The following is a 55,822-nucleotide window of genomic DNA, read 5'->3' on the forward strand; positions in this document are numbered from 1 at the left end:
CTCGAACTGGACGATAGAAGCCTGAAGAACCTCTATCTTTCCAGCTCGCGGGGGCATCATCGCATCCGGGCCCTCGTGCTCACATCAATCCCATCGGTGGATCAGGGCTCAGTTGCTTGCGCACTTGCTCAGCGACGGACCACCGGAGGAACCGATCATCGTATCCGGCTGATCCAGTTACGGGCCGCTGCCGTAGTGGACAATCGAATGATCAGCAGAGGGTCGCGCTCGCTTCAATCTGGCCCTTCACAACGTGGGGTGTCGTTGGGGACCGAAATGCGCCGGGGCGCCCGTCAGGGATCGGCGCCGGCTCGATGCTGGCGGCGGCGCGTGATGCCGGATGGGCCGTCGGCGATGATGTCGGCGTGGAGTATGTATCCAGAATGCCCGGTCCGCCGCTGGACGGGCTGATCGACGACCTCTACTACCTGGAGGGCGCCCCGCCGTACTCCCGGTTGATGCTGCCGGCGGCGCCCGCGCCATTGCTCATCGTCAACCTCGGGGCGCCGTTTCTCATCCGCGCAGGCACCGACGTAGACGCCGTGGAGTACGCCGACGGCTGCGCGGTCACCACGCCCACGCGTGCGTGGGAGTTCAGCTACCCAACCCCGACCCGGTCCGTGGGCGTCCACTTCAGGCCGTGGGGCCTGGCACCGTTCCTTCCGATGCCTGCGGCCGAGTTGTGCGACCGACCTGCGACGGTGGAGCAGATCTGGGGCCAGCCCGCTATCGCTGAATTGCGACACCGACTGACCTTGGCGGACGCACCGCATGAAATGCTGATGTTGCTCGAGGAGGAACTGGTGCGACGGCTGCGGGTGATCGACGGTCTTGACCTGGTCCGCCAAATGAGCAGCGCCGTTGCGGCGACAGGCGGGACAGTGCCGATCAGCGACATCGGTCTGGCGGCCCGCGCCAGCAGCACGTATTTGGCGAAGCGGTTCAAGGCCGTAGTCGGTGTCACGCCAAAACGGCTGGCTCGTAGCTACCGCTTCAGCTCCGCCGTGTTGGCGCTCGACGTCGCTGCACCGATCGACTGGGGAGACGTTGCTGCTGGCGCGGGCTACTTCGACCAGGCCCACTTCGTGCGCGATTTCCGGGAGTTCACCGGGCTCACGCCGACCCGGTACGCCGAAGTCCGGCGGCGATTCCTGCGCGATCATCCCGACCACGTCCTGGACGGCTGGCCGCTCCCGGCCGATTGATTTCGTACAAGAGCGACAGCTCACGTCGCACAAGACTTGGGACTCCAAACAGAGGAGGAATCCATGGGGAAAGTGGTCATGAACGCGTCGGTTTCGGTGGATGGTTACATCGCGGCTGAGAACGACGACCCCGGTCCGATCTTCGAGTGGCTGGTCAGCGGTGACGTGCCGTTGGACGACAGTGGCGTTCTGAAGGTGTCGCAGGCTTCGTTCGACTACGTCCGGCCGTACTGGGACGAGGTCGGGGTGACCATTGCCGGCCGTCACGCCTTCGACATCACCGACGGCTGGGATGGGACGCCTCCGAGTGGGATCGACCATGTGGTCGTGGTGAGTCACCGTGGTGCGCCCGAGGGCTGGGACCTCCAGGCGCCGTTCCACTTTGTCGACGGCATCGAGGCGGCCGTGGCCAAGGCGCGGGAGCTTGCGGGTGACCGCACTGTCGAGTTCGCTGCTGGCGACGTCGGCGGCCAGGCGCTCGCCGCAGGTTGGGTCGACGAGGTACGCATGGACGTCGCACCCGTCGTGCTCGGGTCCGGTAAGCGTTACTTCGGCTCCGTCGACGCGCAGCACCTGCTGGAAGGCCCAGACGTAGTTGTTCAGGGCAACCGGGTGCTTCACCTGCGCTATCGGGTGCGCCGTTGACCGATCTGCGTGGGTACGCGAAGAAGACCGCTGCGACTGTGACACGAGATCGGGCGTCCGGCTGCGTTTGTGCATCGCTGCCCCGGGACGGAAGTCGTGGTCTTCCGGATTGGCACACCTCGACTTGTCTGACGCTACCTTTGCCTGCCCTGACCTGACCAAGTTCTGCCGGCTCGATGAGCTCGGTCTGGCCGTCACCGGCCAACGACTCAGGCCCGACCGTGCGGTGCTGGCATGCCGGGTCGTCGAGCCGGACCAGTGGTGCCGTCGCTGTGGTCGCGAAGGCGTACCGCGCGACACCGTGACCCGGGAGCTGGCCCACGAGCCGCTGGGCTGGCGGCCGACGACGCTCGTGGTGACCGTGCGCCGCTACCGGTGTACCGCTTGCGGTCACCGCGGCTGAGCCGCGAACGAAGCTGTCGCGTCGCGGGCGCGGTGGGCACTCGACACGAGGACCGGCTTTGGGACGACCCCGATGTCAAGGCGATCTATGACCTGAGAGGCGGTCAACCAATCCCGCGCCTTGCCGAGTTCAACGCCTTCCCGGAGCAAGCCGATCTGATGTTCGGATTCGTGAAACGGGACGTGCAGAACGGCACCGGGACGCCGGTCAGCGACTACGTCGAAGCCTGTCTGGCCGGAGTCAGGGCGGTCGAGGGGCTCGCGGGCAAGATTCACCCGGGTTGGATCAAGTTTCTGCTCTGCCAGATCGACCGCAACAACTCGCTGCTGTGGGACCAGCACGGTCAGCCCGCCGACTTCGTCGCGGCGATAGCCGAATGGCTTGTCAGCACCATTACGCGGTTTGGCTGGGGTCCGGACGGCAATTCGTCGCCGCTGGGGAGCCACAGCAACTCCATGGCGGTCGCAGCCGAGGCCGGCGGGGGACTGCATGTCGACCCGAGTACCGGGCTCATGAAGTACGGTGACGGCTCCGGCGCGCGCCGCCTCGCCGGCGTCGCGAACCCGGCGGCATCGGCGCATCCGCCTTCCAGCGCCACAGTCGAATCCGAAGCCGACGAGTACGGCTGGGACGCATTGAGCCGCCGCCTCAAGGCGGCCGGGGCCGGTGACTAGGCAAGAGCAGGGAGCGGCCGCGGTCGGTCAGGGCGTACTCGACGCGGCGCGGGGTCTCTCGGCCGCTCACCAGGGGCCGTCGGCCGTCAGCGCGCGCAGGGTGCGGGTCAGGATGCGGCGGCTCAGGCCGTCGACGGCGCGGTCGAGCTCCAGCCTGGAGGCGATCCTGGCCGAACCGCCCGCCGTGCCGCTGTCCGTGTTTCGCCGCGACCGCCCCGTGCCGCCGACCGGCCCGTCGTTCGACCCCGCCGCGGGCGGCCGCCTGGAGGCCGTCCTCGGCCGCCTGGCCGCCGTTTGAGCGCGCGCTCATTACGGCACGGCGGCCGGCTCGGGCTGGCGTACCGACGGGCGGGGGAGGATCGCCATGGCGGCGAGCAGAGGGATGAGCGCCGTCAGGGTCGGGCCCAGGCCGGCCAGCTCGGCCGTCCAGCCGATGAGGGCCGGGCCGAGCAGGATGCCGGCGTAGGTGAACGTGGTGAAGCGGGACACCAGGGTCGCCGTGGCCGCGCCGGGCAGGTTGCCGATCGCGCTGAACGTGAGCGGGAGCAGCACCGACGTGCCGAGGCCGGCGAGGGCGAAGCCGGCCACGGCGGCGTACGGGTGGCGGGTCAGCACGGCGGCGGCGAAGCCCGCGGTGGCCAGGGCCGCGCCGGTGCGGAACAAGGGCTGGGCGCCCAGGCGCAGGGTCAGGCGGTCGCCGACGAGGCGGCCGGCGGTCTGGCCGGCGGTGTAGGCGGTGACGGCGGTCGCGGCGACGGTGAGGGTGGCGCCGCGGGCGTCGTGCAGGAAGATGCCGCCCCAGCCGAGTGCCGCGCCCTCGCAGACCATCAGGGCGGTGCCGGTGAGGCCGAGCAGCAGCAGCGGGGCGCTCCAGCGGGCGCGGGCGCGTGGGGTCGGGCCCGCCTCGGGTGCGACCTCCGCGGACGCCGGGAGCAGGCGTGGGGTGACGAGGAGGCCGGCGACCAGGAGTACCGCCGCGGCCACCACGAGATGCACGGACAGCGCGACGCCGGCGTGGGTGAGGGCGGCGGCGGTCAGCGACGCCACGACCGCGCTCACGCTCCAGGCGGCGTGGCAGCCGCTGAGGATCGGGCGGCCGGCCAGGCGTTCGACGGTGACCGCGTGCGCGTTCATGGCCGCGTCCGTGGTGCCGTGCGCGGCGCCCAGCGCGGTGGCGGCCAGGGCGAAGCACCAGCGGCCGGGTACGGCGGCGACCGCGGCCAGCAGCAGCGGCATGACGGTCAAGGTGGCGCGCAGCACCGCGCGGCTGCCGGCGCGGGCCACGAGCGGGCCGACCAGCTGCATGGCGGCGAGGGCGGCCACGGCGAAGAGCATGCCGACCAGGCCGAACTCGGCGTCGGTCAGGCGGAGGTCGGACTTGAAGGAGGGTGCGCGCACGATGTACGTCGACAGCGTGAGCCCGTTGATGAAGAAGACGGCCGTTACGGCCCGGCGCGGCTTGCCAATGGTCACATCCGGACGACGATCGAGCGCCGTGCGGATCGACAGCCGCGGCGGGCCGGCGGGCTCAGCCCTGCAGCTGCCGGCCGATCCGCTTCGCGGTGGCGGCCTCCTCGGCGCGGCCGAGGCGCTCCAGGGCGGTGGCGCGGTTGAGGTAGTTGTCGGGGTTGTCCGGGCCGTCGTTGATCGCCTGGTCGATCGCGGCGAGGGCCTCCTGGTTGCGGCCGAGCTTGAGCAGGGCCGCGCCCTTGGCGCCGTTGGCGAACGAGGCCGCGTTGGGGGTGTGGTCGGCGGAGGCGTCGGCCGCCTCGATGCGCAGCGCCTCATCCGCGCTGTGCAGCGCCTCCTCGGCCCGGCCCATGTCCATCAGCGCGATCGACTTGTTGATGTGCACGGCGACGTAGCGCGGCTCCGCGGCCAGCGCCCGGTCGAAGGTCGCCAGGGCGCGGTCGCGCTGGCCCAGGTCGCGCAGGACGTTACCGGCGTCGAACAGCGGCTGGGGGTTGCGCGGGTCGATGGCGAAGGAGCGCTCGAACGCGGCGACCGCCTCCTCGCGCCGGCCGAGGTTGCGCAGGGCCAGCCCGCGGCTGAAGTGCGCGTCGGCGTATGCCTCGCGTATCGCGATCGCCCGGTCGAACAGGGCGAGGGCGGCGGGCATGTCGCCGCGGGCGCCGTGGTCGTAGCCCTCCTGGTGCAGCCGGACGAACTCGGCGACCTGGGTGCCGTTGACCTTCTGCCGCTGGCCGCCGTCGACGAGCTTGCCGCCGCACTGCCGGCACGGGGTGGAGCGCAGGAAGCCGGCCTTCGGGGCGCACCGGTCGCAGAACGTCTGGTGGCAGTCGGGGCAGATCTGGAACTTGATCGAGAAGTGCTCCGGGTCGTTGCGGGCGGTCGGGTTGCCGCCGGGGATGTTGGACACGGAGATCATGCGCTGGCAGCGCCAACCGGCGCAGGCGAGGATCACGAGGCTTCCTTTCCGGGTGATGTCAGGTCGTAGTCCCAGTCGAGCGCCCAGACGACGGTCTCGGCGCGGTCGCCGCAGGACCAGGCGAGGCCGTGGTCGGCGGCGAAGCCCACCCGGTCGCAGGGGCCGGCGGCCGGCAGGACGCGCAGGGCCCGGCCCTCGTCGAGGTCCCACACGCGGATGGTGGCGTCGGCGCCGCCGGAGACGGCGAAGCGGCCGCCGGGCGCGAGCGCGACCGCCTCGACCGCGCCCTCGTGCCCGGTGAGCACGGCCGTGCACGCGCCGGCGGCGACGTCCCAGACGCGCACGGTGCCGTCGGCCGAGGCCGAGCAGGCGCGCCGCCCGTCCGGGGTCATCGCCACGGCGCGGACGGGCTCGTCGTGGCCGAGCAGCATGTGGCGCAGCTCGCGGGTGCGCAGGTCGGTGACCCACAGCGAGGAGCCGGTGTGGCTCGGGCAGAGCACGGTGTGCCCGTCGGCGCTGACGGCGGTCGCCGCGGCGCGTGCGCCCTTGCCCGGCAGGGAGTGCAGGCAGCGGCCCTTGGCGGTGTCGAGCACGCAGACCTCGCCGTCGTGGTGGAACACCAGCGCCACCGAGCCGTCGTCGCTGAGCGCCATCGAGCCGACCCACCCGCCGTGCGGGGTCGCGATCCGGCGGCGTTTGCCCTTCTCCAGGTCCCAGACTCCGACGGTACCGCTCCAGCCGCCCGACACCGCGACGCGCCCGTCGGCGCTGACGGCGAGGGCGGAGACCTTGTCCTTGTGCCCGCTCAGCACGTGGCGGCACTGCCCGGTGGCGAGGTCCCACACGCGCACGGTCTGGTCCTCGCTCGCGGTGACGGCGAGCCGGGCGTCGGGCGTGATGCGCAGGGCGGTGACGGCGTCGCCATGGCCGTAGAGGGTGTACCGCGGTGCGCCGCCCGCCACCTCGAACGCCTCCACCGTGCGGAACGAGGACCGGTGCCGCAGGGCCAGCACACCGTCGGGGGTGAGCACCGACCCGGAGGGCAGCCGCCCGGCGGGCCAGGCGCCGAGCAGCCCGCTGCGCCGCCCGTGCCGGCCGACGGCAGCCCACAGCGACAGCAGCGTCCCGTCCCGCTCGAAGCCGGGGGTGGCCCGGGCGGTGCGCAGCTCGGCCGCGGCCGCCGCGATCCGTCCACTGCGGATCAGGCCGGGCACCCGCTCGACGGCCTCGCGCACGACGTCGACGTCGCGGGACAGCTCGACGGCGGCGCGCGGCTTCGCGTAGCTCCAGCGCGCCGCAGCGCCCGGCGCCGGCAGCCGCCACACCCGGGCGGTGCGGTCGGAGGAGCCGCTGGCGGCGAGGCCGGGCCCGGGCAGCGCGAGCGCGCGGACGGGCGACTCGTGGCCGTCGAGGGTGCGCAGGCACCGACCGCGGGCCACGTCCCACACCTGCAGGTCGTCGCCGGCGGCGGCCAGCACCAGGCTCCCGTCGTCGGCGAGCACGGCGTCGCGCCCCCAGGCCGCGTGGCGCTCCCACCGCGCGCGCCGCTCGCCGGTGAGCGGGTCGACCAGCTCGACCGACTCGGCGCCGGCCAGCAGCGCCACTGCGGCGGAGCGGCCCAGCAGCACCGTCTGCGTGCCGACGGGGCCGGAGCTGACCAGCTCGCCGTTGCCGAGCTTCCACGCCCGCAGCCGCCCGGTCCTGCTCGACCAGGCCACCACGTGGCCGTGGCCGACAGCCACCGCGCCCGACTCGTAGCCGGCACTCGGCCGCTGCAGCGTGTGCCGCGGCTCGCCGGTCTCGACGTCCCAGACGAGCACGCCGGACGCGGCGGTGAGCGTCGCCAGGGCCGAGCCGTCCTCGCTCAGCGCCAGGCTCCGCAGCGCCGCGCCGTGCTCGAGGCGGTGGCGGGGCTGCCCGGTCGCGGCGTCCCAGACGATCGCGGCGCCGTCGTCGCCGCCCGACACCACGAACCGCCCGGCGGGGTCGATCGCCAGCGCGCCGACCCGCCGCCGGTGCGCCGGCCAGACCCCGCGGCACACGCCGGCGGCGAGGTCCCACAGGCGCACCGCGGCCGGGGCGGCGTCGGTGCCCAGGGCCTCCTCGCCGACGGCGACCAGCCGGGCGTCCGGCGTCGCGGCGACGGCGGTGACGGTGCGCTCGCCCGGCAGCCGCACGACGGCGGGCGGCTCGCCGCGCTCCCGCTCGACCTGCGCGAGCAGTTCGCCGGCGCCGCGCACCGGGCCGAGCTCGGCGAGCAGGCCGGCGTCGGTGATCTCGCCTCGCCGCCAGCGCAACAGCCCGCGGTTGTACACGGTGTGCACGTGCTCCGGGTCGGCGCCCAGGGCCTGCTCCCACAGCGCCTCGGCCCGGTCCGGGTGGCCGAGGTCGAGCATCGACAGGGCCTGGTTGGACAGCCCGTCGGCGCGCAGGGCGACCGGGGACGGCACCCGGCGCGGGTAGGGCCGGCCGGTCACCTCGGTGTACACCGCGACGAGCCGCTCGGCGACCGCGCCGAGGTCGGCGGGGCGCGCCGCCGGGTCGGGCCGGAAGCACTCGCGCAGCACGGCGACCAGCCCGGCGGGCGGGTCGAGCTCGTCGCCGAGCAGCGCCTCGAATACCTCGCCCGCGATATGCCCGGCCCGCGTCGGCGGCCCGCCGACGAGCATCTCCAGCACGCTCAGCGCCCACGACCACACGTCGGTGGCCGGCGTCAGGCGCACCCGCTCGCCGGCGGCGGCGCGCATCTGCTCGGGGGAGCAGTAGGCGGGCGTGAGCCCGCCGTAGGTGACGCCGGCGTCGCCGGTGCGCGCGCCGCCGGTCGCGACGACGGCCTTGGCGAGCCCGAAGTCGGTGACCTTGACGGTGCCGTCGCGCTCGCGCATCGCGTTGGCGGGCTTCACGTCCTGGTGGACCATGCCCTGGCGGTGCGCGTGGTGCAGGCCCCAGGCGAACTGCACGGCGGCGTCGAGGACGTCGGGCAGCGCGGCGACCCGCCGCTCGCGGACCGCGTCGGCGAGGCTGCCGCCGTCGACCCACTCCGCGAACGCCGCCGGCCGGCCTTCGAGCTGGCGCACGTAGGCGCAGCTGACGACGTTGGGGTGGGCGCCGAGCGCGACCCAGGACTCGGCCTCGGCGCGGAACAGCTCGTCGCCGACGAACTCCGGCCGCGGCGTCTTGACGGCGAGGTCGACGCCCCAGCCGCGGTGGTGCACGCGATACACGAGGCCCATGCCTCCGCTGCGGATGACGTCGCGCACCTCGTAGAGGTCGAGCAGGGCGTCACCGACGCGGAACACGGGCCGTCACCTCGCGGGGCCGGGGCAGGGTCACGCCAGGCTAGCGGAAAGCCGCCCGGCGCGCGGCCCCGTGTCCGCGCTACAGGAACCGCCGGCAGCATCACTCGCCGCGCGAGCGCAGCCACGCGTCGAACTCGGCGGCCACGATCCGCTCGTCGTGCACGCCGTCCGCGGCCGCCGAGGCGAGCCAGACGATCGGCGGACCCATGATCTCCGGCTCCAGGAACCGGTGCCCGGCGGGCGCCGCCTCCGCCGGCAGCATGCCGGTGACCGTCGCACCGCCGGGCAGCAGCACGTTGACCGTCACCCCGGTGCCCCGCAGGTCGGCGGCCATGATCCGCGACAGCGACTCGCTGCCGGCGCGCGACGGGCCGTAGGGCACGAACCCGGCCCGCTGCATCGTCGACTCGCTCACCGAGACGTTGACGATCCGGCCGGCGCCCGCCGCCAGCATCCGCGGCGTCACCTCGCGGGCCATCAGGAAGTACCCCGTCAGGTTCGTCTCCACCACGGCCCGGAACCCGTCGGGCGGCACCTGCCAGAACCCCTGCGGCTCGCTCATGAACCGCGGGTTCACCGTGCGCATGCCGATCCCCGCGTTGTTCACCAGCATGTCGATCCCGCCGAGCCGCGCCCACGCCTCGTCGACCGCGCGGGCCACCGACGCGTCGTCGCACACGTCGAGCTCGAGCCCGATCGCGCCCGGCAGCCCGGCCGCCACCTCGGCGGCCCGCGCCCCGGACCGCCCGGTCAGCGCCACCGTCGCCCCCGCGCCGCCGCCATCGCCCGGCCGAGCCCGCTCGTACCACCCGTCACCAGCACTTTCTTCGCTCTCATACCAACGACGCTAGGTTTTCGAGCGCACTCGAAGTCAACCCGGCCCTTCAGGTGGAGCGGAGCCCCCGGGGGAGCGATGAACAGCGTCCTGCTGCCGCGCGACCTCGTCGGCTTCGCACTGCTCGGCGCGTGTTCTGCCCGGCCGGCCTTTCGGCTATGCCTTCGGGCGTTCCTTCACGCCGGCGGCCAGCAGCCGGACCATCTCGGCGATGCGCTCGGCCCGCTGCTCCGGCCGGCGCTTCGTGCCGTCCAGCCAGCGCAGGTACGCCTTGCGGTAGAACTGCGCCAGGGCGTCGAAGAACGCCGCGGCCGCCGGATCGGCCGCCAGCGCCGCGGCGACGTCGTCGGCCAGGTCGGCGCGCTGCGGCCCCTCGGGCGTGAGCTCGACGGCGACGGTCGCGCCGTCGGCGAGGCCGCAGTCGCGTTGCCAGGCCGGGCCCATCACCAGGGCGTGCCCGTCGCCGGCGCGCTCGACGGCGCCGCGCACCCGGCGCCCGCCGACGGTGCCGCCGACGAGGTGGCGCGGCTTGGCGCCCCAGGCCTCGTCCGGGTCGAACGGCACCGGCACCACCAGATGGCCGCGCGGCCCGGCGGCGACGGTCGCGGTGAAGGTGCGGGTGGTCGCTTCCATGCCACCAACCTAGACGGCGCGAACGGCTGTGTTGGTTGTTGTGTAACAACTGCAGCCTCGCGTGGGAAGTAACCCGCCCAGTTATGTCAACTCCTTACCGATATAGATCCAAAATGTCGATCTTCACCCTTCATTGATGCGGACGTTCCGTAACAAAGCTCATCTATCGGGTTTGTGTCCGCTAAGAGTTGACAGAACTGATGGCGACGCGTACCTCTTACGGACATCGCCATGCTTCAACATGTTCGACCATGCGCGGCCATCAACAACACCCCAATGCACACACTCCAACAACCGGTACACCCCTATCTGGAGGACGGATGCGCTTCAACGCGCGCGCGACCAGCCTCGCCGCCGCCGGTATCGCCCTGGCCCTGCTGGCCGGTGGCTGCGGTGCCGACGAGGGCGACGGCAGCGGCAACGGCGGCGGTGGCACCAAGAAGGTCGAGGTCTTCACCTGGTGGGCCGACGGCGGTGAGAAGCAGGGCCTCGACGGGCTCGTGAGCCAGTTCAAGACCGACTGCTCGCAGTACGAGTTCGTCAACGGCGCCGTCGCCGGCGGCGCGGGCTCGAACGCGAAGCAGGTCCTCGCCTCCCGCCTGCAGCAGAGCGACCCGCCGGACACGTTCCAGGCGCACGCGGGCGCGGAGCTCGCCGACTACATCAAGGCCGGGCAGATCGAGGACCTCTCCGCGCAGTACAAGGAGTGGGGCCTGTCCTCGGCGTTCCCGAAGGGCCTCGTCGACAGCCTGACCGTCGGCGGCAAGATCTACTCGGTGCCGGCGAACATCCACCGCGCCAACGTGCTGTGGGCCAACAAGAAGGTCCTCGCCGACAACGGGATCACCTCGGTGGCCACCACGCTGCCGCAGTTCTTCACCCAGCTCGACACCCTCAAGGCCAAGGGCATCACGCCGCTGGCGCTGGGCAAGGACTGGACGCAGCAGATGCTCTTCGAGGCGGTGCTCATCTCCGACCTCGGCACCGACAAGTACATCGGCCTGTGGACCGCCAAGACCGACTGGGCCGGCTCCGACGTCACCACCGCCATCAACGACTACAAGAAGCTGCTCGACTACACCAACAAGGACCGGGACAGCCTCGACTGGACCGACGCCGAGAAGCAGGTCATGGACGGCAAGGCCGCGTTCCAGCTGATGGGCGACTGGGAGGCCGCCGACATGGACGCGAAGGGCTTCAAGGACTACTCGTACACGGTGTTCCCGGGCAACGGCAACGCCTACCAGTGGCTCGCCGACTCCTTCGTGCTGCCCAAGGGCGCGAAGAACCCGGAGGGCACCAAGTGCTGGCTGAAGACGGTCGGCTCGGCGGCCGGGCAGAAGGCCTTCAACACCAAGAAGGGCTCGATCCCGGCCCGCACCGACACCGTCGCCGCCGACTACCCGGCCTACCAGCAGTCGGCGATCGCCGACTGGGCCAAGGACGTCGCGGTCCCGTCGTGCCCGCACGGCTCGGCCTGCTCGCAGGGCTGGCAGGGCGCGGTGAACTCCGCGCAGGGCAAGTTCTCCAGCGACGGTGACGTCGCCGGGCTGCAGAAGGCCCTCGTGGCCGCCGCGAAGCAGTTCGCCGGCAAGTAACGTCCCCGCAAGCCGCGGCGGGGCGGGGTCTGGGTCCCGCTCCGCCGCTCCCATGACGTGAGGAACCCCCGGTGTCCAAACCCCGTCGTTCCCCCGGAGCGCTCAAGGCGGCCGTGCGCCGCCGGCTGCCCGGCCTGCTGCTGCTCTCCCCGTCGCTGGTGCTGCTGGCCGTGTTCGTCTACGGGCTCATCGGCTGGACGGTCAAACTGTCGCTCAGCGACGAGCACGACGCCCTGGGCAACAAGGGCTTCGTGGGCCTGAAGAACTTCATCGACCTGTTCACCGAGGACATCAGCGGCCGGTTTGTGCACTCGCTGAAGAACCTGCTGGTCTTCACCGCCGTGTTCATGCTCGGCGCGCTGATCATGGGCCTGCTGTGGGCGCTGCTGCTGGAGCGCGGCGCGCGCGGCGAGGGCTTCTTCCGGGCCGTCTACCTGTTCCCGATGGCGGTGTCGTTCGTCGCCTCGGGCGTCGTGGCGCTGGCTGATGAACTCCGCCGACGGCGACAAGGCCGGCGGGCTCAACCGCATCTTCCACGACCTGCACCTCGGGTTCCTGGAGAACCCGTGGTGGACCGACCCCGACTGGGGCATGGCCGCGATGGCGCTGCCGGCGATCTGGCAGCTGTCGGGGTACGTGATGGCGCTGTTCCTGTCCGGCTTCCGCGGGATACCGGCCGAGCTGCGCGAGGCGGCCGCGATGGACGGCGCCAGCGGCTACCGCCTCTACCGGCACGTGCTCTTCCCGCAGCTGACCCCGACCGCGCTGTCGGCGCTGATCATTCTCGGTCACATGTCGATGAAGATGTTCGACCTCATCATGAGCGTCTCCGGCGCGCAGTGGCTCACCGAGGTACCCGCCGTCTACGTCTGGCAGACGCTGCTGACCAGCGACTACGCCAAGGCCGCGGCGATCTCGATCATCCTGCTGCTGCTCGTCGCGGTCGTCATCGTCCCCTACCTCGTCTACAACAACCGCGTGGAGCGCCGCTCATGACGACCACCGCCGAGCGACGCCCCGGCCGCGTCGGAGACGGGGACACCGCGGGCGCGGCGCGCCGCCCGCCCGGCGGGATCAACCGGCGCTCGCCGGCCGGGCAGGCGGTGCGGTACACCCTGCTGCTCGTCTTCCTGATCATCGTGCTCATGCCGGCCTACGTGCTGATCGTTACCAGCCTCAAGTCCGGCCGCGAGATCGGCGTCAACGGCCAGTGGAACCTGCCGGAGCACTGGACCTTCGCCTCGTGGGACAAGGCCTGGCACTCCCTGCGCCCGTCGTTCGTGCGCACCTTCGAGCTGGCGGTCCCGGTCGCGCTGATCTCCTCGGTGCTCGGCTCGGCCAACGGCTTCGTGCTGTCGCGCTGGCGCTTCCCGGGCGCCGACGTGGTCTTCACACTGATCCTGTTCGGCATGTTCATCCCGTACCAGGCGGTGATGATCCCGCTGCGGCAGATCGTGCACGAGATCGGCCTGCCGCCGGGCATCCCGACGCTGGTGTTCGTCCACTGCGTCTACGGCATCCCGATCTGCACGCTGATCTTCCGCAACTACTACGCCACCACCGTCCCGGTCGAGCTGATCGAGGCGAGCCGGGTCGACGGGGCGGGCATGCTGCGCACCTACGCCTCGGTGATCCTGCCGCTGTCGGCGCCCGGCTTCGTCGTGACCGTCATCTGGCAGTTCACGTCGGCCTGGAACGACTACCTGTTCGCCATCTTCATGTCCAACACCCGCAACGGCCCGATCACGATCGCCCTCAACGCCCTGGCCGGCGCCCAGTCGCCCGACTACGCGGCCTCGATGGCCGGCGCGCTCATCGCGTCGCTGCCCACCCTGGTCGTGTACATCGTGCTCGGCCGCTGGTTCATCGGCGGCCTCATGGCGGGCTCCGTCAAGAACTGAGTGCCAGCCAGTCGCGCAGGATCGGCAGCACCACCGCGGCCTGCATGGCGCCCATGTGGTCCAGACCGTCGAGCACGTGCACGCGCCACCCGAGCCGCTCGAGCTCGGCGCGGTGCTCGACGGTCGGGGCGGCCATGCTGACGCGGACGCCGCCCCACCGTTCCTCGTAGTCGATCTCGTCGGCCGACCCGACGATGCACACCAGCGCGCCGCCGAGGCGTTGCAGCGCGGCGCGGTCGTCGAAGCCCTGCAGCGCCTCGTACAGCGTGACGAACTGCCGCGTCTGCCCCTCCGACAGCGTCATCGGCGCCGTCGACCAGTCCACCTCGGCGCCCGGGTCGGGCGCCGGCGGCGGCGCTGCCGCGTTCGCCACCGACATGTCGTGCGCGGCTCGGGTGACCTTCAGCATCTCGGCGTAGGGCCCGGCCAGCGGCGGGTAGCCGCCCATCGCGAGGCCCGTGAGCCGGTCGGTGCGCACCGCGAGCTGCAGGCCGGCGAGGGCCAGCCAGGAGTACCCGTAGTAGGCGAAGCGCCGCGCGCCCGCCGCGTCCGCCACCGCCAGCAGGTCGGCGGCGACGCTGTCCGGCGTGAGCGTGCCCGGCTTGGGCACCCGCAGCACGTGCCCCTCGTAGTCGAAGGCCACCACGCGGTGCCGCTCCCGCAGCCCGTCGACGAGCGTCCGCCCGAGCGCCGGGTCCGCGCCCCACCGGCGCAGCTCCTCGGCCCGCTCGCCCTCGACCGGCACCGGGTCGACCGGCAGCAGGATCACCGGCCCGTCCCCGGCGACCTCGGCCTCGATCGTGTTGCCGTCATGCAGTCGTACCTCAACCATGCCTCTACCGTATCGTTGAACCACCCAGTGAAAGTCCACACGAGCATTGACGAGGAAGGGGCGCGTGAAGTCTCAAACCGCGGGACACCGCCCGGCCGACCTGGCGCGCGAGCACGGCATCAGCCCGCAGACGGTGCGCAACTACGAGCGCGACGGCGTCATCCCGCCGGCCGAGCGCACCGAGACCGGCTACCGCCGATACACCCCCGTCCACGCCAGCGCCCTGCGCGCCTACCTGGCGCTGGTCGCCGCCTACGGCTACGCCACGGCCGGCGTCATCATGCGGGCCGTGGCCGGCGGCGACCTCGACGCCGCCCTGCGCGCCGTCGACACCGGCCACGCCCAGCTGCTGCGCGACCGCGAGACCCTCGACACCGTCGCCGCGGCCGCCGGCGCCCTCGCCCGGCCCCTGCCGGCCCGCTCGGCGGCGCCGTCGGCGCTCGCCCGGCCGATGCCGATCGGGGTGCTCGCACACCGCCTCGGCGTCAAGCCGGCGACGCTGCGCAAGTGGGAGCGGGCCGGCGTCCTCGCACCGGCCCGCGACCGTGCCACGCACCAGCGCGTGTACGACGCCGACGACGTGCGCGACGCGGACCTCGCGCACCTGCTGCGCCGGGGCGGGTACCTGCTGAGCCACATCGCGGCCGTGGTCCGCCAGGTCCGCTCGGCCGGCGGCCCGGAGCCGCTGCTGGCCTCCCTCGACTCGTGGCGCGACCGGCACGCCGCACGGGGTCGCGCGATGCTGACCGCCGCCGCCCGCCTCGACGAGCACCTGCGCCTCCTCGAGCTCACCGGCTGAGCGAACCTCGCGCCCCGGCGCGAACGTCTGGAGGATGTAAGCGGATCCGGGCCCTCAAACGTGTACGGGGCGTGGGGCAGATGGAGTTTGCGGAGTTCTACGGGACCGAACGGGACCGGTGCCTGCGCGCCGTGCTCGCCGTCGTCGGCGACCGGCCGCTGGCCGAGGACCTCGTGGCCGAGGCGTTCACGCGCGCCTGGACGGGCTGGTCGAAGGTGCGGCGCCACCCGGCGCCGCGGGCCTGGGTCGTGCGCACCGCGCTGAACCTGCGGGTCTCCTGGTGGCGCCGGCTGCGGCGCGAGGTGGCACTGGGCGAGGCGGACGACGTCCCGGTCGCCGGCGCCGACCCGGGCGTCGACCCGCGGCTCCTGGCCCTGCTGCGCGGCCTGCCGCCGCGGCAGCGGGAGGTGATCGTGTTCCGGGTCCTGCTCGACCTCGACACGGAACAGACGGCGCGGGCGCTCGGGATGGCCCGCGGCACCGTCACCGCCCACCTGTCGCGCGCGGTCGCGGCGCTGCGCGCGCAACTCGTCACCGAGCCTGGAGAGGGTGGATCATGAACGAGCACGACCTGCACGACCCGGACGCGCCGGCGGTGCTGGACGCACTGCGGGACTCGATGGACGGCGTCACCATGAGCACGCCGCTGGAGCTGATCGTCGCCACGGGCCGCGCCCGCCGGACGCGCCGGCGGATCGCGACCGGCGTGACCGCCGCGGTCGTCGCCGGCGGGGTGGCGCTGGGCCTCACCACCTACGCCAACCCGGCCGCCGCGCCGCCCGCGGCCGACGACGGGCTGCACATCCGCACCGTCGCCTACACCGTCGACCGCACCGCCACCGGGACCCTGGTGGTGACCTGGGACAAAGAGCGGTACGCCGCCGACCGCACCGGCCTGGAGGCGGCGCTGCGCGCGGCCGGCTTCCCGGTGCTCATCCGCATCGGCGAGTTCTGTGCCGGCCCCGGCGAGGACCCCACCCAGGACCCCTACGGCGTCGCGTCCGGCGTCGGCGCGGTGATGCGCGCCGACCGCGGCGCGGACGGCCGGGTGACGTTCACCTTCGACCCGGCGGCGATGCCGGCGGGCAAGCAGCTGTTCATCGGGTACCTCAACGACGCACAGCTGGCCGTCACCGGCGGCGCGCCCGGCTCCGTCGAGCGTCTGGTCCCCACGGGGGTGGAGCTGACCTGCACCACGGTCGCGCCCCCGCGGAGCCCGAGGAAGCCGGGCGGCGAGGGCGACGCCACGACCAAGAGGCCGGCTGACCCGAAGGCGCCCGGGAACAGGCCGTCGGACCGGCCGACGGGGGACCCGAAAACCAAGTAGCGCGCGGGCGGCGCCGTGGCAGGATCGGCGCCGTGCGTGACGTGGTCGCCGACGCGTTCGGCTGGATCGAGGCGGCGGCGGTGCCCGCCGAGGGCGGGTCGTGCTGGACGGAGGCGGGCGTCCGCTACGACGACCTCTACTGCGGCACCGCCGGCGTCCTGCTCGCCTGCGCCGAAGCGGCCTCGGCCCGGCCTTCAGCGGCGGCCGGTTCGGCAATCGGGCGGGTCGCGGCGGCGGCCCGGGGCCGGCTGCTGCACCTGGCGGTCGGCGACCCGGCCGCGCTGCCCGACGACGGGCTCTTCGGCGGCTGGGGCGGTGCCGCCGTCGCTCTGCGCGCGTGGGGTGCCGCGGTCGCCGACCCCGAGGCCGCCGAGGCCGCCGAGCGCCTCACGGGCGAGATCGCCGGGCGGGTGCTGCGCCGCACGCCCGAGCCCGACCGGTGCACGGACATCATCGACGGCGACGCCGGCATCATCCTGGCGCTGCTCGGCGCGCCCGGCGGCGTCGAGCCGAGGCAGGCCGAGGCCGCCGGGCGGCTCGCCGACGGCCTCGTCGCCCTCGCCGACGAGCGCGACGAGGGCCCGCAGTGGCTCATGGGCCGCGGGTACGAGCGGCTCATGCCCGGGTTCTCGCACGGGACGGCCGGCATCGCGTACGCCCTCGCCCTCACCGGGCGGGCGCTGGGCCGCGACGACCTGGTCGCCCTCGCCGTGCGGGCCGCGGACGGGCTCATGCGCATGGCCGGGTTCCCTGGGCGGTGGGCGTTGCCTCTGGTGGTACCGCCGCAGGAACATCGACCGCCGGTGACCTTCGGCTGGTGCCACGGACCGACCGGGACGGCGCGGCTGTTCACCCTCCTCGACGCCGTCGCGCCGCAGCCGCGGTGGGGCGAGGCCGTCGAGGCGTGCCTCGGCGCGCTGCGCGACAGCCGGCTGCCGGAGCGGCTCTACCCGGGCTACTGGGACAACGTCGCGCGCTGCTGCGGCACCGCCGGCGTCGGGCAGTTCCTGCTCGACCGGCACGCCGCCACCGGCGACCCCGCGCTGCTGGACTGGGCGAAGGTCCTCGCCGCGGACGTGCTGTCCCGCACGGTGACCGAGCCGGCCGGGGTGACCTGGTCGAACACCGAGCACACCAAGAACCCGCCGCAGCTGCCGCCCGAGCCCGGGCTCATGCAGGGCTCCGCCGGCGTCGCCGCCTGGCTGGCCCGGCTCGCCGCGCCGGGCACCCCGCCGCTCCTGCCCTGGCTCTGACCGCCCGGCGCCCGGACGGAGCGGCACTGAGCGGCCGAACTATCATGGGAGATCGTTTTTATCGAGCGTGCAGGCGGCGACGGAGCCGAAGGCCGACCCGATCGCCAGGAAACCGGGGACATGACCGTCGACACTCGTGATGATCTTCTTGGCCGTCTCGCGCGCGCGGGGGTCGCGGACGTCCTCGCCGATGCGGCGCACCGCTCCGCCTACTCCAGCGACGCGTCGCTGTACCGGGTGGTGCCGCGGGCCGTGGTCCGGCCCCGCTCCGACGAGGACGTCCTGGCCACCCTCGAGGTGTGCCGGGCCCTCGGGGTGCCGGTCACCGCGCGCGGCGCGGGCACGTCCGTGGCCGGCAACGCGATCGGGCCGGGCGTGGTGCTGGACTTCAGCCGGCACCTGGACAAGGTCCTCGACGTCGACGCCGCCGCCCGCACAGCCAGGGTGCAGGCCGGCACCGTGCACGCCACCCTGCAGGCGGCGGCCCGGCCGCACGGGCTGCGCTTCGGGCCCGACCCGTCGACGCACACCCGCTGCACCATCGGCGGCATGATCGGCAACAACTCGTGCGGCTCGCGGACGCTCGGCTACGGGCGCACCTCGGACAACGTCGTCGGGCTCGCCGCGCTCACCCTCGACGGGGAGCGGCTGTCCACCGGGCGGGACGAGCAGGGCCGGCCCACCCTGGAGGGCGCCCGGACGATCGCGGAGAACCTGCAGGCGGTCGTGCGCGCCAACCTCGCGGTCGCGCGCACCGAGTTCGCCACGTTCCCGCGGCAGGTGTCCGGCTACGCCGTGGAGCACCTGCTGCCGGAGCGTGGCTTCGACCTGACCGGGCTGCTCGTCGGCAGCGAGGGGACCCTCGCGGTGGTGACCGAGGCCACGGTACGTCTCGTCGTCGACCCCGCGCACCGGCTGCTCGTCGTGCTCGGCTACCCCGACTTCGGCACCGCCGGCGACGCGGTGCCCACGATCCTCGAGTTCGAGCCGACGGCCTGCGAGGGCATCGACTCGCGCATCGTCGAGGTGGTGCGCAGCCGGCGCGGGCCGGACTCGGTGCCGCCGCTGCCGGGCGGCACGTCGTGGCTGTTCGTCGAGATCGCCGGCGACGACCTCGGCGAGGCCCGGGACCGCGCCCGCCGCCTGGTGGAGCGGGCCGGCGCCGTCGACTCGCTCATCGTGGAGGACGCGGCGAAGGCGGCGCCGCTGTGGCGCATCCGCGAGGACGGCGCGGGCCTGGCCGGCCGGGCGCCGTCTGGGCTGCCCGCGCACGCCGGCTGGGAGGACGCGGCCGTGCCGCCCGCCCGCATCGGCGACTACCTGCGCGACTTCGACGTCCTGGTCGAGCAGCACGGGCTCAGCGCCATGCCGTACGGGCACCTCGGCGACGGCTGCGTCCACGTCCGCCTCGACTTCCCGCTGGACCGCCCGGGCGGGCCGGGGAAGTTCCGGGCGTTCCTGGAGGACGCCGCCGACCTGGTGGTGCGCTACGGCGGGTCGCTGTCGGGGGAGCACGGCGACGGGCGGGCCCGCAGCGAGCTGCTGCCGCGGATGTACTCCCCGGCCGCGATGGACCTGTTCCGCTCGATCAAGCAGGTGTTCGACCCCGCCAACCTGCTCAACCCGGGCGTGCTCGTCGACCCGGACCCGGTCGACGCCGCGATCCGCGTCGCGTCGGCCCGCCCGGTCGCCCGGCCGCTCGCGTTCGGCTACCACGCCGACGGCGGCGACTTCAACCAGGCGGTGCACCGCTGCACCGGCGTCGGCAAGTGCCGCGCCGACACCGCGGTCCTCGGCGGGGTGATGTGCCCGTCGTTCCTGGCCACCCGGACGGAGAAGGACTCGACCCGCGGCCGGGCCCGGGTGCTGCAGGAGATGCTCGACGGGGACCTCGCCCCGGACTGGCGCGCGCCGGCCGTCCACGACGCGCTGGACCTGTGCCTGTCGTGCAAGGGCTGCGCATCGGACTGCCCGACCGGCATCGACATGGCCGCCTACAAGTCCGAGGTGCTGCACCAGAGCTACAAGGGCCGGCTGCGGCCGCGCTCGCACTACTCGCTGGGCCGGCTGCCGCGCTGGTCGCGGCTGGCGGCGCGGATGCCACGGCTGGCCAACGCGATGACGAAGCTGCCGGGGGTGCGCGGCGTCGCGCTGTTCCTGGCGGGCGTCGACAAGCGCCGCGCCATTCCGGAGTTCGCACCGCAGACGTTCCGCCGCTGGTTCCGCTCGACGGCGGCGCAGCGCCCGGTGGAGGGCAAGCCCGTGGTGCTGTTCGTCGACAGCTTCACCGATCACTTCTCGCCGGACATCGCCAAGGCAGCGGTCGAGGTGCTCGCCGCCGCCGGCTACGCGCCGCAGGTGACCGCCGAGCCAGTCTGCTGCGGGCTGACGTGGATCAGCACCGGCCAGCTCGACGCGGCCAAGCGCATCCTGGGTTCGACGGTGCAGCGGCTGCGGGAGGCGGCCGCGCAGGGCACGCCGATCGTGGGCCTGGAGCCGTCGTGCACGGGCGTGCTGCGCGGCGACCTGCCGGAGCTCGTCGACTCCGCGGACGCGCGGGCGGTGAGCGAGGCGACGGTGACGGTCGCGGAGCTGCTGGCCCGCACGCCGGGCTGGACGCCGCCGTCGCTGTCGGGCGTGCGGGTGGTCGCGCAGCCGCACTGCCACCAGCACGCAGTGATGGGCTGGGACGCTGACGCGAAGCTGCTGAAGACGGCGGGCGCGACGGTGACGCGGCTGGGCGGCTGCTGCGGCCTGGCCGGCAACTTCGGCGTGGAGCGCGGCCATTACGAGGTGTCGGTGCAGGTGGCCGAGCAGCAGCTGCTGCCGGCGCTGCGGCGCGCGGAGGAGGGCGAGGTCTTCCTGGCCGACGGCTTCTCGTGCCGCACCCAGGCGGCGGATCTCGCCGGTGTGGAGGGCCGTCACCTGGTGCAGGTCCTCGCCGACGCGCTGCGCAAGCCCGAGGCCTAGAAAGTACGGAGACCGGCATCCACGGGGGAAGATGCCGGTCTCACGTGTCACATTAGTTGACTCGTGAGGCTTCGCGCCAGCTCTGATTTTTGACAGTTTGATGTCAGGGGGTCACGGTGCTGGCCCGCAGCCGCCGCAGACCGTCCGTGCGCAGGCCGTTCGTGCGCACGGAGTCCCTGGTGTCGATCTTGACGCCGGCCTCGCGGACGGCCCCGACGCCGTGTTCTATGACGGCGCGGGCGACGGGTTCGCCGGGGCAGCGGTGGGGGCCGTAGCCGAACGCGATGTGGTCGGGCCCGTCGGCGCTCGCGGCGCGCAGCGAGTACAGGACGGTCTGGCCGGCGCGGATGGTCGTACCACCGATGGCGACGTCCTCGGTCGCGAACCGGCGAAACGCGGTGACCTGGGGCGCGTGTGCGGCCAGGGTTTCATCGAGGCCGCCGCCGGCCAGCGCCTCGGCGATGGCGTCGACGCACACCTCGTACCAGACGAACAGCAGGTAGAACAGCATCGACGAGGTTTCGCCGGAGCTGAGCCGCCCCGCGTCGCGGCGTTCGAGCAAGGCGTGTGCGCCGGTGGCGGCGAGGTCGCGGACCATGGCGAGCATGCCCGGCAGGGTGTCGCGGGCACGGACGTCCGCCCAGCCGGGGCCGGTGATGCGGGCCGCCCACGCCAGGTAGGGCTCGCGGACGTGCGGCGGCAGGCCGAGCCAGCCGGCGACGGCGTCGGCGACGTACGGGCCGGCGTAGTCGGCGACGGCGTCGAACTCGCCGCCGGCCTTGGCGAGGGCCCGCCGGGCGGCGTCGCGCAGCGCCGGCGCGAGCCGGTTCGCCGCCGCGCGATCCATGAGCGGTGCGACGAGCGCGCGGACCCGCCGGTGGTCGGCGGGCTCGGCGCTGATGATGTTGTCGCGGAACTCGGGCGGCAGGTCGTAGCCGCGGTAGTCGCCGCCGGCCGCGTGCCGCGGGCACGGCGACAGCCGCGGATCCGTGGAGGCGGCGCGGACGTCGGCGAGGCGGCGCAGCACCCAGGCGGGCCCGTCGGGCGTGTCGATGCGGACCGGCTCGCCAGGTGTGTGCAACGCCTCGTTCATGCGTCGGTCGGCGTCGCCTGGGTGGTGGCCGTTCGCACGTGCGGGGAGCGGGCGAGGGCCTGGGCGACGCGGCCGAGCCAGTCGGCCTCGGCGTCCGGGTCGGCGGCCTCGGGCTCGGCGGGCGCACGCGCCTCGGTGGCCTCGGCGGGCGGCTCGGCCGACGGGCGCAGTGCCGGTGCGATGCGGGCCGCCTCGGCGACGGCGTCGGCCTCCTCGGGCGGCAGGCCGGCGGCCTCGGCGGCGGCCCGGGCGCGGGCGGCGGCGCCGTCGCTGAAGCCGGGCCGGGCGGCGAGCAGGCCGTCGCGGATCTCGATGACGCGCCGGTAGAGCCGGTCCTCGAGCCGCCGCGGGTCCCACCGGTCCAGGCGCCCGACCTCCGGCTCGAGGATGACGGACGGCTTCGCGTCGCGGACCGCGCGCCACAGGGGTTCCATCCGGCGGTACCGCCGGAAGCGCAGCACCGCCGTCTCCGCGTTCGGCGCCCAGGCGGGCAGGCTGGAGCTGACGGCGATGAGGACCGCCCCGACGCAGGCGCTCACCGGCGCCCACAGGATGTTCACGTCGTCCAGCGCGCTGCTGCCCAGCCAGCGGGCGACGATCGACACCGCCTTGCCGGCCGCGTAGCCGAGCCCGAACGCGGCACCGACGGCGTTGAGCAGCAGGCCGCGGCGCAGCCAGCGTTGCGGTACCACCTTGGAGAACCGCCAGGTCATGAGCGCGGACAGGGTCAGGCCGGTGGCGAAGGCGACGAGGTAGACCGACAGGAACACCGCGGTGGCCGGCTGGCGCGCGAAGTGCACGTCGAAGTCGATGGCGTGCTCGCCGGCGTGCGAAGTGGTCAGGAACAGCGCCGCCATGGCCGCCATGACGACGCCGAAGCCCGCCAGCCGCCACCGCACCGCGCCGCGCGCCGTGGCGGCCGGGCGGGACCACAGCAGGAGCAGCACCTGGGCGGTGACGCTGTTGGCGGTGATGAAGAGGTACACGATGAGCGTCGACAGGTTCGCGACCCCGGCGAGCCGGTCGACGGCGAGGTACACCACGGGCGTGGCGAACGTGAACGACAGCGCCGGGAACGCCCGGGCGAGCGTCAGTGCGATCAGCGCCGGGTTGCGCGGGTCCTTGCGCAGGTCCCGGACCTTGTACGCGCACGTGGCGAAGCCCAGCAGCGCGCACAGCGGGTACACGATGTTGAAGAAGGTGATCAACACTGGTCCGTTCAGTCGGCGCGCTCGAGCGACCGGCGCAGCCGCTCGACGACGTCGGAGACCTCGGCCGGGGCCCGCCGCTCGGCGTGGCGGATCGGGCGCTGGATGCGCTTGGACAGGATGTCGGCCGCGACCTCGGCCTCGCGCTCGGCGTCCTCGTCGAACCAGGTGCGCGCCATGAGCCGCTGCACGGTGGCCGGGTCGAGGTGCGGCATGAGCACGCTGGTGGCGCCGTCGGTGAGCACCCGGGTCGAGGAGTGGTCCAGCAGCACGTGCGCGAGCTCGTGCAGCACGATGTGGTTGCGGTGCGTCGGCGACGTCGTCGCCTCGAACACGACGTAGTCCGCGGAGCCGGTGGCCACCCACAGCCCGCACGGCCCGCCGGTCGGCAGGGGCATGGCCAGCAGGGTCAGCGGCCGGCCCCGCGACGCGCTCAGCGACTCGCAGAGGCGCTCGACCGTGAGCGGCTCGGGCAGCGCCATCGCGTCCAGTGCGCGCTCGAGCCTGCTGCGCAGGCTGCGGAGGGTCACGTCGGTGTCCTTCGGTCGCGGCGGCGTCGGCTGCCAGTGCTCGATGACGATGCTCATGCTTCGCCGCGGCGCTCTTCGGCGGGCGGCTCGGCGGGCTTGCCCTGCTGCTCCAGCTCCAGGATGGTGTTGACGATCTGCAGCACGGAGCGCAGGCCGTTGTCGGACAGCCCGCGGGTGCGCACCACGAGCGTGCGCGCGTGGTCGTTCTCGCGGATGCGGGCCAGGGCCGCGGCGAGCTCGACCTCGGCGACGACCTCCTCGGCGACGGCGTCGCGGGTGAAGTAGGCCACGTCGACGCCGAAGAACCGGGCCAGCGCGGTCAGCGTGCCGAGCTTCGGGTTGGTCTCGACGCCGTTGCGGATGTTCGCGATCGCGGTGTGCGAGATGGAGGTGTCGCCGCGCTCGGTGATGGCGCGGGCGACCTCGCGGTGCCTGAACTCCTCGTCGCCGTTGCGGATCGTGCGGAACAGGTAGTCCAGGCGGCTCGCCAGGGTCCGGCCCGGGTGGGCGTCGCCCCGGTCCCGCGTCCGGTCGTCCCCGCCTGTCGACATGCGCACCCTCCATCGCCCGTGGCAAGCCAGCTTGCCACGTCGAGGTCGAGTGGCTCAAGCGGTTGACAGTGTTGTCGATCTGTCGCATATAGTGCCATTGACTTGCCAGGTCACACTGGTCTGGCAACTGCAGTTACCGCTCTGGCGGTGGCGGCCAACGGGGGGCCGTCCGGGCGCGTGCGGCGTTGTCCGCGCGCGCCCGGAGCCACCGCAGGGAGGCGCCGCCCAGCGCGGCCGCCATGTCGATGAGGCGGGGATCGGCTCCCGGCCCGGCGGTGACCGCGAGGCGCAGCAGAAACCCCGAGTGCGCAGCCAGGAACGCATCCACCTCGCGCGGGTCCAGGTCGTGCGTGAGCGGGTTGGCCGCCAGGTGCGGTTGCGGGTCCAGGCCGCTGAGCACCGCGTTCGACAGCAGCGTCAGCACGTCCGCGTGCGCCGGGCCGACCCACGCGTGCGGCCAGTCCACGACCCGCACGCGGTCCCCGTCCAGCAGGACGTTGAACGGGTACAGATCCCCGTGCAGCAGCGTGCCGCCCTCCAGCGGCGCCGCCTCCAGCGCGATCAGCTCGTCCAGGTGCGCGGCGGCCCACGGCTCCCGGCCGGCCAGCGCCGCGCGCGGCCCCGGGCCGGCCAGGTCGGCCCAGCCGCGCAGCCGGGGCCGGGCCGCGTCCGCGGCGGCGATCGGCGACGGCGTCACTGCCCGCGCCATTCCCGTCGCCGCCGCCAGGACGCGTTCGAAGTCCGCGGGCCGCCACGGCTGCGCGGGCAGGGCGCCGGCGACGTGCTCGAACAGCAGCGCCACCCAGTCCCCGTCGTCGTGCACGGCGAGCAGCCGCGGCGCGGGCACGCTCGCCGGCAGCCGCCGCGCGACGCCGGCCTCGCGGCGGTGGAACCCCGCCACGGCCGGCGCCGTCGCGCAGCTCACCGCCTTCACGAACACGTCCGCGCCGTCGTCGAGCCGCAGCCGGGCCGCCAGCCCCTCCGAGAAGCCGCCGCGCAGGCTCTCCGCCGCGGCGACCCGCCGGCCGAGCAGCCCCTCGATCGCCTTCCGGACGTGTTCGGGCACCGCGGCCCAGCCGATGCGCCGGCTGCCGGTCATCTCCATGCGCATCACCGTGCCGCCCGGCGCGGCGACCGGCAACCCGGGGGATGGCCGACAGTGCCCCGGAACACGCCCGAACGGGGACTGCGGTTCCGGCGCCGCGGGCCGGTAACGTGCCGGGCCATGAGGCTTGGGGTCGACTTCGGCACCTCACACACGGTCGCTGTCGTCTCGCGCCCGGACGGCCGGGTCGACGCGTTGCTGTTCGACGCGTCGCCGCTGCTGCCGTCGGCGGTCTTCGCCGACCCCGGCGGTGCCCTGTTGACCGGCCGGGACGCCGAGCGCAGCGCCCGGCTTGACCCGGCCTCCTACGAGCCGCACCCGAAGCGGCGCATCGACGACGTCGGGCTGCTGCTCGGCGCGCGCGAGGTGACGGTCGCCGAGCTCATCGAGGCCGTCCTGCGCCGGGTCGCCGACGAGGCCGCGCGCACGGCCGGCCGGCCGCCGGAGGCCACCGTGCTGACCCACCCGGCCGGCTGGGGCCCGCAGCGGCGCGGGCTGCTGCTGGAGGCGGCCGCCCGCGCGGGGCTGCCCGCCGTCTCGGCCGTCCCCGAGCCGGTCGCCGCCGCCATGTACTTCACCACCGTGCTCGGCCATCAGGTGCCCGACGGCCACGCCGTCGTGGTGTACGACTTCGGCGGCGGCACCTTCGACATCAGCGTCGTGCGCCGGTCCGGCACCGACTGGGAGGTCGCCGCCGCGCAGGGCCTCGACGACGTCGGCGGCGTCGACCTCGACGCGGCGATCGTCGGCTGGGCCGGCGGCCGCGTCGGACCGCAGGACCCCGCCCGCTGGACCCGCCTGGAGAGCCCGGCCAGCGCGCCGGACCGCCGCCACCGCCGGTCCCTGTGGGACGACGCCCGGTCGGTGAAGGAGCTGCTGAGCCGGGCCACGGCCGGCGGCATCGCGGTGCCGCTGTTCGACGTCGACCTGCACCTGACCCGCGACGAGTTCGAGGCCCTGGCCCGCCCGTGGCTGGAGCGCACCGTCACGCTGACCACCGCGACCCTGTTCACCAGCGGCGTGAGCGCCGACCGCCTGGCCGGCGTGTTCCTCGTCGGCGGCGGGAGCCGGGTGCCTCTGGTCGCGACGCTGCTGCACCGCGCCCTCGGCGTCGCACCCGTCGTCCTGGAGCAGCCCGAGCTGGTCGTCGCCCTCGGCAGCCTCCTGGCCCCGTCCACCGCGGCCGTCGAGCCGGCGATACCCAAGCTTCCGCCGGTCGCCCCTGTTGCCCCCGCTGCCCCTGTTGCCGCGGTTGCCCCGGTTGCGCCGGCACCGGCGCCTGCCCCCGCGCCGGTCTCCCCGGCGATCGTGCCCGTCTCACCGGCCGTCCCGGTTGCCGCTGCCGCAACTCCCGTCGTTCCCTTCAGCGCGGCCGGTCCGGTCTCGCCGCCGCCCGTCGCGGCGCCCTACTCACCGCCCTACTCACCGCCCGTCGCGGCGGCGATGCCGCCGCCCGCCTCCGCGGTCGTTGCGCCGGTGGAGAAGCGGCGCGGCACCGTGTGGCTGCTCGCCACGGCCGCAGCGCTGGTGGTGGCGGGCCTGCTCGGCATCGCCATCAGCGACTACCACGGGAATCCGCCCCTGCACAGCGGGTTCTTCTCGGCGCTGCTGCCCAAGCCGTTCCTGATCCTGCTGGCCATGACGCTCACCGTCGCCGTGACGGGACGGCCGGCCGGCCCGGCGTACCGCGTCATCGGCCCGGCCCTGTACGCCACCGGCGGCGCCATGGCCGCGCTGTTCGTCACGATCCTGTTCCGCGACGCGGGCCACGCGCTGACCTTCGCCGACGGTGCGCCGCTGCGCCTGGCCGAGCAGTCGTACGACTTCCTCGAGACGGTCCTGTACCTGTTCGCGCTGGTGACGGCGGCCGCGTTCGCCGGCGGCGCGGTGATCTTCGCCCGCCGGTCGCCGGCCGGAGCGCCCCGGCGCGCCTGGCGGGTCGTGCTGTGGGTCGCGGCCGGCGTCGCGTTCGGCCTCGGCACCGTGAGCCCGGTGAACTACCGCCAGTGGGCGTTCATGGACGCGGGCCACCGCGACGTCGACCCGCTCTCCGGCGCGTACGACACGGGCGGCGCACTGAGCTGGTGGGCCCCGTGCGCCCTCGGCCTCGCCCTGAGCCTGACGGCCTGGCTGCTCGTCGGCGCCGCCCTGCGCACCTGGGTCTCCGACCGGCCCCGGCTGCGCCTGGCCGGCGTGATCGCGATCGGCGCTCTCGGCGTGCTCGCGATCGTCACCATGCTGCTGGAGATCGCGCGCATGGACGGCAGCAGCTACCTGATCGACAGCATCACCTCCCGGTACTGGGACGTCGTCGCGCTGCCCGATTCCGGACGGGCCGTGCCCTGGGTGCAGCTCATCGTCGCGCTCGCCGTCATCGCCGGCATCGCCGTGCCGTCGGCCGTGCGGGCTCGCCGCTGATCGGGCGCGGCGTTATCGCCGATCCGCGTCGGGTGTGTACCGTGCCATCGATGGACAGCGAAGCCACCGGAAACGGGTACCGGTTCCTCGGCGGCCGGTACCGGCTGGAGGACGTGCTCGGCATCGGCGGCATGTCCACGGTGTGGAGCGCCCGCGACGAGGTGCTCGGCCGGCTCGTCGCGGTCAAGCTGCTCTCCGGGCAGTACCTCACCGACGCACCGGCCCGGCGGCGCATCCGCGAGGAGGCCCGGGCCGCTGCCGCGCTGTCGCACCCCAACGTCGCCCAGGTCTACGACTACGGCGAGGCCACCGAGGACGGCCAGCCGGTCCCGTACGTCGTGATGGAGCTCGTGTCCGGCCCGACCCTGCAGGAGCGGGCGGCGCAGTCGTCGCTGCCGCCGGCCGAGGCGTTCCGCATCGGCGCCGAGGTCGCCGCCGGCCTCGCCGCCGCGCACGCCGACGGGCTCGTGCACCGCGACGTGAAGCCGGCCAACGTAATCCTTTCCCCGTCGGGCGCCAAGGTCGTCGACTTCGGCATCGCCGCCGCGGCCGGCCCGGCGGCCTCCGGCGAGTTCGGGGCGCAGGTCTTCGGCACGCCCGTGTACCTCGCGCCGGAGCGCATCACCGGCGACGACGTCGCGCCCGCCTCTGATGTGTACTCGCTGGGGATCCTGCTGTACAAGCTGCTCGCGCAGCGGCTGCCGTGGGCGGTCGACTCGGCCACCGACCTGATCGACGCCCACCTGCACCGGCCGCCCGACCCGCTGCCCGACCGGCCCGGCATCCCCGCCGCCGTCGCCGACCTGTGCCGGCGCTGCCTGGACAAGAACCCGGCGGCGCGCCCGAACGCCGCGACGGTCGCCGCAGTCCTCGCCGCCGCCTCCGGGCCGGGCGCGCCCGCACACGCCGCGCCCGCCACCGGATGGCGGACCGTCGGGTTCGGCATCGCCGCCGCCGGTGTCGCCGCGGCGGCCGTGGTGGCCTGGCAGCTCGCACCCGCGGCACCGGGCCACCCGGCCGCCGGGGGTTCGGCGCAGGCGGCCACCGCGGCGGGCGCCGCGTCCGCGACCGCGTCACCCGCCCTCTCCGGCGCGACGCCGACCGCTCGGCCCGTCGGTGGCAACCCGCGTCCGGGCACCGTCACGCAGCCCGTCGTACCCGCACTGCCGGCCGGCACCACCGCGACGAGCACGACTGCGGCGCCGACCACTCCGCCGCCCGGGCCGCGCACCTTCGACACCGATGGCGGCACCGTGCAGGCGGAGTGCACGCCGTCGGGGGAGGCCCACCTGCTGCAGTGGACGGCGGCCAGGCCGTACCGGGCGGAGCAGGCCGATCCCGGGCCCGCGGCGTCGGCGTCGGTCGAGTTCCGGCACGGCAACCGCACCGTGCGGGTCGTCGTCACCTGCAGCGGTGGCGTTCCCTCCGCCGCCTAGTGAGCACGGGCGCCTTCTCCCTGGTCATCGACATCGACGCCTTCAAGCCCCTCGAGTGACGGGCTGCCGTGGCGGTACCGTGCGACGGTGCCAGGCGACGCCCGCCTCGCCCGCCTCGGGGAGACGCTGGAGATCGTCGGCGGGCTGCTGGGCGGCGCTGCCGTCACCACGTCCGGCCGGTTCCACCGGCTGCGGGACGCTTCGCTGCTGCCGCCGCCCGATCGGCGGATTCCGTTGCTGGTCGCCGGCGCCGGCCCGGGCGTGCTGCGGCTGGCCGCCCCGTCACGCCCAGGCCTGGAACACCGCGCGGAACCTGCTCGCCTGAACCTCAGGCGCCGTTGGTTGCGGGCTGTCCCTGGCCGGCGGTGCGGCGGGCGGCCTGGCGGGAGAGTGCGGCCAGCGTGATGTTCATGATCCGGTCGAAGGCGCGGTCGGGCAGGATGCGGCGGGCGGCCAGGATCGGCTTGGCGCCGCGGCCGACGGCGTAGCGCGTGCGGGGCCGCCGGGCGGTCACCACCTTGGCGACGGCGTCGGCGATCACCGACGGCGGCGACGCCATGCCGTCCGGGTCGGCGGTGAAGAAGGTCGCCAACCGCGCGGCCTGTTTGGCGTACGGCCCCTGCCCGGACGTCTCGAGCAGGTGCCGCCCGGCGACACCGGACCATTCGGTGGCGATCGCGCCCGGCTCGATGACGACCACGTCGATGCCGAACGGCGCGAGCTCCATGCGCATCGAGTCGCTCAGCCCTTCGACCGCGAACTTCGTGGCGTGGTACCAGCCGCCGAGCGGCTCGTAGATCTTCCCGCCGATCGACGAGATGTTGATGATGCGCCCCGAGCCTTGGCGGCGCATGTGCGGCAGCACCAGCTGGGACAGCCGGGCCAGCCCGAACACGTTGACCTCGAACTGCCGGCGGGCCTCGTGCAGCGGCACGTCCTCCACCGCGCCGTACGAGCCGTAGCCGGCGTTGTTGACCAGCACGTCGACGCGGCCGGACTCGGCGATGACGCGCTCGACGAAGCCGACCATGGACTCGTCGTCGGTGACGTCCACGCCGACCGGCCGGATGCCGATCTCGGCCATCGGCGCCATCCGCTCCACCCGGCGGGCCGCCGCGTACACCGTGTAGCCCATGGCGCGCAGCCGCCGCGCCGTGGCCTCGCCGATCCCCGATGACGCACCGGTCACGATCGCGACCTTGTCGCTCGTCATGATGCCCTCCATGCTGATTGACCAACTAGTTGGTTACATAGTTGCTCGGTTGCGGGTCGCTGTCAACTAAACAGTTGGTTATCGAGTAGGCTGGGCGCGTGCCACCACGTGACGCCGCCGCAACGAAGGTCCGCATCCTCGACGCCGCTACGGCCGAGTTCGCCGCCTACGGCCTGGCCGGCGCCCGGGTCGACCGCGTCGCGATGCGGGCCGAAATCAACAAACAGCTCATCTACGCGTACTTCGGCAGCAAGGAGGGCCTGTTCGACGCCGTCCTGCAGACGCACATCGAGCTGCTGCTCGACGCGGTGCCGTTCGACGCCGGCGACCTGCCCGGCTATGCGGTGGCGCTGTTCGACTTCGCGGTGGCCAAGCCGGACCTGCTGCGGCTGCTGCGCTGGCACACCCTGGAGCGCCCGGGGGAGCTGGCCCGCTTCGAGCAGACCATCGGGTCCACGGAGCGCAAAATCGCCGCACTGGCCGCGGCGCAGGCGGCCGGCAAGGTCAACTCCACTCTACCTCCGGCCGAGTTGCTGGCCGTCGTCCTCGCCGTCGCGCAGACCTTCGAGGATCCCGAGCCCGTCGCGGTCGCCGTCCGCCGCGAAACCGTGGCCACCGCCGTCCGCCGCCTCGTGACGCCCTGACACCGCCCGCCGTGCCTGCGCGGTGCCCTGACACCGCCCGCCGTGCCTGCGCGGTGCCCTGACACCGTCTGCAGTCGTGCCGTGCCCTGACGGCGTCCGCATTTGTGCCGTGCGTTGGCGCCGTCCGCAGTCGCGCCACGCCCTGCCGCGGGCCACCGTGCTACCGCTCGTCACCCCATCGACCTGGGCCGCCGAGTGTCAAGATCGCGGGTTTGCCGAATTATTGATTACTGATTATCGGCAATTCGGTAATCGATAATTCGGCGGCGCCCGCCTGTGGGAGCGGCCCAGGACGCCGCCATGCCCTCGATGATCACCAACCCGCGGTCCGGCTCGGCCTCGTCGGTCGGCTCGGCTCCGTCCGTGTTCGGCGAGTTTACGCCGGTCGAGGTTTTCGCGGCGGTTTTGAACCCTGCGCCGCACGCGCCCCGTAGTCGCTGGTGACAGGACGGGTGGTGGACGGATGCCTGAACCGCACTTTGCATACGGCGTGGCGGTGGCGCCCGGGTCGGCCCCGGTCACCGCCGTACCGGCGACCGCGATACCGGCGACCGCGGTCCCCGCCGGCGACGGCGCCGACTGGTACGGCCCCGAACGCTGGGGCGGCTGGGAAGGCCCGGTGCCGCCGCCGCGCCCGCCGCACTGGCACCGGCCGCCGGAGTGGGACGAGCCGCCCGCGCGCCCGGCCCGCCGGCTGCTGCGCTGGATTATCGGAATCGCCGCGATCACCGGCCTGGCGCTGCTCGTGGCCGCGGCCGGCCTGGCCGCGATCGTCGGGTCCCGCAACCCGGCGCCGCGCGCGTCGGCGACGGCGCAGGCGAACGCGGCCGCCCCGGTCCCGCCCGGCGGCATCCTCGGGGAGTCCGCCGAGGCCTCCACCGAGGCGTCGCCGACACCGACGCGTGCGCTCAGCACGCAGGAGATCGTGGCGACGGTGAACAAGAGCGTCGTGAACATCACCAGCACGCTCGGCCTGCGCAACACCCGCGTCGCCGGCACCGGCGTGGTCGTCGGCAACGGCGGGCTCGTGATCACCAACAACCACGTCATCGCCGGCGCGACCGCGATCAGTGGCGTGGCCGTCGCCAACGGCCGCACGTTCCAGGCCAGCGTCGTCGGCTACGACCGCTCGCACGATATCGCCCTGATCCAGCTCGCGGGCGCGAGCAACCTGCCGCGGCTGGGCGTCGCCGACTCGTCGCAGGTCAAGGCCGGCGACCCGATCGTCGCGGTCGGCAACGCGGGCGGGCAGGGCGGTACACCCGAAGCGGTGACGGGCTCGGTGACGGCCCTGAATCGCTCGATCAACGCGCAGGACCCCGACGGCGGCGGCTCGCGGCGCCTCGACGGGCTCATCGAGGTGGCCGCGGACATCAAGGCCGGCGACTCGGGCGGCCCGCTGGTCGACCGGGCCGGCCGGCTCATCGGCATCAACACCGCCGCCTCGATCGACCCGCGCGACCAGAGCCCGGCCGGGCAGGGCTTCGCGGTGCCGAGCAACACGGCGCTGGGCATCGCGGGCCGCATCCAGTCCGGCAAGGCGTCCTCGACAATCCACATCGGCCCGACGGCCCTGCTCGGCGTCGCCGCCTCCGACGCCGGCGGAAGGACCCAGGGCGCCGAGGTGACCGGCGTCGTCTCCGGCAGCCCCGCCGACCGCGCCGGCCTCGAGAACGGCGACGTGCTCCGCTCGGTGGACGGCCAGGAGATCGCCTCCGCCGCGGACCTCACGTCGGCGATCGACCTGCACCACCCGGGCGACGAGGTGCGCATCGCCTGGGTCGACCGCTCGGGCCGAACCCGTTCCGCGACGGTACGCCTGGCCACCGGCCCGGCGGGCTGAGCCGGTGGTGGCGGGCGCCAGACCGCGTCTGCCGCCCGCCACCGCTCTCTACCGGCAACCTCATCGGCGGGTGCACAATCGTGAGCGTGCTGCGCGCGGCCGCCGTCGACGTCATCGGCGGCGTGGTCGTGCTCGTGGGCCTGGCCCTGATCGTCCACGAGAGCGGCGTGCTGGCCTCGGCCGTGCGCCGGACGGGCCGCCGCGGCGCGACCACCGTCGAGGCCCTGCGCGCCTCCGCCGCCAACGACGGCCGCTGCCTGCTGGTCGGCCGACTGCGCGACGCCTCCGACCCGCCGACGCCGCCGCGGTCGGGCCGGCGCGTCGCCTGGTACCGCCGGCAGCACACACGCGAGTACGAGGACACGACCGGGGAGTTCCCGGTAGTCAGGTCGTTCACGGTCGCCGTCGACACCGGCCCGGGAAGCATCGCCCTCGACGACGGCACCGGGCTCGCGCTGGTCCCGCCGCGCCTGATCCATCCGGACCGGTGGGGGCCGGTGACCGTCAAGTCCCCGGACCTTCGCGAGTGGACCATCCGGGCGCTGGGTGCCGCCGCGTTCGCCGCCGTCGTGGTTCGAGGGGCTGACGTGCGCCGAGGTGGCGTCGCTGCCGCCGGCGGTGCAGTTCAATGTGCCCGCGGTGACCTGCGGGATGCTCGACCAGCGGCCGCCGGACACGATCGAGGACGGTGCGCAGGCGGTGGCGTGCGACGACAGCCGCCTCAAGTACCTGACGGACGTCGCGAAGGTGGCCGGCACCGGCGTCGTCTACGCACGGCCGCGCTTCGACGCAGCAGATGCGCACCTCTCGTACGCTGAGGCCATGTCCACGCCCGAACCGGCGCCAGAATACCTGCCCCCGCCCGCACCGCCGGGCCTCGGTTACGTGCCGCAGGGGTATCTGCCGCCGCGGCGCCGCGGACGGCTGCTGTGGCTGTGGGTGACGCTGAGCGTCGTCGCGCTCGTCGCCGTCGCCGGCGGGGTCACGGCCGTGCTGCTGGCGCGGCGCTGGGACGGCAAGCCCGCCGTCGGCGACGCCGCGATGACGGTGCGGATGATCGGGTCCGGCGGCGCGAAGCCGGCGCCGGAGGCGGTGGAGCGCACCAAGCAGATCCTGCTGGAGCGGCTGCGCCAGCTCGACCTGCAGCGCCCGACGGTGACCGCGATCGGCGCCGAGACGCTGCTGGTGACGGTCGCCCAGAAGGACGTCGAGCGGGCCCGGTCCGTGCTCGCGCCCGGCAACCTGACGTTCCGGCTGGTCCAGTCGATGACCCAGCCGCAGGCCGTCGAGCCGGGGTGCAAGGCGGACGCACAGGAGCGCGTCGACCGGGCGACGGCGCTGGCCTCGGCGAAGGCGAAGCTCGGGTCGAAGTACGACGCGGCCGTGGCGCTGCAGGCGCCGGCCGACGGCGACGCCGCCGCGGCGCTGAGCGGGTTCGAGGCGCTGACGTGCGCCGAGGTGGCGGCGCTGCCGCAGGCGGTGCAGTTCAACGTGCCGGGGGTGACGTGCGGGATGCTCGACCAGCGGCCGGCGGGCGCGCTCGAGGACGGCGCGCAGGCGGTGGCGTGCGACGACAGCCGCCTCAAGTACCTGACGGACGTCGCGAAGGTGGCCGGCACCGACCTCGCCTCCGCCAAGCCCGAGCTCGGCCAGCAGGGCGGCGGCTGGACCGTCACGCTGGGCTTCACGTCGGCCGGGCAGGACCGGTGGACCGCCCTGACCAGGGAGGCGATGGACAAGGGGCAGGCGTCCGGCGAGGCGGCGCAGATCGCGGTGGTCATCGACAACCACGTGGTGACCGCGCCGATCATCATGGCCGTCATCCCGGGCGATGCGCAGATCTCCGGCGGTGACCTGTCGACCCGCGACGGCGCGAACGCGCTCGCGGCCACGCTCAGCCACGGCGTGCTGCCGGTCCGGTTGGTCATCGACGCGCTCGAGACCGTCCGCTGATGCGGACGGTCCCGAGCCCGGGGCGTCAGGAGGCGTAGGCCTCCAGTTCGTAGATCCGCGCCGCCGTGTCGGTGTCACTCGTCGGCGTGATGATGTTCAGCCTGATATATCGGGCCTGGCGTGGCGTGAACGTGTGCGTGGTGACGGCCGCGGTGTTGCCCCGCGGCGAGGCGACCGTCGTCCACGTGGTGCCGTCGGTGCTCACCTGGATGTCGAAGTCCTTCGTGTTCCAGGTGGCCTTCTCGCCGCCGGCCTGGGCGTGGCGCACCACCACCCGGCCGACGGTCTGGGCCGACTGCAGGTCGACGCGCAGGAACCGGTTGGACCCGAGCGCGCACCACTTGTCGGCGTTGCCGCCGGTCCAGCTGCCGTTGACGGCCTTCTCCGGGCCCTCCGACGCCGCGCACTGCCCCGACGCGGTGGCGGGCTTGTTCAGGGCCAGGTTGCCGCCGGTGTCGGGGACGAACAGCTTGATGTCGGTGAGGCTGGCGCTGCCCTCGTACACGTTGGTGTACAGGTCGCCGATAACGAAGTAGTCGGGGTAGGACGAGCCGGCCGGCCACTGGTTGGGCCAGGAGGCGCTGCCGTTGGCGTCGTTCTGGGTGAGCGTGCCGTTGAACTGCCCGTTGTACTCCGCCGCGGTCGTGTTGTAGTGCCAGATCGGCACGTTGTTGACCACGAAGTTGCGGTGGAAGCGCAGCGTCTTCTGCCCGACCCGGGCGAAGTTCCCGCTGGCCTCGAGGGTGTAGCCGGTCGCGTCGCGCTCGATGGCGAACGTGTAGAACGTGTTCGGCATCAGCTCCGGCTGCAGCTCGGCGGCGCTGGAGAGCTGGTTCTCCGCCGCACCGCCGGAGCAGCTGGTCATGAACCACTGGGAGTTGCCGGGCAGGCCGCCCGGGCCCGGGTTCCAGTTGGGCATGCCGCTGATCCACATGTTGACGGTGTTGAAGTTGCCGTCGCGGTAGTTGTAGTAGGTATTGGTGTTGGAGTCGCAGACCCGCCCGCCGGTGCCCGTGCCGACCCGGTCCGGGTGCTGCGCGAACTGGTCCATCAGCACCTTGCGGTGGTAGTGCCAGAAGTGGTTGTTGCGCGGTGCCGGGTTCGCGAAGTCCACAATGGACAGGAAGTGGAATCCGTTGTACCCGTACGGGCCCTCCCGCACGTTCTGCCACTCGCAGTAGGGCACGGAGGCGTTGCCGCTCCAGCCGGGTGAGCGCGACCCCTCGCCCCACGGGTGCTGGGTCTTGCAGCCCGCGGTGCTGTACCCGTTGACCTTGCCGTTGTAGTTGATGGTGCCGTTGCGCTTGCCGCCGAAGTCCAGCGTCTTGAGCTTGTACTCGATGCGGTACTGGTCGGGCAGCTTGTTCGTGGGCCGGAAGATGGCGCCGCCGGTGCTCTCCGGCACGTTGAGCACGGCGACGTGCTCGCTGCCGAGGGCCTGGGTGGTGATGGTCGGCGGCTGCTCGATGACGCCGTCCTTGTTGAAGTCCCGGGCCGACAGCGACGCGGTCAGCCAGCCGTCCTGACCGACGCGGAACTCCTTGCGGTAGGTGGCGAACGAGTTGAGCTGGGTGGTCCAGGCGGGGCCGTAGTCGTTGCGGTACCACTGGCCCGCGTCGTCGGTGATGGTGTCGAACCCGGTCGCGTACGTGTCGCGGACCCACGGCGTGGAGTCGCTGTTATACGCGGTGGCGAAATTCTCCGAGTACAGCTGGCGCCAGGTGGTCGCGGCTACGGCTGGTGAGGTCGCGGCGAGGGGAAGAGACACGAGCATTCCGGCCACGAGGGCCGCGGCCACGGCGTGATGCAGTCTCATGGCGAATCCTCTAGGCGTTCATGTACTGCGCGGCGGTTTCCTTGGTGATCTGCGGCGACGGCACGACGGTGTCCTTCTCGACCTTGGCGCCGCCGAGCACCTCGACGGTCCGGTCCAGCGCCAGCTTGCCGATCTGGTTGGGGCTGTTGAGCCCGGTCACGACGTAGTTCGTGCCGTCCTGGATGGCCTTGAGCGCCTCGGCCTGCCCGTCGACGCCGGCGAGCACGATCTGGGCGGTCTTGTTCGCCGAGGCGATGGCGCGCTGCGCGCCGAGGCACATCGCGTCGTTCTCGCAGAACACGGCGACGAGGTCGGAGTGCTTGGCCAGCAGCCCCTCCATGACGGTCAGCCCGCCGTCGGAGCCCCAGTTGCCGAAGTCGGGCGCCTCGACGAGCGTGAAGCGGGAGTCCTTGCCCAGCACCGACTTGAGCCCGTTGGTGCGGGCCAGGCCGATGGAGTTGTCGGCGGGGCCGCCCTTGATGATGGCGACCTTGCCGCCGGCGGTCAGCTTCTGGGCCAGGAACTGCCCGTCCTGCTTGCCGATCGCCTCGTTGTCGGGGCCGATCCAGCTGGTGTACTCCCCGACGGCGAACTTGCGGTCGACGAGCACGACCGGCTTGCCGGCCGCCTTGATGGCGTTCAGCGCGGCCGGCGCGGACTCCAGCGGCCCGCCGGAGATGATGATGGCGTCGACGTTCTTGCTCAGCAGGTCCTCGACGTTGGCGGCGAGCTTCGCCGCGTCGCCGCCGGCGTCGGTGCTGACGGTCTTGACGTTGCCCTTCGTCTTGGCCTGCGCGGCGATGGCGGCGTCCATGCCGCTGAAGTAGGGCCCGCTGAGCAGGAAGTTGGCGATGCCGATCGTGTACGTCTTGGCCCCGCCGGCACCGCTGCCGGCGTCGTCGCCCTTGCACGCGGCGGTCGTCAGCGCCACGCCGGCGGCCAGCAGGCCGGCCAGTAACCGTTGCTTACCCGAGATCATGCGCGTCCCTTCGCGGTGCGCGGCCGGTTCGTGCGTTGCACGAGGATGACCGCGATGATGATCAGTCCCTTCGCCACCTGCTGCCAGAAGCTCTGCACCCCGTAGAGGTTCAGCAGGTTGTTGATGAGGACCAGGACGAGCACCCCGCCGAAGGCACCCTTGGCCGAACCCTTGCCGCCGGCCAGGCTCGCGCCGCCGATGACACAGGCCGCGATCGCGTCGAGTTCGAAGGCGACCCCGACGCTGGGTTGGGCGATGCCGACGCGGCTGGTGAGGATGACACCCGCCAGGCCGGCGCAGAAGCCGCTGATGACGTACGCCAGCACGATGTGGCGCCGCACGTTGATGCCCGCAAGGCGCACCGTCTCGACGTTGCCGCCGATGGCGATGATCGAGCGCCCGGCCGGGGTCCGGGAGAGGAACACCCCGCCGGCGCCGAAGACGGCCAGCATCACGAGCGTGATCAGCGGTATCGGCCCGGCCATCGCCGAGCCGAGCCAGAGGAACCCCGGGTCCGCCGGGGCGATCGGCACCTCCGAGTACACGAACGCCAGGCCCCGGATCGTGGTCAGCGCGGCCAGGGTCACCACGAACGGCGCCAGCGCGAAGCGGGCGACCAGCACGCCGTTGACCGCGCCGAACGCGACGCCACTGGCGATGCCGACGGCCATGGCGAACGGGATCGGCGCTTCGGCGACCAGGCCGGCGGTGACGATGCCGGCGAACGCGACGACGGAGCCGACGGACAGGTCGATGCCGCCGGTGAGGATCACCACGAGCATCCCGAACGCGAGCAGCCCGGTGGTGACCATCTGCTTGAGCAGGTTGGTGAGGTTGGTCTGGGACAGGAAGCTGTCGGAGGTGCTCGCCGCGACGGCGACGAGCGCGACGATCAGCAGCGTGAACGCGAGCTCCACGGTGACGTCCCGCCCGCGGACCCTGACAGCCGGCAGCGACATCCCGGTCATGCGATCGCCCTTTCCAGAACCTGGTCCTCGGTGGTGCCTTCCGACGGCAGCTCGCCGACGAGCCGGCCGGCGTTCATCACGAGGACCCGGTCGGTGGCGCCGAGCACCTCGGTGAGGTCGGAGGAGATGAGCAGCACGGCCAGCCCGCCGCGGGCGAGGTCGTCGACGAGCCGGTAGATCTCGACCCGGGTGGCCGTGTCGACGCCGCGGGTCGGCTCGTCGAGGATGAGCACCCGCGGCCCGGTGAGCAGCCACTTGGCGAGGACGACCTTCTGCTGGTTGCCGCCGCTGAGCCGCACCGCCGGCATCCCGGCGCAGTGCGGCGGCCGGATGTCGAGGCGCTCGATCATGCCGTCGGCCTCGCGGCGCTGCCGCGCCCGGTCCAGCAACGGGCCGCGGCGGGCGGTGCGCCACGTCGCCAGGCCGATGTTGTCGCGTACGGTGAGGCCGAGCACGAGGCCGCTGCCCGCCCGGTCCTCGGTGACGAACGCGATCCCGGCCCGGATCGCCGCCGCCGGGTCCGGCTGCGCGCCCGCGCCGTGCGCCGGCGGGCTCGCGCCGAACAGGCACGCGGCGAGCTCGCTGCGGCCGGAGCCGACGAGGCCGAAGAGCCCGACGATCTCGCCGGCGCGGACCTCGAACGACACGTCGTCGAACTCGCCGGTGCGGCTGAGCCCGGCGACGCTCAGGCGCGCCTCGCCCGGCGCGGGGCGGCGCGCCGGGTAGATGCGCTCGATCTGCCGGCCGGCCATCAGGCGTACCAGATCGGCTTCCGTGGTGTGCTCCGGCTCCGGGGTGGCGACCACCGTGCCGTCCTTCAGCACGACGATCCGGTCGGCGAGGCCGAGGACCTCGGCGAGGCGGTGCGACACGTACAGCACCAGCACCCCGCGGTCGCGCAGGCGCCGCACGAGGGCGAACAGGGCCTCGAGGTCGGCGCCGGCCAGCACCGCCGACGGCTCGTCCAGCACGAGGATCCGGGGATCGCTGACGAGCGCCTTGGCGATCTCGACCATCTGCTGGCGGGCGACCGGCAGCCGGCCCGCCCGGGCCCGCGGGTCGATCATGCCGAACCCGGCGGCGTCGAGCAGTTGCTGCGCGCGACGGTGCGCGGCCGGCCAGTCGATGAGCCCGTAGCGGCGCGGGAAGTTGCCCATGAGCAGGTTCTCGGTGACGCTGAGCTCCGGCACGAGGGAGAGTTCCTGGTACACCGTGCGGATCCCCAGGTCGTGCGCGTCGTGCGGCGAGCGCAGCTCGGCCCGCTCGCCGCCGATGCTGATCTCGCCGCCGCTCATCGGCAGCGCGCCGGCGAGGATGCGGATGAGCGTGGACTTGCCGGCGCCGTTGGCCCCGACGATCGCCAGCACCTGCCCCGGCTCGGCGTCGAAGTCGACGCCGTGCAGCACCTCGACGCCCGCGAACTCCTTGCGCACGCCGCGGAGGCGCAGGCTCACCGGAACGCGTCCATCACGATGATCGTCTTCTGCCGGGTGAGGTCCAGCGCGGTGTCGTGGACGCCCTCGCGGTACCCGCCGGTGTCCTTGGTGCCGCCGAAGGGCAGGTTCTCGGCGCGCAGCGCGGTGGAGCCGTTGACGACGACGCCGCCGACGTCGAGGCGCCGGGCGACGTCGAAGGCGCGGCCGATGTCGCGGGTGAACACGGCCGCCTGCAGCCCGTACGGCGACTCGTTGGCCATCGCGACGGCCTCGTCGACGTCGTCGAAGCGGGCCACCGGCGCGACCGGCCCGAAGATCTCCTCGGCGAACGCCCGGCTCGCGGCCGGCACGTCGACGAGGACGGCCGGGTCGACGAACGCGCCGTTGCGCCCGCCGCCGGCCACGAGCCGGGCGCCGTCGCCGACCAGGGTCCGTACCGCGGCCTCCACCCGTTCGGCTGCCGCCTGCGCGATCAGCGGTCCGACGTCGGTCGGCTCGAGCAGCTGGTCGCCGACGGTGAGCTTCGCCGTCTGCGCGAGCAGCGCGTCGACGACGGCGTCGTGGATCGGCGACTGGACGTACACCCGCTTCACCGCGCAGCAGATCTGCCCGTTGCCGCGGGCGAGGCGGCCCAGCACGACGGCGCGGGCGGCCTCCTCGGGGTCGGCGTCGGCGCACACGATGAGCGCGTCGTTGCCGCCGAGCTCCAGGCAGACCTTCTTCAGCGTCGCCGCGCCGAGCCGCGCGATCTCCCGCCCGGCGGTGGTGCTGCCGGTGAGGCTGACCGCGGCGATGTCCGGGTGCGCGGCGAGTGACTGCGACAGCGCGGCGCCGCCGATGACGACCTGGTGCGCGCGGTCCGGTACCCCGGCGACCTCGACGAGTTCGGCGACCCGCAGCACGGCCAGCGGGCAGCGCAGCGGCGGCTGGACCAGCACGGCGTTGCCGGCGGCGAGCGCGGCGGCCGCCTTGTGCGCGTACAGCTCCACCGGGTAGTTGAACGGCACGAGCGCGGCGACGACGCCGAGCGGTTCACGGACGGTGACGGCGAGGTGGCGCTCCAGCCCCGGCACCGCGTCGAGCGGGATCTGGCGGCCGAACAGCCGCGTGGCCTCCCCGGCGTAGGCGCGGAAGATGCGCACGGCGGCCTGGACCTCGCCGCGCGTCTGCTGGATGGGTTTGCCGTTCTCGGCGGCCAGGAGCCGCGCCAGGTCCTCCTGCTCGGCCTCGATCAGCCCGGCGATGCGGCGCAGCAGCGCCTCGCGCTCGTGCGCGGGCATCGCGGCCATCGCGCGGCGCCCCTCGCCGGCGGCGCCGGTCACGATCGTGTCGACCTGGCCGGGTTCGTGCTCGGCGACGTCGCCCAGCGCTTCACCGGTGCCCGGATTGCGCACGGTGATGACGGGCATGCTGCGGCCCCCTCGTAACTCGTCGTCAACGGTGTCCGCGTGCGGGCGCGCCGATTCGCTGCACGAATAGTCAGGCGGTCCGCCGGTGCCGTCCGGCGAGTGTTACGGGCACGACGGCGTATGCCGAGCCGTCGCAGCGGCTGTCTGGGTGACAGCGCGCGGTTACCGATCAGCGGAACGTGAGGGTTGCCGTAAATCTACCCGGCGTCGCATCGATGTCAAGACCCATGCCTTGACATCGATGCGACCGCGAGCGTACAAAGGCATCGCGTGAGAGCGCTCTCATCAGTAGACGTTGTTACTGATAAACTGTCTAGAGAGCGCTCTCTGAACACCCGCCCTCAGGAAAGGTCGACATGCCAACTGTCCGACCGCGAACCGCCCGCCGGCTGACCGTCGCCGGCGCCGCCCTCACCCTGCTGACCGCCGGCATCGCCGCCGCCTGGCCGGCCGAAGCGTCCCTCACCGTCCCGTCCGGCTGGACCGTCGCCTGGTCCGACGACAGCTGGAGACCACGACGGACACCGGCGGCGGCCAGAACGTCGCCTACGTGACCAACGGCGACTGGCTGCGCTTCGACGGCGTCGACTTCACCTCGAGCGCGGCCCGCACCTTCTCCGCCCGCGTCGCGTCGGGCATCGCGGGCGGCGCGAGCGGCCTGGTCGAGGTGCGCCTCGACAGCCCGACCGCGACCCCGATCGGCAGCTTCGCCGTGGCCGACACGGGCGGCTGGCAGTCCTGGCGTACCATCCCGGCGAACATCGCCGCCACGACGGGCGTCCACACCGTCTACCTCACCTTCACCAGCGGCCAGCCCGCCGACTTCGTCAACGTCAACTGGCTCACCTTCACCCACTAGCAGTGCTCGTCGTGGGCGCCCGGGTCTCCCGGGCGCACCACCCGGCGTGGAAAGGCACACGATGCCCAACCCGAGGCGCGGCGTGGTGCTCGTGCGCTGCCCGCACCCGCTGACCGCCCCACCCGGCCAGGCCGTAGCGTCCATTGTGGAGTCATTGGAGTCCTACGGCCTGGTCCCGATGCTGAGCGGCTCCGAGGCCGGCGCGCTCGGCGCGATCCTGGTCCGCCCGCCCGACCCGGTGCACCTCCTGCAGCGCCTGCGCAACCGGCGGTACCCGTTCGCGCTCGTCGACTCGCGCCCGCCGGTGCTGCGCGACGTCCCCGCCGCCTGGTCCGACCCCGCCGCGGGGCTTCGCGACCTGGCCGCGCACCTGCGGGCGCTCGGGCACGACCGCATCGCCCTGATCACGTGCGCCACCCCGCCCTCGGGCGCCGGCTTCGCACCGCGCCTCGTCCGCCGCGTTGCCGAGGCGAGCCCGGATCACGGTCGCCGGGCCGCCGGCGAGCTGCTCGAGCGCCCGGGTGCACCCACCGCGCTGATCTGTGCCGACGACCGGCTCGCGACGGGTGCGCTGCGCGCCGCCGCGGACCGCCGCCTGCGCGTGCCGCGCGACCTGTCCGTCGCGGCCCTCGACGAGTCCGGGCTCGGCACCCTGGCCCGGCCGGAGCTGACCGTGGCCCGCGCGCCCTGGCCCGCCCTCGGGCGCACGGCGGCGGCGCTGCTGGCCCAACTGCTGGACGGCATCGATCCGATACCGCACTCGGTGGAGGTACCGCCGGACCTGTTCCTGGCCGCGTCCACCGGCCCGGTCATCGCCGAGCCCCTGCACCCCGCGGGGGTCACGTAACACGCGGCGGTCGAAGTCACGACCCCGTGTCGTGAGCTGGACGAGGCAGCCCGGAGCGAGGCCGGTCCGAGGGCGTGCGCCACCAGCGGCGCGACGCCAGCGCGGCCAGCACGGCGCCGGCGGCGTTGACCAGGACGTCGTCCACGGAGGACACCCGGTCCAGCCGCAGGACGTACTGCGCGGTCTCGACCAGGACCGAGCAGCCCGCCCCGAGCGCCAGGATCCGCGGCAGGGACGCCAGCGCCGCGAACCGCATCGGGGCGAAGAACCCCAGCGCCGCGAAGATCAGCAGGTTGCCGAGGACCCCGAGCGGACCCATCGCGAGCAGGTCCCGCAGCGGCACCAGGCTCACCCGGCCGGGGACGGTGCCGGCACCGGCGCCCGGCATCATGGTGATCCAGAGGAACGGCACCGTCCCGTGGACCATGCCCACCTCGGCCAGCGACATCCGCCACGCCGATGTGCCGCCGGCGCCACGCCGAAGGCCCGCCAGGGCCAACGCCACCAGCGCGGCCAGCGGCAGCGTGACCAGCGTGACCAGCAGCACCCCGTTCTCCGTGTCGAGGCAGCCGTGCCACCGCCCGGCCATGCACGCCGGAGCGGCCATCATGAGCGGCCGCCGCACGACGAACGCGGCGCTCGCCACGCCGAGGATCGCCAGGCCGAGGAGCACGATCGTGCGGGTGCGGCGGGGCGGTGCCGACAGGGATGCGTCGTGGTTCATGCCCCCATTGGAGACGAACAGCCGTTGCGGCGGCGTAAAGGCCTCAGCCGCGTGTTGCGCCAGTCGTACGGCATGACGCCGCGCGACTGGCGCAACACGAAGACCCGAAGAGGGCGCTGACCTACCCGTTGGCGCCGATCCGCTGGCGGCCTTCGTGGTCCTGGGCGCCCTCGGCGTCGGGCGGCACGACCAGCACGCGGCAGCCGGCCTCGGCGATGAGGCGCTCGCCGGCGCTGCCGTCGAGCATGTGCGCGATCCCGCCGTGCGACGGGCGGCCGATGGCGATGAGGCGGGCGCCGACGGCCTCGGCGTGCCGGGCGATCACGCTGCCGGCGTGGCCGTGGTCGGCGACGCTGCGCAGGATGTGGCCGGCAGCGGGCACGCCGCGGGCGGCGAGGGCGTCCAGGTGCGCGCGGACGCGGTCGCGGGCCTGCTCGTACGACTCGCGGTCCACGGCCTCGTCGCCGACGACCGCGATCTCGTGGACGTGCAGCAGGTCCACCGGGGCGTGCAGCCGCTCGGCGAGGTCGGCGGCGGCCGCGGTCACCGCCGCGGCGGCCGGGCCGGCGTCGACGGCGACGACGATCGGCGCCTGGTCGTTCGCCTCGCCGGTGCGCCCGACGGTGACGATCTCGGCGACGGCGTGTGCCGGCCCGGTCGCCTCCTCGGCCGGCGCCTCGGCGTCGGTCAGGATGCGGTGGCCGGTGGCGAGCACGGCGATCGCGATGAGGAACGCGGCGGCGCCCGCATAGAACGGGACGTGGATGTTGAAGTGCTCGGCGAGCTTGCCGGCGACGAACGGCGCGAGGCCGCCGCCGATGAAGCGCACGAACCCGTAGGACGCGGAGGCGACGGGCCGCGGCACCGGGGCGACGGTCATGACGGCCTGCGTGGTCAGGGTGTTGTTGATGCCGATGAACGCGCCGCACACGATGACCGCGACGATGACGGTCGTGGCGGAGTCGGTGTACGCGCCGATGACGGCCATCACGACGGCGAGCAGGAACAGGTTGGCGTACAGCGTCTTGGCCGTGCCGAAGCGCCGCTGCAGCCGCGGCGCGACGGCGACGCTGAAGACGGCGACGAGCAGCCCCCAGCCGGTGAAGACGAGGCCGAGCCGGTGCTCCGACAGGTGCATCGGATACGGCGCGTACCCGAGCATCGTGAAGAAGCCCCAGTTGTAGAACACGGCGGTCAGGCTCATGATCAGCAGCCCGCGGTGGCGCAGCGCGGCGATCGGGGCGACCAGCGACGTGCGCTCGGCCGGCTTCGGGGTCTTCGGCACGAGCGTGATGGTGGCGATGAGCGCGATGAACATGAGCACGCTGACGCCGTAGAACGGCCCGCGCCAGCTGATCCCGCCGAGGGTGCCGCCCAGCAGCGGCCCGACGGCGATGCCGATGCCCAGCGCCGTCTCGTACAGGATGATCGCCCCGCCGAAGCCGCCGCTCGCGGACGCGACGATGACGGCGAGGGAGGTGGCGATGAACAGCGCGTTGCCCAGCCCCCAGCCGGCGCGGAAGCCGACGATGCCGCCGATGGTGTCCGAGGTACCGGCGAGGCCCGCGAAGATGACGATCAGCACCAGGCCGGCGATGAGGGTCCGCTTGGGTCCGATCCGGCTGGACACCATGTTCGTGAGGAGCATGGCGACGGCGGTGACCAGCAGGTAGCTGGTGAACAGCAGCGACACCTGGCTGGGCGTCGCGTGCAGCTTGGCCGACAGCGCCGGCAGGATCGGGTCGACCAGGCCGATGCCCATGAACGACACGACGCAGGCGAATGCGACCGCCCACACCGCCCTTGGCTGGCGGAACGGGCTGACGGTTGCGGGACTGTGCTGATGGTTCATGTGGAGGTACCCCCGGAATCGGTGTGATACGCGGCGACGAGCCGGTCCAGTGCGGGCAGTGCGGCCTCGAGTGCGGCGCGGTCGTCCGCGCTGAGCCGCCCGGCGAGCTGCGCGAGCAGCTCGGCGCGCGCCGCGCGGCGCCGTCGCAGCAGGTCAGCGCCGGCGGCGGTGAGATGCACCATGACCACCCGCGCGTCGCCCTCGCACGAGCGCCGCTCGGCGTAGCCGTCGTGCTCCAGGCGCGAGACCAGCTGTGTCATGGCCGGCTGCGTGATGCCGTCCCGCGCCGCGAGCTCGGAGACGCGGCACGGCCCGTGCGTGTCGAGGGTCCGCAGCGTGGCCGCCTTCGCCAGCGACACACCTTCACCCGGCGCAAGCCTGCGCAGCAGCGCCACGACCCGCTCAAGGCCGTTCGCCAGCGCAGCACCGTCAAGCTCCCCGGACACCCAATTTTTATATCACGGGCTTATATAGTGGCATTATGTTTCTGGCTGTGATCCGCCCCTCAGCCCGCGCGGGGTTCAGCTCAGGCGCCAGTGCACCGGCGTGCCGTCCACGCAGCGCAGGGCGCCGGCGCCGTCGAGGTGGCGCAGGTGCGCGAGCGTTTCGGCGAGGGCCATCCGGCGCAGCATGCCGCGCAGCGAGTCCCAGCCCCGCGACCACGTCAGCGCGGCCGCGACGTCCCAGGCCGTCGCCGGCCCGAGGGTGTCGAGCACGCGCAGGATCTCCCGCCCGCGCTCGTCGTGGTGGCGGATGAGGTCGGCGGCGCGCACGTCGAGGCCCCGGAAGCGGTACTCGTGCGCCGGCAACGCCTCGTCGGCGCCGAACTTCGCGGTCAGTTCGAGGGAGTCGAGGTAGGCGCTGAGCGGGTCGCCGTCCTCGGTGTAGACGCCGATGTTGGGGCTGATCCGCGGCAGCAGGTGATCGCCGGTGAGCAGGATGCCGGCGCCGGCCTCGTGCAGGCACAGGTGCCCGGGCGTGTGCCCCGGCGTCCAGATCGCCCGCACCTCGTGGCGCCGCATGGGCAGCAGGTCGCCGTCCTCGATCGTGCGGTCCGGCTCGGCCATGCCGAGGATGTGGCCGATGCGCCCCGGGTCGACGGCCAGCGCGGCCGCGTCGGCCTCGGGGGTGCCGTGGCGAAGCAGCCACGCGCGGTCGTGCTCCGGGCGCCGGTCGCGCCACACCCGGCCCGGCAGCGTGCGCGCCTCCTCGGGATGCATGCCGATCCACGCGCCGCTCTGTTCCCGCACCCAGCCGCTGAGGCCGTGGTGGTCGGGGTGCACGTGGGTGACGGCGACGCCCGTGACGTCGCCGATGCCGGCGCCCGCCGCCGCCAGGCCCGCGGTCAGCGCCGCCCGGCCCTCGGCGGTGTCCCAGCCGGGGTCGACCAGCACGACACCCGAGTCGTCCACAAAGCCATAGCAGATGGTGTACCGCAATGGGCTGTCCGGAATCGGCACCGGGAACGACCACACGTCGGGCCGGACCCGCTCGACCGGTGGCAGGGTGCGTTGCTGCCAGGCGTGGCGTTGTGCGGTACCGGTGACGATCATGCTTGGTTCTCCGCCCGTGCGGTGACGGCGTGCAGCAGGAAGTCCACGAGCCGCCGGGCGTGCCCGGCCGTGTCGGCGGCCGCCGCCGCGCGCCGGTCCGGCGGCGTGCTCAGCGCGTGCATCATGGCGCCGCCCGCGAGGGTCTCCAGCAGGAGCGTGACCGAGGCCTCCGCGGGCAGCTCGCCCCGGCCGATGCCGCGGCGCACGATCGCCCGCGCGGCCGTGACCTGACCGGTGCGCATCGCCTCGTACGGCTCGGCGACGCCGGGGATCGTGGCCGCCTCCAGGGCCAGGCGCAGGGCGGCGCGGCTGGCCGGCCCGGCGTACAACTGCAGCATCTGCCGCGCGAGCTCGACCAGGTCGCCGTGCAGGGTGCCGGTGTCGACGTCACTGATGCGCACCAGGCCGGTCGTGAGCGCGTCGGCGAGCAGCGCCTCCTTGCCGCTCCAGCGCAGGTACACCGACGCCTTGCCGACCCCGGCCCGCCGGGCGACGCTCTCGACGGAGAACCCGGCCCAGCCGCCGTCGCCGAACACGTCCAGCGCGGCCCGGGCGATCCGCTGGTCCACCTGCGGATCACGCGGCCTGCCCGGCGCCGCCATGGTGTCCCTCATCGCTGCACCTTAACTGCACGGACAGCGTTCAGGAATTCCGGGTCCGGGCGCCGGCCTCGGAATTTGCGGTTCGCGCCCGTTCGGGGTCGAATGAATTACATGGGTGTAGTTCGCGTCGGCACGGCGTCATGGGCGAACCGCCGGCAGCTCGCCTCCGGCTGGTACCCGCGCTCGGTCCGCACCCCCGCCGGTCGCCTGGCCCACTACGCGAGCCGCTTCGACCTGGTCGAGGCCGACACCGGCCACTACGCGATCCCGGCACCCGAGATCACGGCGGCCTGGGCCGCCGCGACCCCGCCGGGGTTCACCTTCGACGTGAAGGCGTTCGGCCTGCTGACGGGCCACCCGACGAGCCTGGCCGCCCTGCCCGCGGACCTGCGCCCCGCCGGCGCCGACCTGACCACCCCCTTGCGCCGCGGCGACCTGCCCATCGAGGCCGTCGAGGAGCTCTGGCTGCGTCTGCACCAGGCCCTGGACCCGCTCGAGGACGCCGGCCGCCTGGGCGCGGTCCTGCTGAGCTTCCCCGGCTGGCTGGCGTACGGCCCGGCCGCCCGCCGCCGCGTCCTCGACACGATCGAGCGCTGCGCACCGCGCCCCCCCGCGGTCGAGCTGCGCCACCCGTCCTGGTTCGAGGGCGCGCGCGCCGCCGAGACGCTGCTGATGCTGCACGACGCCGGCGCCGCCCTGGTGTGCGTGAGCGACGTGCACGGCCTGGCGGTGACGGCCGAGCCCGCGATCGTCCGCCTGGAGGACCCCGCGAAGCCCGAGCACGGCGCCGGCGAGCGCGACGAACGGCCCGACGAGCCGCGGCTCGCGGACTGGGCGGCCCGGCTGCGCCACCTGGCCGCGGACGCGGACGAGCTGCACCTGCTGGTGGACACCCGCAACGCGCACCGCGACGCCGAGCGGCTCGTCGAGCTCCTGGCCGAGCGGCCGTTGCGGTCCGGGCTGCGCGCCGTCTAGCTCCCGCTAGGCGCCGGACGCGAGCAGCTGCGCGGTCGCCGTCCACAGGCGCTGTTCGCGGTCCCGGTCGTGTGCCTCCGGCCGTACCTCGGCCGGCCGGCCCCGCACCACGAACGCGCCGTCGCGCAGGTGGGCCCACCGGTCGTCGAGCGCGATCGAGGCCAGCTGCGGGCCGGAGGTCTCCGGGGTGGCCACGCCCGGCAGCCGGGCGATGCCGCGCCCGATCGCCTGCAGGGCGGCCGGCGCTTCCCGGCCCAGCGCGGTGCCCGGCATCCAGCCCGGCTCGAACACCGTGACCGCGACGCCCGGCCCGGCGTGGCGCTGCAGCTCGTGGGCGTAGTAGAGGATCGCCAGCTTGGCGGTCGAGTAGGCGGCCCCGGAGGCCCTGGTGCCGGGGTTGTCGGCGCCGGTCGCGGGCCGGGCGATCTCGACCGGGTCGCGCCAGTCCGCGCCGGGCACGCCGAGCAGCCGGCGCCAGAAGTTCGCGTAGTAGGTGTTCGAGCCGATCAGCACGATCCGGGCCGGCGCGGCGAGCGACCCGAGCAGGTCGCCGATGAGCTGGGCGTGCGCGAGGTAGTTCACGGCGAACGTCAGCTCGTAGCCGTCGGCGGACGCGCGCCGGGTGTCGGCGGACATGGCGCCGGCGTTGGCGACGATTGCGCGCAGCGGCGGCACGGTTCCGGCCTCCAGCAGGCCCCGCACGCTCGCCGCCGCCGCCCGCACGTCCGAGAGCCGCGACAGGTCGCACTCGATCTCGTGGACGGTTGCGCCGCGGGAGCGGGCCTCCGCGGCGACCTGGGCCAGCCCGCGGCCGACCAGCAGAAGGTCCGCCCGCGGGCGGTCGGCCATGGCGAGGGTGGCGGCGTGGCCGAGGCCGCGGGTCGGGCCGGTGATCAGTACGGTCATGGGCCCAGCGTGCCGGTCCGCCGGCCCGTCAGGCAGTCGTCGCGTTGTCGTAGGAGTGCCAGGGCCAGGACATTCGCGGCCGCGCGCGGGCAGACTGGGCGGGTGCAGGAGTGGGAGTTCGGCCGCATGGTGCGCCACTGGCGCGACCGCGTCGCACCGTCGGACGTCGGCGTGCCCGTCGGCCGGCGCCGCCGCGCGACGGGCCTGCGGCGCGAGGAGCTGGCCGGCCTGGCCGGCATCTCGGCCGACTACCTGACCCGCCTGGAGCAGGGCCGTGCGACGACCCCGTCGGCGCAGGTGGTGGAGGCGCTGGCCCGGGCACTGCGGCTGGCCGACCCGGAGCGGGACCTGCTGTACCGCCTGGCCGGCCACGCCCCGCCCGGCCTGGACGTGGTCCCGTCGCGCATCACGCCGAGCGTGCAGCGCCTGCTCGACCGCCTGGTCGACACCCCGGTCGTGGTCTACGACGCCACCTGGACGCTGGTGACGGCGAACGCGCCGTACGACGCCGTGATGGGCTCGACCACCGCGTGGAGCGGGATCGAGCGCAACGCGATCTGGCGCAACCTCGCCGGTCCGCCGTCCCGGGTGGTCCACACCGCGCAGGAGCGGGCCGACCACGAGGCGCGCCTGGTCGCGGACCTTCGGCTGACCGCCTCCCGCTACCCGGCCGACCGGTCCCTGCGCCGCCTCGTCGCCGAGCTGTCGGCCCGATGCCCGCGCTTCGACGAGCTCTGGGACTCCCAGGCGCCCCCGCCGCTGCCCGACCTGTCGAAGCGCAAGGTCGTCGACCATCCCGCGGTGGGCCGCATCACGCTGGACTGCGACACGCTGCTGGTCGCGACGGACGACCTGCGCATCGGCGTCTACACGGCCGAGCCCGGCACCGAGGACGCGCAACGCCTCGCCCTGGCCGTCGTGCTCGGCACGCAGTCCCTCGCCTCGCCGCTCTGACGAGCGTCAACCGCAGTTGCGGCTCGTGCGGGTCTGGTCGGGGGACTGCGGGCCCGCGGTGCGCAGCGGGCCCGTCGCGGCGCTGCCGTCCGACGTGATGCCCGACGGGACGCCGTCGAAGATCGACTCGACCTTGTCCTGGACGCCGCGGGTGTGGCGCGGGTCGCGGGTGTCGTCGAGCTGCTCGTAGTGCAGGTGGTCGACCTTCGTCGAGCCGGTGTGGCCGACCTGGCCCAGCGGCTGGGCCTGGCCCACGCGGTCGCCGGTGCGGACTCCCGGTGCGCCCGCCAGGTGGCCGTACGTGGTGAACCAGCCGCCGCCGTGGTCGATGATGACGCCGAAGCCCAGGCCGCCGCGGGTGCCCGACGCGCCCGGCGCGGCCTGCGCGCCGTTGTCCAGGGTGGCGCTCCAGCCCGCCCACGTGACGGTGCCGGGCGCCGAGGCGACCACCGTCCGGCCGCCGGACTCGCCCTCGGCGGCGAAGAAGTCGATGTCGTAGTCGTCGTGGCCGGGGTACGTCGTGAGGCGCCAACGCTCGCCGCACGGGAACGGCAGCTGGAAGTTGGGGCGGGGGCCCGGCTGGACCGGGCGGTCGGGGTGCCGGCGGGTGAGCACGACGTAGGACACGACGGCGCAGGCGACGATGATCGACAGCATCGTCCAGCGGTACACGCTGCGGGCGCTCATCTGCTCCTGTCCCAGGAAACGTTCAGGTTGGGCCGGTAGTCTCGGCCGCCGAGGGGAGTATCTCGCAAAGGTCGACCCGGTCAGGACGAGCCGCCGACGCGGCTTCCGGGCGGCGCCCGCCAGCAACGCGGCGGGTGAGAGAGACCTCGAACGAGCAGTGCTGCGTTCGAGGGAGCCCGCATGACCCAGTCCATCGCGTCGCCCGCCCTGTGGACGGTCACCGTCGCCGTCCTGCTGGGGCTGCTCGCGCTCGACTTCGTGATGACCCGCAAGCCGCACGACGTGCCGATGCGCGAGGCGGTGGCGTGGTCGGTGTTCTACCTGGCGCTGCCTGCGGGCTTCGGCGCCTACGTCTGGCTGGCGCACGGCGGCACCGCCGGCGTCGAGTTCTTCACCGGCTACGTGGTGGAGAAGTCGCTGTCGGTCGACAACCTGTTCGTCTTCATGCTGCTGCTCGGCGCGTTCGCGGTGCCGTCGGCGCTCGCGCAGCGGGTGCTGCTCTACGGCATCGTCGGCGCCCTGGTGCTGCGCGGCATCTTCATCGCCGCCGGTGCCGCGCTGCTGTCCGCCGGGACGTGGGCGTTCCTGCTGTTCGGCGCCGTGCTCATCGTGACCGCGGCGAAGGTGCTGCGCGACGCGCTGCGGGGCAACGAGCACCAGGTCGACCCCGGCTCAATGCGCGGCACGCGGCTGCTGCGCCGGCTGATGCCGGTGACGGAGGAGTACCACGGAGCCCGCCTCACCGTGCGCCAGGCCGGGCGGCGGGCGCTCACCCCGATGGCGCTCGTCGTCGCCGCGGTGTTCCTCACCGACGTGGTGTTCGCCGTGGACTCGGTGCCCGCGGTGTACGGCGTGACGAGCGACCCCTACCTGGTCTTCGCCACCAACGCGTTCGCGCTGCTGGGGCTGCGCGCGCTGTACTTCGTGCTGCGCAACGCCCTGTCGAAGCTGCGCCACCTCAACCACGGCCTGGCGATCATCCTGGCGTTCATCGGCGGCAAGCTGGTGCTGCACTGGGCGCACACGGTCTGGGCGTGGGTGCCCGACGTGCCGACCCCGCTGTCGCTGCTGGTCATCGTCGCGACCCTGGCGATCGTGACCGCGACGAGCCTGCTGGCCAACCGGAGGGAGATCGCGGCCGGGTCGCGGCAGGCCGCCCCCGTCAGCGACGCCGGAGTAGGGTGATCCGGTGACGGGTGAGCGGCTGCGCGTCGTGGTCGGCGACGACTCGGCACTCATCCGCGACGGGCTGGGCCGCCTGCTCGCCGAGCACGACATGGTGGTCGTCGGCGCCACCGGGCACGCCGGCGAACTGCCGGACCTCGTCGAGCGGCTGCGCCCCGACGTCGTCATCGCCGACATCAGGATGCCGCCGACCCACACCGACGACGGGCTGCGCGCGGCCACCGCGATCCGCCGCGCCCACCCGGACGTGGCGGTGCTGGTGCTGTCGCAGCACCTGATGGTCGCCGACGTCGCCGAGCTGGTCCGGGCGCCGGGCGGGCGGTTCGGGTACCTGCTCAAGGACCGCGTCACCGACGTGGCCCGCCTCGCCGAGTCGCTGCGGGTGCTCGCGGCCGGCGGCACCGTCTTCGACCCGGAGGTGGTGTCGCGGCTCATGCGCAAGGCCGCCGACCCCCTCGCGACGCTCACGAACCGGGAGCTCCAGGTCCTCGGGCTCGTCGCCGAGGGCGCCACCAACCAAGCGATCGCCGCGGCCCTGGGCATCGCGGAGAGCACGGTCGAGAAGCATTGCAACGCCGTCTTCGCCAAGCTGCACGTCGACGCCGACCCGCAGGGCCACCGCCGGGTCCTGGCGGTGCTGGCCTACCTGCAGGCCGTCGAGTAGCAGGCAGCTGCTACGAGCGGGTGGCGGCCAGCGCGGTTCGCGCCAGCGCCGCCCGCGCCGAGAATCGGCGCATGTTCAGCACGACACGCCTGCTCTCGACCCTCGCCGACGCCATGCGCCGCCGCCGGTGCCGCCGATCCGCGCCCGATGATCGCCCGCCGCCCGTCCTGCCGCCCCGCCCGTTCGGCGGCTGAGCCCTTATGCCACCGGTCCCTCATGCCACCGGCACGTGCGCGACGAGGGTCGTGCCGCCGCCGTCGGTACTGCGGATCTCCAGCCGGCCGCCCATGTGGGCCAGCCGCTCGGCCAGCCCGCGCAGTCCCGAGCCGCGGCCGGGGTCGGCGCCGCCGCGCCCGTCGTCGGACACCTCGACGCGCAGCTCGCCCGCCGCCTCGGTCAGGCGGACCCGCGCCGCGGCGGCGCCGGAGTGCTTGACCACGTTGGTGAGCGCCTCGCTGACGAAGAAGTACGCGGTGGCCTGCGCGGCCGGCGGCAGCGCGCCGACCTCATAGGTGAAGTCGACCGGCACCGGATAGGCGCGCACCGCGCCGCGGATGCACTCGGTGAACGGCACCCCGCCGACCATCCACGGCGGACGGCGCAGCAGCATCGCGCGCAGGTCGGCGGCGGCGCCGTCGAGCAGGTCGGCGGCGTCGGGCCCGCCGGTGGCCGACGACAGCAGCATGGCGGCGGCGATGAGCTTCTGCTGCACCCCGTCGTGCAGTTCCCGCTCGATGCTCCTGCGCTCCTCCGCCTCGCCGAGCGCGATCCCGCGCCGACGGTCCGGGCCGGCGCACCCGGACACGTCGATGGTCGCGTCGAGGGCGCCGGCGTTCCCGGCGACGGCGACGTGCACGGACACGGCCGGGCCCTGCAGGGCGTCGGCGACGGCGTCGTACACGGCGAGGGCCAGCTCCGGCGGCGGCTCGCCGGTCGCGGTGTAGTCGACGCGGACCGCGGGCCCGTCGCCGTGCTGCAGCTCGCGCAGCGCCGCCTCGAGCCCGCGCTGCGCCAGCGGCGCCGGGTAGGCGCGGTGTGCGGCCTGCCGCAGGCGCCGCAGCGCGTCCACGACACCCGCCCGGACCTGCTCCGGGCCGGCGCCTCCGGCCGACCGGGCCCGCCCGGCCAGCTCGGCGACCTCGTCGCGCAGCCCGCGCAGCCGCCCCTCCACCTCCGGGCGCCAGGCGCGGGCGTCGTTCACGGCGCCAACGATAGCCGCGTCAGTACGCGTCCATCGGCGCCTCGACGATCCGCCCGCCCGGCTTGGCCATCACAGCCGCGACGAGCGGGGCGAAGTCGGGCACGTCCGTCCGATGCTGCCGCTGGCTGCGGCGCTGGTCAGCCGCGGGCACGATGTGCGCTTCTACACCGGCTCGGCGTTCCGGGCCAGGGTCGAGGCGACCGGCGCGGTGTTCGAGTCATGCTGTCCAGCCGGGACACGGCGCGGCGGGAGCTGGTGTTCGACGGGGTGCGAACCGGGTCGCGTTCGCCGGGGCCGGTGTGAACCTGCGCACCGGCGAGCCGTCCGAGGCGGCGCTGCGCTCGGCGGTGCGGCGGGTGCTCGGCGAGCCCTCGTACCGCGAGCGGGCCGCGGCGATCCGCGACGACGTCGCCCGCCACGACGGCCCGGCCGACGCGTGCGTGCTCATCGAGCGCCTCGCGCGCACCGGCGCACCGGTGCTGCGCTGCTGAACGAAAGGGGGCGCGGCGCCGCCGCGCCCCCTCTCGCAGGGTCAGCCGGTACTGCAGGAGACCGTCGGCCACGTCCACTTGCCGTTGGCCTGGATGGTGACGCCGAACGTGTTGCCGCTGCCGTTCGGCTTGCCGACCATCACCTGTGCGCTGGGCCAGGTGGCGCTGACGTTCCAGGTGGCGATGATCTTCTCCGGCGCCGGGACGTTCATGGTGACGGTCCAGGTGCTGGAGCCGGTGACGGTGACATTGAGGTTGTACCGGTCGCTCCACTGCTGTCCGGCGGACAGGGTGGCGGTACAACTTCCTCCGCCACCGCCGCCACCACCGCCACCCCCGCCTCCGCCGCCGCCCGTGGGGGCGACCGCGCGGCCGGTCTGCGGCGAGATCATGCCGGCGCACAGGCCGCGGCCGGCCAGGCCCTGCGCGATGCGCGGGATGGCGGCCAGGGTGTTGGCCGGCCACTCGTGCATCAGGATGATCTGGCCGTTGGTGAGCCGGGCGTTGGCCGCCACGATCGCGTCGACGCTCGCGCCGTTCCAGTCCTGCGAGTCGACGTCCCAGATGATCTGGGTCAGGCCGTATTTGGCCTCGACCGACTGCAGGGTGCCGTTCGTCTCGCCGTACGGCGGGCGGAACAGCTTCGGGGTGCCACCGCCGGCGTTGGCGATGGCCTGCTGGGTGCGCGAGACCTCCGAGTCGACCTGCGCCTGGCTCTGCTGGATCAGGTGCGGGTGGGTGTAGCTGTGGTTGCCGACCCACATGCCGGCGGCGACCTCGGCGGCGACCTGGCCGGGGTAGGCGGCGGCGTACTGGCCCTCGTTGAACATCGTGGCCCGCAGCCCGTTCTGCCGTAGCGCGTTGAGGATCGCCGGGGTGTGGTCGTTGGACGGGCCGTCGTCGAAGGTGAGCCCGACATAGCCGTTGCAGGTGGCCGCGCCGGCGGGCCCGGCGCGA

The 55,822-nt window shown here is 73.7% G+C and carries 53 protein-coding genes and 3 pseudogenes (1 of these 56 cut by a window edge); 29 read left to right on the forward strand and 27 right to left on the reverse strand.

Features of this window, described 5'->3' with window-relative positions; translation table 11 throughout:
* The first annotated feature begins 365 nt into the window (after positions 1 to 365).
* The 5 genes and pseudogenes from ABD901_RS18440 to ABD901_RS18460 all read left to right on the forward strand — a co-directional run bounded on the left by ABD901_RS18440 (position 366) and on the right by ABD901_RS18460 (position 3,225).
* Positions 366 to 1,205 carry an AraC family transcriptional regulator gene (locus tag ABD901_RS18440; RefSeq protein ID WP_345128215.1) on the forward strand — a complete coding sequence of 280 codons (840 nt, stop codon included), beginning with the start codon at positions 366 to 368 and terminating at the stop codon, positions 1,203 to 1,205.
* 63 nt (positions 1,206 to 1,268) lie between these two features.
* The gene (locus ABD901_RS18445) at positions 1,269 to 1,850 is read left to right on the forward strand and encodes a dihydrofolate reductase family protein (RefSeq protein ID WP_345128216.1); all 582 of its coding nucleotides are present in this window, start codon (positions 1,269 to 1,271) and stop codon (positions 1,848 to 1,850) included.
* A 124-nt stretch (positions 1,851 to 1,974) separates the two neighbouring features.
* A pseudogene (locus ABD901_RS18450) lies at positions 1,975 to 2,298 on the forward strand (ISL3 family transposase); the annotation flags it as partial.
* Complete coding sequence (locus tag ABD901_RS18455) at positions 2,286 to 2,927, forward strand: hypothetical protein (RefSeq protein ID WP_345128218.1); 642 nt, start codon at positions 2,286 to 2,288, stop codon at positions 2,925 to 2,927. The pseudogene ABD901_RS18450 and the gene ABD901_RS18455, both read left to right, overlap by 13 nt.
* Positions 2,928 to 3,039: 112 nt before the next feature.
* Positions 3,040 to 3,225 (forward strand): hypothetical protein, encoded by a 186-nt coding sequence (locus ABD901_RS18460; protein WP_345128219.1) that lies wholly within the window; start codon positions 3,040 to 3,042, stop codon positions 3,223 to 3,225.
* A gap of 11 nt (positions 3,226 to 3,236) precedes the next feature.
* Here ABD901_RS18460 and ABD901_RS18465 read toward each other — a convergent pair whose 3' ends face one another.
* The 5 genes from ABD901_RS18465 to ABD901_RS18485 form a co-directional block, all read right to left on the reverse strand.
* Positions 3,237 to 4,400: an MFS transporter gene (locus tag ABD901_RS18465; protein ID WP_345128221.1), complete on the reverse strand. Its 1,164-nt coding sequence runs from the start codon at positions 4,398 to 4,400 to the stop codon at positions 3,237 to 3,239.
* Between the two features lie 55 nt (positions 4,401 to 4,455).
* The gene (locus ABD901_RS18470; protein ID WP_345128222.1) at positions 4,456 to 5,352 is read right to left on the reverse strand and encodes a tetratricopeptide repeat protein; all 897 of its coding nucleotides are present in this window, start codon (positions 5,350 to 5,352) and stop codon (positions 4,456 to 4,458) included.
* A complete protein-coding gene (locus ABD901_RS18475) occupies positions 5,349 to 8,615 on the reverse strand; it encodes a WD40 repeat domain-containing serine/threonine protein kinase (protein WP_345128224.1) in 3,267 nt (1,088 codons plus the stop codon). Before ABD901_RS18475 ends, ABD901_RS18470 begins: the two co-directional genes overlap by 4 nt.
* 100 nt (positions 8,616 to 8,715) lie before the next feature.
* Positions 8,716 to 9,375, reverse strand: a complete 660-nt coding sequence (locus ABD901_RS18480; RefSeq protein WP_345128226.1) for an SDR family NAD(P)-dependent oxidoreductase — start codon at positions 9,373 to 9,375, stop codon at positions 8,716 to 8,718.
* A gap of 231 nt (positions 9,376 to 9,606) precedes the next feature.
* Entirely contained in the window at positions 9,607 to 10,083 is a 477-nt protein-coding gene (locus ABD901_RS18485) for a YdeI/OmpD-associated family protein (protein WP_345128227.1), read from the reverse strand.
* A gap of 320 nt (positions 10,084 to 10,403) precedes the next feature.
* On the opposite strand from ABD901_RS18485, the gene ABD901_RS18490 reads away from it, so the two are divergent.
* From ABD901_RS18490 to ABD901_RS18500, 3 genes and pseudogenes are all read left to right on the forward strand, one after another.
* Complete coding sequence (locus ABD901_RS18490; RefSeq protein ID WP_345128229.1) at positions 10,404 to 11,681, forward strand: ABC transporter substrate-binding protein; 1,278 nt, start codon at positions 10,404 to 10,406, stop codon at positions 11,679 to 11,681.
* 170 nt (positions 11,682 to 11,851) lie between these two features.
* Positions 11,852 to 12,677 (forward strand): annotated as a pseudogene (locus ABD901_RS18495) (carbohydrate ABC transporter permease).
* Positions 12,674 to 13,582: a carbohydrate ABC transporter permease gene (locus tag ABD901_RS18500; protein ID WP_380134082.1), complete on the forward strand. Its 909-nt coding sequence runs from the start codon at positions 12,674 to 12,676 to the stop codon at positions 13,580 to 13,582. Before ABD901_RS18495 ends, ABD901_RS18500 begins: the two are co-directional and overlap by 4 nt.
* Here ABD901_RS18500 and ABD901_RS18505 read toward each other — a convergent pair.
* On the reverse strand, positions 13,572 to 14,414 hold the full coding sequence (locus ABD901_RS18505; RefSeq protein WP_345128230.1) for an alpha/beta fold hydrolase: 843 nt from the start codon (positions 14,412 to 14,414) through the stop codon (positions 13,572 to 13,574). The two genes, ABD901_RS18500 and ABD901_RS18505, sit on opposite strands and share 11 nt — an antisense overlap.
* Before the next feature lie 64 nt (positions 14,415 to 14,478).
* Between ABD901_RS18505 and ABD901_RS18510 the strand changes: the two genes are divergently transcribed.
* The 5 genes from ABD901_RS18510 (at position 14,479) to ABD901_RS18530 (ending at position 20,763) form a co-directional block, all read left to right on the forward strand.
* Positions 14,479 to 15,213 (forward strand): TioE family transcriptional regulator, encoded by a 735-nt coding sequence (locus ABD901_RS18510; RefSeq protein WP_345128232.1) that lies wholly within the window; start codon positions 14,479 to 14,481, stop codon positions 15,211 to 15,213.
* A gap of 80 nt (positions 15,214 to 15,293) precedes the next feature.
* Positions 15,294 to 15,773, forward strand: a complete 480-nt coding sequence (locus tag ABD901_RS18515) for a SigE family RNA polymerase sigma factor (protein ID WP_345128234.1) — start codon at positions 15,294 to 15,296, stop codon at positions 15,771 to 15,773.
* The gene (locus ABD901_RS18520; protein WP_345128236.1) at positions 15,770 to 16,540 is read left to right on the forward strand and encodes a hypothetical protein; all 771 of its coding nucleotides are present in this window, start codon (positions 15,770 to 15,772) and stop codon (positions 16,538 to 16,540) included. The genes ABD901_RS18515 and ABD901_RS18520 overlap by 4 nt, the downstream gene beginning before the upstream one ends.
* A gap of 32 nt (positions 16,541 to 16,572) precedes the next feature.
* A complete protein-coding gene (locus ABD901_RS18525; protein ID WP_345128238.1) occupies positions 16,573 to 17,793 on the forward strand; it encodes a lanthionine synthetase LanC family protein in 1,221 nt (406 codons plus the stop codon).
* A 120-nt stretch (positions 17,794 to 17,913) separates the two neighbouring features.
* Positions 17,914 to 20,763, forward strand: coding sequence for an FAD-binding and (Fe-S)-binding domain-containing protein (locus ABD901_RS18530; RefSeq protein ID WP_345128239.1), 2,850 nt, complete (start codon positions 17,914 to 17,916; stop codon positions 20,761 to 20,763).
* A 103-nt stretch (positions 20,764 to 20,866) separates the two neighbouring features.
* Here ABD901_RS18530 and ABD901_RS18535 read toward each other — a convergent pair whose 3' ends face one another.
* The 5 genes from ABD901_RS18535 to ABD901_RS18555 all read right to left on the reverse strand — a co-directional run bounded on the left by ABD901_RS18535 (position 20,867) and on the right by ABD901_RS18555 (position 25,250).
* Entirely contained in the window at positions 20,867 to 21,856 is a 990-nt protein-coding gene (locus ABD901_RS18535) for a cytochrome P450 family protein (protein WP_345128240.1), read from the reverse strand.
* On the reverse strand, positions 21,853 to 23,064 hold the full coding sequence (locus ABD901_RS18540; RefSeq protein WP_345128242.1) for an MAB_1171c family putative transporter: 1,212 nt from the start codon (positions 23,062 to 23,064) through the stop codon (positions 21,853 to 21,855). Before ABD901_RS18540 ends, ABD901_RS18535 begins: the two co-directional genes overlap by 4 nt.
* A gap of 11 nt (positions 23,065 to 23,075) precedes the next feature.
* Positions 23,076 to 23,651 carry a hypothetical protein gene (locus tag ABD901_RS18545; protein WP_345128243.1) on the reverse strand — a complete coding sequence of 192 codons (576 nt, stop codon included), beginning with the start codon at positions 23,649 to 23,651 and terminating at the stop codon, positions 23,076 to 23,078.
* Positions 23,648 to 24,145 (reverse strand): helix-turn-helix domain-containing protein, encoded by a 498-nt coding sequence (locus tag ABD901_RS18550; protein WP_345128244.1) that lies wholly within the window; start codon positions 24,143 to 24,145, stop codon positions 23,648 to 23,650. Before ABD901_RS18550 ends, ABD901_RS18545 begins: the two co-directional genes overlap by 4 nt.
* 133 nt (positions 24,146 to 24,278) lie before the next feature.
* Entirely contained in the window at positions 24,279 to 25,250 is a 972-nt protein-coding gene (locus ABD901_RS18555; protein WP_345128245.1) for a phosphotransferase family protein, read from the reverse strand.
* A 120-nt stretch (positions 25,251 to 25,370) separates the two neighbouring features.
* On the opposite strand from ABD901_RS18555, the gene ABD901_RS18560 reads away from it, so the two are divergent.
* From ABD901_RS18560 to ABD901_RS59040, 3 genes are all read left to right on the forward strand, one after another.
* Positions 25,371 to 27,668 carry an Hsp70 family protein gene (locus tag ABD901_RS18560; RefSeq protein ID WP_345128248.1) on the forward strand — a complete coding sequence of 766 codons (2,298 nt, stop codon included), beginning with the start codon at positions 25,371 to 25,373 and terminating at the stop codon, positions 27,666 to 27,668.
* 50 nt (positions 27,669 to 27,718) lie between these two features.
* Positions 27,719 to 29,104: a serine/threonine-protein kinase gene (locus ABD901_RS18565; protein ID WP_345128249.1), complete on the forward strand. Its 1,386-nt coding sequence runs from the start codon at positions 27,719 to 27,721 to the stop codon at positions 29,102 to 29,104.
* Positions 29,105 to 29,191: 87 nt separating this feature from the next.
* Positions 29,192 to 29,509, forward strand: a complete 318-nt coding sequence (locus ABD901_RS59040) for an LLM class flavin-dependent oxidoreductase (protein WP_380134071.1) — start codon at positions 29,192 to 29,194, stop codon at positions 29,507 to 29,509.
* Here ABD901_RS59040 and ABD901_RS18570 read toward each other — a convergent pair.
* Entirely contained in the window at positions 29,433 to 30,317 is an 885-nt protein-coding gene (locus ABD901_RS18570; RefSeq protein ID WP_345128250.1) for an oxidoreductase, read from the reverse strand. The two genes, ABD901_RS59040 and ABD901_RS18570, sit on opposite strands and share 77 nt — an antisense overlap.
* 98 nt (positions 30,318 to 30,415) lie before the next feature.
* Here ABD901_RS18570 and ABD901_RS18575 point away from each other — a divergent pair, with 98 nt between their 5' ends.
* The 4 genes from ABD901_RS18575 to ABD901_RS18590 all read left to right on the forward strand — a co-directional run bounded on the left by ABD901_RS18575 (position 30,416) and on the right by ABD901_RS18590 (position 34,757).
* Positions 30,416 to 30,961 carry a TetR/AcrR family transcriptional regulator gene (locus ABD901_RS18575; RefSeq protein ID WP_345128251.1) on the forward strand — a complete coding sequence of 182 codons (546 nt, stop codon included), beginning with the start codon at positions 30,416 to 30,418 and terminating at the stop codon, positions 30,959 to 30,961.
* A gap of 463 nt (positions 30,962 to 31,424) precedes the next feature.
* Positions 31,425 to 32,804, forward strand: coding sequence for a S1C family serine protease (locus ABD901_RS18580; RefSeq protein ID WP_345128252.1), 1,380 nt, complete (start codon positions 31,425 to 31,427; stop codon positions 32,802 to 32,804).
* Positions 32,805 to 32,884: 80 nt separating this feature from the next.
* The gene (locus tag ABD901_RS18585; protein ID WP_345128253.1) at positions 32,885 to 33,622 is read left to right on the forward strand and encodes a hypothetical protein; all 738 of its coding nucleotides are present in this window, start codon (positions 32,885 to 32,887) and stop codon (positions 33,620 to 33,622) included.
* A gap of 4 nt (positions 33,623 to 33,626) precedes the next feature.
* Positions 33,627 to 34,757 (forward strand): SecDF P1 head subdomain-containing protein, encoded by a 1,131-nt coding sequence (locus ABD901_RS18590; protein WP_345128254.1) that lies wholly within the window; start codon positions 33,627 to 33,629, stop codon positions 34,755 to 34,757.
* Between the two features lie 25 nt (positions 34,758 to 34,782).
* On the opposite strand, the gene ABD901_RS18595 is transcribed toward ABD901_RS18590, so the two are convergent.
* Genes ABD901_RS18595 through ABD901_RS18615 form a run of 5 tightly spaced genes read right to left on the reverse strand, consistent with a single transcriptional unit; the run spans position 34,783 to position 41,365 of the window.
* Positions 34,783 to 36,573 carry a discoidin domain-containing protein gene (locus tag ABD901_RS18595; protein WP_345128255.1) on the reverse strand — a complete coding sequence of 597 codons (1,791 nt, stop codon included), beginning with the start codon at positions 36,571 to 36,573 and terminating at the stop codon, positions 34,783 to 34,785.
* 10 nt (positions 36,574 to 36,583) lie between these two features.
* Entirely contained in the window at positions 36,584 to 37,552 is a 969-nt protein-coding gene (locus ABD901_RS18600; RefSeq protein WP_345128256.1) for a substrate-binding domain-containing protein, read from the reverse strand.
* Positions 37,549 to 38,520, reverse strand: a complete 972-nt coding sequence (locus tag ABD901_RS18605) for an ABC transporter permease (protein WP_345128257.1) — start codon at positions 38,518 to 38,520, stop codon at positions 37,549 to 37,551. The genes ABD901_RS18600 and ABD901_RS18605 overlap by 4 nt, the downstream gene beginning before the upstream one ends.
* Positions 38,517 to 39,974 (reverse strand): sugar ABC transporter ATP-binding protein, encoded by a 1,458-nt coding sequence (locus ABD901_RS18610; protein ID WP_345128258.1) that lies wholly within the window; start codon positions 39,972 to 39,974, stop codon positions 38,517 to 38,519. The genes ABD901_RS18605 and ABD901_RS18610 overlap by 4 nt, the downstream gene beginning before the upstream one ends.
* Positions 39,971 to 41,365 carry an aldehyde dehydrogenase family protein gene (locus tag ABD901_RS18615; protein ID WP_345128259.1) on the reverse strand — a complete coding sequence of 465 codons (1,395 nt, stop codon included), beginning with the start codon at positions 41,363 to 41,365 and terminating at the stop codon, positions 39,971 to 39,973. The genes ABD901_RS18610 and ABD901_RS18615 overlap by 4 nt, the downstream gene beginning before the upstream one ends.
* A gap of 356 nt (positions 41,366 to 41,721) precedes the next feature.
* Between ABD901_RS18615 and ABD901_RS18620 the strand changes: the two genes are divergently transcribed.
* From ABD901_RS18620 to ABD901_RS18630, 3 genes and pseudogenes are all read left to right on the forward strand, one after another.
* On the forward strand, positions 41,722 to 41,919 hold the full coding sequence (locus ABD901_RS18620; RefSeq protein WP_345128260.1) for a hypothetical protein: 198 nt from the start codon (positions 41,722 to 41,724) through the stop codon (positions 41,917 to 41,919).
* A pseudogene (locus ABD901_RS18625) lies at positions 41,889 to 42,224 on the forward strand (carbohydrate-binding protein); the annotation flags it as partial. The gene ABD901_RS18620 and the pseudogene ABD901_RS18625, both read left to right, overlap by 31 nt.
* A 61-nt stretch (positions 42,225 to 42,285) precedes the next feature.
* Positions 42,286 to 43,071 (forward strand): substrate-binding domain-containing protein, encoded by a 786-nt coding sequence (locus tag ABD901_RS18630; protein WP_345128261.1) that lies wholly within the window; start codon positions 42,286 to 42,288, stop codon positions 43,069 to 43,071.
* A 16-nt stretch (positions 43,072 to 43,087) separates the two neighbouring features.
* Here ABD901_RS18630 and ABD901_RS18635 read toward each other — a convergent pair whose 3' ends face one another.
* The 5 genes from ABD901_RS18635 to ABD901_RS18655 form a co-directional block, all read right to left on the reverse strand.
* Entirely contained in the window at positions 43,088 to 43,795 is a 708-nt protein-coding gene (locus tag ABD901_RS18635; RefSeq protein WP_345128262.1) for a VanZ family protein, read from the reverse strand.
* A 121-nt stretch (positions 43,796 to 43,916) separates the two neighbouring features.
* The gene (locus tag ABD901_RS18640) at positions 43,917 to 45,593 is read right to left on the reverse strand and encodes an MFS transporter (protein ID WP_345128263.1); all 1,677 of its coding nucleotides are present in this window, start codon (positions 45,591 to 45,593) and stop codon (positions 43,917 to 43,919) included.
* A 50-nt stretch (positions 45,594 to 45,643) separates the two neighbouring features.
* On the reverse strand, positions 45,644 to 46,093 hold the full coding sequence (locus tag ABD901_RS18645; RefSeq protein WP_345128264.1) for a MarR family winged helix-turn-helix transcriptional regulator: 450 nt from the start codon (positions 46,091 to 46,093) through the stop codon (positions 45,644 to 45,646).
* A 75-nt stretch (positions 46,094 to 46,168) separates the two neighbouring features.
* Complete coding sequence (locus ABD901_RS18650) at positions 46,169 to 47,200, reverse strand: MBL fold metallo-hydrolase (protein WP_345128266.1); 1,032 nt, start codon at positions 47,198 to 47,200, stop codon at positions 46,169 to 46,171.
* A complete protein-coding gene (locus ABD901_RS18655; RefSeq protein ID WP_345128268.1) occupies positions 47,197 to 47,814 on the reverse strand; it encodes a TetR/AcrR family transcriptional regulator in 618 nt (205 codons plus the stop codon). Before ABD901_RS18655 ends, ABD901_RS18650 begins: the two co-directional genes overlap by 4 nt.
* A 99-nt stretch (positions 47,815 to 47,913) precedes the next feature.
* Between ABD901_RS18655 and ABD901_RS18660 the strand changes: the two genes are divergently transcribed.
* Positions 47,914 to 48,777: a DUF72 domain-containing protein gene (locus ABD901_RS18660; protein ID WP_345128269.1), complete on the forward strand. Its 864-nt coding sequence runs from the start codon at positions 47,914 to 47,916 to the stop codon at positions 48,775 to 48,777.
* A gap of 6 nt (positions 48,778 to 48,783) precedes the next feature.
* Here the strand turns inward: ABD901_RS18660 and ABD901_RS18665 are convergent, their stop codons facing one another.
* Positions 48,784 to 49,683, reverse strand: a complete 900-nt coding sequence (locus ABD901_RS18665) for an SDR family NAD(P)-dependent oxidoreductase (protein ID WP_345128270.1) — start codon at positions 49,681 to 49,683, stop codon at positions 48,784 to 48,786.
* Between the two features lie 102 nt (positions 49,684 to 49,785).
* Between ABD901_RS18665 and ABD901_RS18670 the strand changes: the two genes are divergently transcribed.
* Complete coding sequence (locus ABD901_RS18670) at positions 49,786 to 50,637, forward strand: helix-turn-helix transcriptional regulator (RefSeq protein ID WP_486303870.1); 852 nt, start codon at positions 49,786 to 49,788, stop codon at positions 50,635 to 50,637.
* A gap of 6 nt (positions 50,638 to 50,643) precedes the next feature.
* Here the strand turns inward: ABD901_RS18670 and ABD901_RS18675 are convergent, their stop codons facing one another.
* On the reverse strand, positions 50,644 to 51,324 hold the full coding sequence (locus tag ABD901_RS18675; protein ID WP_345128271.1) for a M23 family metallopeptidase: 681 nt from the start codon (positions 51,322 to 51,324) through the stop codon (positions 50,644 to 50,646).
* Positions 51,325 to 51,504: 180 nt separating this feature from the next.
* Between ABD901_RS18675 and ABD901_RS18680 the strand changes: the two genes are divergently transcribed.
* The 3 genes from ABD901_RS18680 to ABD901_RS18690 all read left to right on the forward strand — a co-directional run bounded on the left by ABD901_RS18680 (position 51,505) and on the right by ABD901_RS18690 (position 53,367).
* On the forward strand, positions 51,505 to 52,509 hold the full coding sequence (locus ABD901_RS18680) for a TerC/Alx family metal homeostasis membrane protein (protein WP_345128272.1): 1,005 nt from the start codon (positions 51,505 to 51,507) through the stop codon (positions 52,507 to 52,509).
* A gap of 4 nt (positions 52,510 to 52,513) precedes the next feature.
* Complete coding sequence (locus ABD901_RS18685) at positions 52,514 to 53,173, forward strand: response regulator (protein ID WP_345128273.1); 660 nt, start codon at positions 52,514 to 52,516, stop codon at positions 53,171 to 53,173.
* Positions 53,174 to 53,244: 71 nt separating this feature from the next.
* Complete coding sequence (locus ABD901_RS18690) at positions 53,245 to 53,367, forward strand: hypothetical protein (RefSeq protein ID WP_345128274.1); 123 nt, start codon at positions 53,245 to 53,247, stop codon at positions 53,365 to 53,367.
* 20 nt (positions 53,368 to 53,387) lie between these two features.
* Here ABD901_RS18690 and ABD901_RS18695 read toward each other — a convergent pair whose 3' ends face one another.
* The gene (locus tag ABD901_RS18695) at positions 53,388 to 54,374 is read right to left on the reverse strand and encodes a sensor histidine kinase (protein WP_345128275.1); all 987 of its coding nucleotides are present in this window, start codon (positions 54,372 to 54,374) and stop codon (positions 53,388 to 53,390) included.
* 19 nt (positions 54,375 to 54,393) lie between these two features.
* Positions 54,394 to 54,525, reverse strand: a complete 132-nt coding sequence (locus tag ABD901_RS18700; protein WP_345128276.1) for a hypothetical protein — start codon at positions 54,523 to 54,525, stop codon at positions 54,394 to 54,396.
* A gap of 148 nt (positions 54,526 to 54,673) precedes the next feature.
* On the opposite strand from ABD901_RS18700, the gene ABD901_RS18705 reads away from it, so the two are divergent.
* Complete coding sequence (locus ABD901_RS18705; RefSeq protein ID WP_345128278.1) at positions 54,674 to 54,865, forward strand: hypothetical protein; 192 nt, start codon at positions 54,674 to 54,676, stop codon at positions 54,863 to 54,865.
* A gap of 41 nt (positions 54,866 to 54,906) precedes the next feature.
* Here ABD901_RS18705 and ABD901_RS18710 read toward each other — a convergent pair whose 3' ends face one another.
* Positions 54,907 to 55,822, reverse strand: partial view of a polysaccharide deacetylase family protein gene (locus ABD901_RS18710; RefSeq protein ID WP_345128280.1) — the 3' portion only. It continues 74 nt past the right edge of the window; 916 of the gene's 990 nt are visible here — the last part of the coding sequence; its start codon lies off the right edge, out of view — the gene reads right to left on this strand; it ends in the stop codon at positions 54,907 to 54,909.

This window comes from Dactylosporangium darangshiense (genome assembly GCF_039537565.1).
Taxonomy (GTDB): domain Bacteria; phylum Actinomycetota; class Actinomycetes; order Mycobacteriales; family Micromonosporaceae; genus Dactylosporangium; species Dactylosporangium darangshiense.

Coding starts and splice junctions, on each gene's coding strand:
- ABD901_RS18445 (WP_345128216.1), top strand. CDS start 1,269: ATGGGGAAAGTGGTCATGAACGCGTCGGTTTCGGTGGATGGTTACATC.
- ABD901_RS18460 (WP_345128219.1), top strand. CDS start 3,040: ATGCGGCGGCTCAGGCCGTCGACGGCGCGGTCGAGCTCCAGCCTGGAG.
- ABD901_RS18485 (WP_345128227.1), bottom strand. CDS start 10,083: ATGGAAGCGACCACCCGCACCTTCACCGCGACCGTCGCCGCCGGGCCG.
- ABD901_RS18490 (WP_345128229.1), top strand. CDS start 10,404: ATGCGCTTCAACGCGCGCGCGACCAGCCTCGCCGCCGCCGGTATCGCC.
- ABD901_RS18500 (WP_380134082.1), top strand. CDS start 12,674: ATGACGACCACCGCCGAGCGACGCCCCGGCCGCGTCGGAGACGGGGAC.
- ABD901_RS18505 (WP_345128230.1), bottom strand. CDS start 14,414: ATGGTTGAGGTACGACTGCATGACGGCAACACGATCGAGGCCGAGGTC.
- ABD901_RS18515 (WP_345128234.1), top strand. CDS start 15,294: ATGGAGTTTGCGGAGTTCTACGGGACCGAACGGGACCGGTGCCTGCGC.
- ABD901_RS18520 (WP_345128236.1), top strand. CDS start 15,770: ATGAACGAGCACGACCTGCACGACCCGGACGCGCCGGCGGTGCTGGAC.
- ABD901_RS18530 (WP_345128239.1), top strand. CDS start 17,914: ATGACCGTCGACACTCGTGATGATCTTCTTGGCCGTCTCGCGCGCGCG.
- ABD901_RS18535 (WP_345128240.1), bottom strand. CDS start 21,856: ATGAACGAGGCGTTGCACACACCTGGCGAGCCGGTCCGCATCGACACG.
- ABD901_RS18545 (WP_345128243.1), bottom strand. CDS start 23,651: ATGAGCATCGTCATCGAGCACTGGCAGCCGACGCCGCCGCGACCGAAG.
- ABD901_RS18550 (WP_345128244.1), bottom strand. CDS start 24,145: ATGTCGACAGGCGGGGACGACCGGACGCGGGACCGGGGCGACGCCCAC.
- ABD901_RS18555 (WP_345128245.1), bottom strand. CDS start 25,250: ATGGAGATGACCGGCAGCCGGCGCATCGGCTGGGCCGCGGTGCCCGAA.
- ABD901_RS18560 (WP_345128248.1), top strand. CDS start 25,371: ATGAGGCTTGGGGTCGACTTCGGCACCTCACACACGGTCGCTGTCGTC.
- ABD901_RS18565 (WP_345128249.1), top strand. CDS start 27,719: ATGGACAGCGAAGCCACCGGAAACGGGTACCGGTTCCTCGGCGGCCGG.
- ABD901_RS18570 (WP_345128250.1), bottom strand. CDS start 30,317: ATGACGAGCGACAAGGTCGCGATCGTGACCGGTGCGTCATCGGGGATC.
- ABD901_RS18580 (WP_345128252.1), top strand. CDS start 31,425: ATGCCTGAACCGCACTTTGCATACGGCGTGGCGGTGGCGCCCGGGTCG.
- ABD901_RS18590 (WP_345128254.1), top strand. CDS start 33,627: ATGTCCACGCCCGAACCGGCGCCAGAATACCTGCCCCCGCCCGCACCG.
- ABD901_RS18595 (WP_345128255.1), bottom strand. CDS start 36,573: ATGAGACTGCATCACGCCGTGGCCGCGGCCCTCGTGGCCGGAATGCTC.
- ABD901_RS18600 (WP_345128256.1), bottom strand. CDS start 37,552: ATGATCTCGGGTAAGCAACGGTTACTGGCCGGCCTGCTGGCCGCCGGC.
- ABD901_RS18605 (WP_345128257.1), bottom strand. CDS start 38,520: ATGACCGGGATGTCGCTGCCGGCTGTCAGGGTCCGCGGGCGGGACGTC.
- ABD901_RS18615 (WP_345128259.1), bottom strand. CDS start 41,365: ATGCCCGTCATCACCGTGCGCAATCCGGGCACCGGTGAAGCGCTGGGC.
- ABD901_RS18620 (WP_345128260.1), top strand. CDS start 41,722: ATGCCAACTGTCCGACCGCGAACCGCCCGCCGGCTGACCGTCGCCGGC.
- ABD901_RS18630 (WP_345128261.1), top strand. CDS start 42,286: ATGCCCAACCCGAGGCGCGGCGTGGTGCTCGTGCGCTGCCCGCACCCG.
- ABD901_RS18635 (WP_345128262.1), bottom strand. CDS start 43,795: ATGAACCACGACGCATCCCTGTCGGCACCGCCCCGCCGCACCCGCACG.
- ABD901_RS18650 (WP_345128266.1), bottom strand. CDS start 47,200: ATGATCGTCACCGGTACCGCACAACGCCACGCCTGGCAGCAACGCACC.
- ABD901_RS18655 (WP_345128268.1), bottom strand. CDS start 47,814: ATGAGGGACACCATGGCGGCGCCGGGCAGGCCGCGTGATCCGCAGGTG.
- ABD901_RS18660 (WP_345128269.1), top strand. CDS start 47,914: ATGGGTGTAGTTCGCGTCGGCACGGCGTCATGGGCGAACCGCCGGCAG.
- ABD901_RS18665 (WP_345128270.1), bottom strand. CDS start 49,683: ATGACCGTACTGATCACCGGCCCGACCCGCGGCCTCGGCCACGCCGCC.
- ABD901_RS18675 (WP_345128271.1), bottom strand. CDS start 51,324: ATGAGCGCCCGCAGCGTGTACCGCTGGACGATGCTGTCGATCATCGTC.
- ABD901_RS18680 (WP_345128272.1), top strand. CDS start 51,505: ATGACCCAGTCCATCGCGTCGCCCGCCCTGTGGACGGTCACCGTCGCC.
- ABD901_RS18690 (WP_345128274.1), top strand. CDS start 53,245: ATGTTCAGCACGACACGCCTGCTCTCGACCCTCGCCGACGCCATGCGC.